Raw genomic sequence first — 55,105 nt, 5'->3', positions numbered from 1 at the left:
AGATGCGCGCCAAGCGCCAGCCAGCCGTCGAGTTCGATCACCCTTGTCTGGAAATCGCCGGCAAACAGCGTCTTCAGCCTGGCGGCATCTGCGCCGTGCAGTTCGATCGCCGACAACCGGTCCTGCTTTCGCATGAGGTGCCTGGCGATCAATGGCGAGCCCGGATATTTCTTCACCCCGCCATCGGGATTGAGCGAACGCACCGCTTCAAGATAGGGGGCAAGCAGCGCAGCCGCCGATTTTTCGATCGGGGCGTGGATGAGGCGGCCGATGCCGCCTTGCCATTCGCCGGTCTTTTGCGCTTCCGCCGACGAAAGATCGTAGCGGCCAATGCCGGCATGAGTGTCGACGACACGGAACGCCTTGTCCTTTTGCTTCAGATAGTCGAGCAGAAGGCTGAGCACGACATGCTTGACGACGTCGGCGAAATTGCCGGCGTGATAGGCGTGACGGTAGTTCATGCTGCGCTCATGTCGAGGAGCCTCTGCCCCAACGCGGCGGTGGCGGCTTCGAGTTCGGGTTCTCCGGCCGGCGACCGCCGAAAGCCAGAGTAAGCAGGAAGCCGATCAGGCCGACGGCCATCAGCCCATAGCCAACCGGCCGTGCGCGTTGATCGATCTCACCGGCGCCGGAGCGCAGTATCAGATCCACTGCGCGTATCGGGATATCGTCGGCGTCGCCCGGGCCGGCGGTGAAGAGATAGGCGCCTGGACTGACGGTTTCGATCACGCCGGCCTCGTCGCGAAAGATCTTGTCGGGCAGTTGCGGGCTGACCTGGCGCGGATTGTCGGCGTGGTTGAATTGCAGCGTCGAGGCAAGCACCGTGCGCCCGGCTGTGGCGGCAGTCAGCGTCAGCACGGTGCGCTGCTGCGAGACAATGCGCTCGGCCTTTGCCGTCAGGTCGACCAGCACTCTGACCGGCGCGTCGCCAGCTTTCAGCGTCACCGTCACAGGCCTAAACCGTCCCTGGTCGTAGACGCGCCAGGTGCCGATCTCGTGGCCGGAGAAATTGCTCATGGCCCAGGGATAGACGAAGCCAATGGCGGCGCCGGCAAGCAGTATCAGGACAAACAGAAAGCGCATTGAGGAGATCCGGGTGTTCAACAGATTGCCAATAACGCCCCGAAGGCCAAAAAGCGATGGCTGACGCAGCGGAGCCACCTTTGTGGAGTGCGTTGGCGGCACGCAAGCCATGTGGCACTTATGGCGAATGAAGCCTTCCGCAGAAGCATCGACTCGTCTTTTCCAACCGATGCCGGTGGCTCATGCCCAATAGCACCGTGCTGATCACCGGTGCCCGCGCGCCGGTGGCGCTGCACCTGGCGCGGCTGCTGCATGGCGCCGGTCGCCGGGTGATCCTGGCCGACAGCCCGGCCCGGCCGATCGCCGCAGCGAGCACGGCCTGCGCCGCCTACCATCGCCTGCCGCCGCCGCGCTTTGCCGCCGACGCCTATGCCAAGGCGGTGGAAGCGCTTGTCCGCGCGGAAGGCATCGAACTCGTTATCCCGACCTGCGAGGAAGTCTTTTATCTCGGTCGTCTCTGGCAGCACCGCGCCATGCCGGCCCGCCTCTTCGCACCCGAGATGGCGATGCTCGCCCGCGTTCACGACAAGCATGCCTTCATCCGGCTGGCGCAGAGCCTTGGGCTCGACGTGCCGGAAACGATACTGCTGCAAAGCGAGGCCGATCTCGACGGCGTTCGTGGCCAATCGCGCGAATTGGTGTTCAAACCTGTGTGGTCACGTTTTGCCCGTGACGTACTGCTGCGGCCATCGCCGGACGAACTCGACGCCGTCCGCCCCTCGCCCGCCGCTCCTTGGGTGGCGCAGCGCTACGTCGCCGGTGAAGAGATCAGCGCCTATGCGGTGGCGATCGAGGGTGAACTCAAAGCGCTGGCGCTCTACCGTTCGCTCTATCGCGCCGGCAAGGGCGCCGGCATCTGTTTCGAGCCGGTCGAGGATATCGCGGCGCGGCGCTTCGTCGAAACCTTCGTCGCCGGCGCCGGCTGGACCGGCCAGATATCCTTCGACCTGATGCGCGAGAACAACGGCAGGGTGCTGCCACTGGAGTGCAATCCGCGCGCCGTGAGCGGCCTGCACTTCTTTCGCGATCCGCGGCGCTTCGCCGACGCGGTCCTGGAGGATGGCGCCGAGGTGAAGCCCGACGTGACGGCGCCGCAGACGGTGAGGCTTGCGATGTGGATCTACGGGATGCCGGCGGCACTGCGCTCCGGTGGTCTCGGCAGCTTTCGCCAGGCGATGCACGATGCCGATGAGCTGCTCGACTGGCCGGGCGACCCCGCGCCGAAGCGGGCGCAGTGGCGCACGCTGGCCGAGATCGCCGGCACAGCACTGCGCCAGCGCATCAGCCTTCAGGCCGCGTCGACGCGCGATATCGAGTGGAATGGGCCGGAGCAGGACTAGTCGAGTTGAAGCGGAACTTCCCGTTTTCAGCTGAGTGCGTAAGTCCTGCTAAGGTTGCCTAAACGGGATTAACTGGCTTTGCGGACAATTGCAGGCCAAGCGCCTTGGTTACGCCCAGCAATGTACTGAGGCGCGGATCGCCCTTTTCGCTCAGCGCCTTGTAGAGTGCCTCTCGGGTCACGCCGGCGTCCTTCGCTATGCTTGTCATGCCGCGGGCGCGCGCGACAATGCCGAGGGCGTGCGCAATATAAGTCGCGTCCCCGGTCTCGAACGCATCAGCGAGCAGTTCGGCTTGAGACTCAGCATCATCAAGATATTCGGCGGCGTCGAATGGTGTGGTTCTGAGGGTCATATCAAACTTCCTTTGCCATTTTCCTGGCTTTTCCGATGTCCCTGTCCGGCGAGCCTTTGTCACCGCCGCAGAGCAGGATAATGACCGTGTTGCCGCGCCGGACGAAGTACACGCGGTATCCCGGACCGTAATCTACGCGCAATTCTCCTATGCCATCGAAGAACTTGGCGTCTCCCAACAGCCCAGCCTGAACGCGGACAATCCGTTGGGTGATCTTCTTTACGGCGCGAATGTCCGTGAGCCCTCTGAGCCATTTTCGGAATTCGTCAGTGGATCGAACTTCGATCATCCGTGAACTATAATTTACAGCAGAACTGGAATCAAGTGCCGTGAACTTTAGATTACAACTCGATTTGGTGCACCCGCGGCTCTGCCGCCGCCGGTGGCATCTTGCCGTCGATGATCGCCGCTATGTCGCGGCGCAGGAAATCCAGCGGGCCGATCGCCGGCTGAACCTGCGGCGATATACGGGCGTTGTCGCTGGCCGATTTCAGCACACGGCGATCCTGCTGCAGGGCAAAGGCAAAGAGCGGCCGGAAAGCAAGCGCCTTGAGTTCGCCGAACAGGCCCTGTCGCGGGCCGATCAGCCGGCCGACGCCTTCGACGGTCCGTTCGTCCGCCTGACGCAAATGGAAAGTGGTCGCCAGCGCCAAGCCGCCCTTGCCCCAATATTCGAGTTCGACGATGCCGGGATGGCGGTAGCGGCCGATGGTCTTGGCGCGCTCGCCTTCCAGCAGCCGGCTGACCAGCCCCTGTTGGCGGTCCTCGCCGGTGTAGCAGCTTTCGACCCAGCCCTTGCCGCCGGTCACCTCGACGCGCACGAGATGGCGCTTTGCGGTCAGGCCGCGCAGCACACCCTTGTGGGTGAAGTGGGTGTGAGTGGCGTCGAGAATGTTCTCGGCGGCGTCGAGCACCGTCGATCGCGCCGAGCTTCGCACCCGCTTCACGACGACATCCTTGCCTTGCATGCAATGGAGATAGGGCTCGCCCTCAGGCGTGCCTGCCGAGACGAAGACGACGCCGTCGCGCTCGATCGCGCTGTAGCGGCGGATACGGTAATGCGGGACGTCGCCGACATGGCCGGGAATGGCGGTGCAGCGCCCTTCCCCATTGTAGCGCCAGCCATGATAGGGACATTCGATCTCGCCACCGACGACCTTGCCGGTCGAGAGTTCGACCAGGCGGTGAGCGCAGCGGTCGAAGAGGGCGGCAATGCCTTTCGCCGAGCGGAACAGCACCAGTGGCGCGCCGTCGAACAGGATGCGCTTCGGCTTGGCTTTGATGTCGGCAGACCGCATCACCGCCTGCCAATAGTCTTTGTCTTTCTGCTGCCGGGTGTCGCTCAAAGTTCAAATCTCCTGAGCAGGGGAATGCCGATCTTCGCGAGCACAAATTCCATGATCCGCACCGCCATGCGTTGGCGGCGCGGCAGATGGGCAGCATAGACGGCGTTGTATTCCACCGTCGCCACGGCGCCGCGCAAGCGTTTGAAGGCGGCGGCACCGGCGCTCATGTTGAAGAACAGGCTGTGCGCCATCGCATGATCCTGCGCCAGCGCCATCATCATGCGGTAAAGGCCTTCGCTCACCGGGAGGCCGGTGTCGTAGCCGACGATGGGTTGCGTCAGTGTCCTGCCGTTCTGAGACAAAGCGGCGACGGCGACCAGTTCACCGCCGGGACGACGCAGGCCTGCCAGTTGCAGGATGCCGCGACGGTGCGTCTCGCCGATATAGCGGGCCGTGTAGTGCGGGTTGAGCGGCGTGTATTTGTCGAGATAGAGCATCCGGTAGAGCGCTTCGGCGCGCGCATAGTCGGCCTCGGTGAAGTCGCCATTGCCGACCTGCTCGAAAGGCGTCGTGGGCAGCCGCTTGCGGTCGCGCTTCATGTCGTTGGTCATGGCCGAACCGTCGCCTGCGAAGATGTAGATCTGCCGCGCCGCCAGCATTCGAAAACCCTCCGCCTTCAGCGCTGCGATTGTCGACGGATCGGCGATCTCGTTCAGGGAGCGGATGAGAACAGCGCGATCGGGAAAACGCGCGGTGAGATCGTCGCGCATCGCCGCGACCGCGTTGCGATCGAGCAGCGGCACCGGATTGGTCGAATAGAGCCAGTTGTTGACCTGAACCTGATGGTCAAGGCCGCTCATCCTGACCAGCGGCGCGCACAGGCCGATCAGCATCCGCATCGTTTTTTGCAGCAAGGGCGAGGAGACGAAATTGCGGGTCTCGTCGATGGCATAGTCGACATAGGCGCTGGACGGGCAGCAGATGTAGCAGTTCGGCGCTTCGCTTCTGTCGTTCAGCGTCAGCGGAAAGGAGCGGCCGGCGATCTCGAAGGTTTCGACAGCCACTGTCAGATTGCGCACGAGGTCGCGCACCGGCACCTCGTTGAAAAGCTGAACGAAGGCTTCGACCTCACGCGGGTTGTTTTCTACCCGGTTCGTCTGATCGAGTGGCAACATAGCGAGCCGGTTCATGATGCCGCTCCCAGGTGGCATTCGACCCGACGCAGTTTGCGGCCGGTCTCCAACGGCAGGTCCCTGCGAACAAGGCTGACCGAAGCTGTCGCCTGGCGCGCCGCCAGCAAATTGCGCACGGACTGATGGGCGGCGGTGGCGGCTTCGTCGGCAAGCCCGGGGGCCAGGCTGAGTTCGATTGCATCTTCAGCGGTCTGGACCAGGCGGAAATCGTCGATGCGCCGGTCGGCCTTGAGCACCGCATTGCGTAGTATGTCGGGCGTGACGAGGAGCTGCCCGTGCGGCGAGGCTAGCCGGAAAGCGTCGTCCATGCGGCCGACGATCTCGTCCAGCGTGCGCAGCGGCGAGCCGCAGCGGCATGGCTTTTCGGACAGCCGCAGCAAGTCGTTCATCCGGTAGCGCGCCATGATCTGGGTCCGGCGGCGAAAGGCGGTGATCAGCGGCATGACCAGGCCGTCGCCGGCCGGTTCGAACTCGAAGAACACCGAATCCTCGGCCAGATGCAGCCCGCCCTGGCGGCAGGTGACGGCGAACAGCCCTTCGGTCGCCATGTAGATCTGGTCGACCTGACCACCAAAGAATGCCTCGATGACCGGCCGGTCAACCGGGTCGAGCGTTTCGGCGGCGCTGAAGACACGCTGCGGCTTGAGCCGAAAGCCCTCGGCCGCGAAGTGCCGCAGTATCTTCGGTGGCGCGATGATCACCGTCGGCGCGAAATCTTCGAGAGCGCCGCGCCAGCTCTCCGGACCGCGCGTCAGATCGAAGAAGCGCAGGTCGATACGACGCGATTTGCGCGCGCTATCGTAGAGCCCGGTGTTTTGCGGCAGGATCACCGCAACGCGCTGCCGGCGCCAGAGCAGATCGGGCACGGCCTTGGCCAGGATGGTGCCCAGCCAGCGGTATTTTTCCGCCTCGGAAATGACGAACAGGCCACGATTGCCCGACGTGCCGGTGCTGGAGCCGACAGTCAGCTCGCCAATGCGGCTATCGCCGGCCTGCGCCTTCCAGGCCTCGGCGGCCGAGACGCCATGAATGTTGAAGCGCTCGAAATTGCCCATCAGCGTCGCCTTGTCGGTCACCGGCAGATCGCCGAGATGACGCGGCGTCTTGCCGTAGAACGGCGCGCGCGGCAGGTCGCGGTCGAGAAAGCGGCGCAAGGCATGACCTTGCCAGCGTTCGAAATTCTCACGGCTCTTGCGCGAGAGCCATTGCGTCAACACAAACGAACGGGCCGCTTCCGTCGGCCCGTTCATGCGCTCTCTCCGGCCAGATCGTAGGCCGTCACCGCCGGATCATGACAAAGAACAACCTCGCCGCCGGTCGCCAGAAACCGGCGCAACATTACGCTGGTCGGCTCGATCGCGGCGGCATCCTCGGCCAGCAGGGTTGCCGGCAGACCGGGAGTTCGGTTTTCGACAAGGGCCGCGAACAACCATTGCGCGTCGACGGCGTAGAGCAGCGGCCGCTCCAGATTTGGGAACGAAAGGCCGAACTGGCCATCGGCATGGCCGGGCAGACCGACTGCGATGACGCTGCCGTCGCCGAACAGATCGGCGCCGCCCGGTACGCCGCCACGCGGCTCGACCTGCCGCTTCGACGACAGCCCGTCGAGTCGGGCCTCGAAGTCAGACGGGAACAGTTCCTTGAAGACGCCATGGCGCAGATTCTGCAGGGAAGTCTTGGCCTTCGCCCGCGCCCAGGCGGTGTCATTGGCGATAAGCCGAGCGTTGGGAAACAGCGACAGGCCCGACATGTGGTCGGCATGGAAATGCGTGACGATGACGGTGCGCACATCCTGCAAAGACAGGCCGAAGCGCGCCAGTACCGCGAGCGGCTGCTCGGCTTCGTTGAGCTGGGGCCGGAGGATCGCACTGTAAAGACGCAGCGCCGTGCTGCGCCCACTGCCTTGTGTCACATGCGGCGTGTAGCCGGTGTCGATCAGGACGGGGCCGGCCCGCGGATGCATGATCAGGCCGTAGCGGACACGTAGCCTGACCTTCGCCCAGCTGCCGCCGCGCAGGATCAGGCGCTCGGCTGCGCCGACAGAGGCGCTGTTGGCGAAGACGATCTTCACGCTGCCCCCCTGCTTTCCATCGCCTTGCCGAATGTGCGATCGAGCCCTTCCTCGAACGACACTTTCGGCGCCCAGCCGAGGATGCGGCCTGCCTTGGAAAGATCGAGGCTCTGCGCATAGGCGAACAGGCCAAGACCGTAGCGCGTCACCGGCGGTTCCGGGCGGCCGGGCAATATATTCGCTACCGTCTCCGCTATCCCGGCCGCCAGCATGGCGGGCCAGAGCGGCATTCTGCGCCAGCGCGGCTGCACGCCGGCGCGGGCGCAGGCCGCCTCGGCAATGCGGCGGACCGGCACCACTTCGCCGCCGGAGACGTTGAATATCTGTCCCTCGGCAGCGCTGCCAGCGGAGAGCGCGGCAAGCACGGCATCGACGACATCCTCTACATAAGTGAGATCGATGCGCGCCTTGCCGTCGCGAAACAGCGGCAGCGGGCGCTGCCGTGCCACCTGCAGCAGGCGCGGCAGCAGCGTGCGGTCGCCGGGACCGTAGAGGCCGCGCGGCCGCAGCACCACCGGGCTGATCTCAGGCGCCGCCAGCACGATCTCCTCGGCCTGCCGCTTGGTGCGGGCATAGTGGTTGACCGGAGGGGGCAAGGCCGCATTCTCGGAAACTCCGAGCTGGTCGCGATAGGCGAAACAGACCGTCGGGCTGGAGATATGGACGAAGCGGCGCACGCCTTGCCCGCGCGCGAAATCGCTGAGGTTGCGGGTAGCTGTGACATTTGCCGTCTGGAAATCCGCCAACCTGCCGAAGGGCGCGGAAAGTGCCGCGCAGTGGATGATCGCATCGACGCCGTCGAGAGCGCGCGCGGCAGCTGCATCGAATGGTTGAGACAAATCGAGCCGAACGACCCGATGACCAGCGGCTTCGAGCGCCGCGCAGCGTTTGGCGTCCCTGCCAAGACCCAGCGCCGGTGTACCCAGTGCAGCCAGCCGCGCCATGACATGCGCGCCGAGGAAGCCGCTGGCGCCGGTGACGAGGACGCGTCCCACGGTCATGCTTCCAGCGCCATGCCGCCGAACGACACGCCGGCCGAGGTGCCGAGGAACAGCACTTTGGCGCCGGGCACAATGCGTTGTTCGCGGCGCGCGACGTCGAGCGCAAAGGGGATGGAAGCGGCGATCTGATTGCCGTAGCGCGCCGCGATGTCGACGAGCTTTTCCCTGGCGAAGCCGGTCTGGCGCGCCATGTGGGCGAGCGCGAAAGGGCTTGCCTGATGCGGCACGACGAGGTCGACATCGTCGTGCCGCCAGCCGGCGCGATCGAGCAACTCCGCTACAAAGCCGTTGAAATGGCGTGACGTGACGCGAAACAGTTCCTTACCCTCCATGTGGAACAGGCTGTGGCGGGCGAATTCCTCAGGCTCACGATGAAAGTCGAACCGGGTGCCGCCGGAGCCGATGCTGCAGGCCTCATAGGCGGAAGGGTAGGTGCGCATCAGGTTGGCCGCGACTCGACCCTCGGCAGGGGCTGCCTGTTGCAGCACGGCGGCCGCCGCGCCATCGCCGAAGAGGGCCGCAATTTCCGGCTGGTCCTGCCACGGCAGCGCGCGCGAGGCGATTTCAGACGAGAACACCAGCGCCGTCCGGCATTGCCCGGCCTCGATCAGGCGCGACGCGGTCTCGAAGGCTGTGAGGAAGCCCAGGCAGGTGCTGTTGACGTCGAAAGCGGCCGCCGACCCATCGGCAAGGCCGAGGCGCTGCATGACCAGCGGCGCCGTCGACGGCAACGGCTGGTAAGGCACGCCGCAACCGCCGATGACCAGATCGACACTGCCTGCCTCAAGTTCGGCATCGGCAAGCGCCAGACGGGCTGCGGCACAAGCAAGGTCGACCTGCGATTCGGCGTCGCAGACATAGCGTTCGATGACGCCGGTCGCGGCCTCGAAATGTCCATCCCCAAACCCCAGCCGCGCATCGAGGGCGCGCGACGTCACGCATCGAGCCGGCACGGCCCGCCCGGTTCCGATGATCCTGATCCGCATTCTCAGCCCGCCCAATGAGCCTGCATCCAGTCAATCCATAAAACGGATCCAATGTGATGGCCATCATCAAGACGAATGCGTGGGAACTATGGAGCCTTCAGTGGATTGCGGCTAGAATCTCTCGCAAGTATAAAGACCCGTACGGGGCGATTATGGCCAGATCTTTTTTCCGCTTTATTTCTTCAATTTTTGGCGCGTCCGACGCCAGACAGGAAGGAAAAGCCGAGGCCAACAGAGCCAATACAGGGGGCTTGATCAGAGCCGAATGGCCCCATGACTATCAGTTCCTCTTTATCGAACCACCTGCGAACGAAGTCGCGGAAGCGTTGGACGGCTGGAAGTGGATCGGACTGGATGGCCTTGAACCAGCTGCGGTGTCAGCTTTCGGCGACATATTTTTCCGTGCCGGCGACGGGTCGGTTCGTCATCTCGATATGCTCGACGGGAAATTGACCAGAATTGCGGGTCATTGGGCGGAATTTCAGGCCGACTTGCAGAATGAAGCGCGCCGCGACGAGTTGCTGCTGGCGGGCCTTGTCGTTGCCGCCCGAAAGAACCGACTGATTCCGGCAGCCGGCCAATGCTATGATTTCAAGAAGCCGCCGGTGCTTGGCGGCGAAATGAGTCTGCGAGAGATGGAAACGACGTTTTTCGTTGTGAAGGTGCATATCGCCGGCCAAATCCATCGGCAGGTGAAAGATCTCCCGCAGGGCGCGAAGATAAACAAGGTTACGATCAGCGACCGATAACGCGACTTACGCCTTGCGCTCCCAGCGACGGTCGGGCGTCTGCTGCCAGTAGGTGACAGCGTGGCCCGCTTCTTTCAACACCTTCCAATGCGTCCGCGCCCCTTCGACCTGGGCCGCGTCATGGCCGTCGAACAGGAACACGGCGCGTTCGTAGCCGGCGAGATCGGCGGGTGCGGCGCCATCGACGAGGAAGCGTATCTGCGCCTGGTTGGGGTTGGCGTCGCTCGTGGTGAGCAGGATTGGCTGTTCGGCCGGATGGGCTTCACGGTCGGTCGCGTGCGCGAGGAACGAATCGTCCCTGAATGTCCACAGATGCAGGTCGAGCGCATCGCGCCGCTCCTCGGTCCCTGTCTGCACCACGGCGCGCCAGCCGCGATCGACGCTGCGCTCGAGCAGGCCGGGAAGCGCATCCTCCAGCGTCGATTCGGTCAGGTGGTAGAACAGGACATCGGCCATTCCCTGCCTTATCCCTCGTAATTGTCGCGCACCAGCCGGTCGAGCAGCCTGACGCCGAAACCCGAGCCCCAGGACTGGTTGATCTCGCTCGGCGGAGAGCCCATCGCGGTGCCGGCGATGTCGAGATGCGCCCACGGCGTTTCCTTGACGAAGCGCTGCAGGAACTGCGCGGCGATGATGGCGCCGCCATAGCGGCCGCCGATGTTCTTCATGTCGGCGTTCTTGGAATCGATCAGCTTGTCGTATTCGGGCCCAAGCGGCATGCGCCACAGCCGCTCCTGACTCGCCTGGCCGGCCGCCGTCAACCTGTCCGAAAGTTCGTCATTGTTGGAGAACAGGCCGGCATAATGCTGGCCGAGCGCGACCATGATGGCGCCGGTCAGCGTCGCCAGATTGACCATGAATTTCGGCTGGAAGCGGTCGTTGCAATACCACAGCGCGTCGGCCAGAACGAGGCGTCCTTCGGCATCGGTGTTGAGCACCTCGATGGTCTGACCCGACATCGAGGTGACGATGTCGCCGGGGCGCTGGGCATGGCCGTCGACGGCATTTTCCACCAGCCCGACGATGCCGACGACATTGGCCTTGGCCTTTCGCGCGGCCAGCGCCTGGATGAGCCCGATGACGGCCGCGGCACCGCCCATGTCGCCCTTCATGTCTTCCATGCCGGAGGCCGGCTTCATAGAATTGCCGCCGGTGTCGAAGGTGACGCCCTTGCCGACGAAGGCGACCGGTGCGTCCTTGGCCTTGCCGCCCTTCCATTGCATGACAGCCATCCGGGCGCCGCGCGGCGAACCCTGCGCGACACCGAGGAGCGAGCCCATGCCGAGCTTCTTCATTTCCTTCTCGGTGAGGATCTCGACCTCGACGCCGAGCGCTTCCAGTTCCTTGGCGCGGGCGGCGAATTCGATCGGGCCGAGCGTATTGGCCGGTTCGTTGACAAGGTCGCGCGCCAGAAGCACGCCGTCGATGACCGCAACCTCGTCGGCGAAGGCCTTTTTCGCCGCGGCAGGATCGGCGGTGTGGATGGTCACCTTGACCGGTTTCTTCGGCTCGGCATCGTCCTTGTCTTTCCTGGTCTTGTATTTGTCGAAGGAGTAGCTGCGCAGAATGATGCCGGCGGCAAGGTTCGCCGCTTGCCTGCCGCCAATCTTTGCGCCCGGCACATCCAGGATGACGGCCACCTCCGCTGCCTTGCGCAGGGACGCGGCGATGGTGCCGCCAAGCTTCAGCCAGGCAAAGTCATCGAGGCCGGCGACCTTGCCGGCGCCGACCGCCACCAGTCGGTCGAGCGATGTACCCTGCGGCGCCAGCACTTCGACGACACCGGCGAATTTTCCGGAAAACTCCGCCACCGGAAACGCCCGCGCCAGCGTTCCTGAGGGGTCGCAGGCCTTTGCCGGTTCGCCAAGGCCACCATCGTCGGCCGCCAGCACGAAGATGCTGCCCTTTTTGGGTGCGGCAAATTTGGCGAAGGCGATCAATGGTCTCAAAGTCATCAGGTCCTGCTTTCGGGAAACGGCTCAGATTTTCAGGAAAAATGCATTCTCAGGGAAGATGCGCGACATTTGGTCGTTTTCCTTGCTTTGGCAAGACTTTGCCGGAATCAGGGCTCATATGCACAGCGGAATCGATAACGATTCGTCGCGGCACGGCCCCGCTTTCCTGCCGCAACCTGTTGTTAACCATCGATGTTCTCCCTTTCTTATCCATTGCCGCCGACACTCCGGCCTGCGGGACGGGCGATGTGGGACGGAGAATCGGATCGAACCGCCTGAAAGAAATGGCCAAACGCACCCAGTTGTACAGCCGCAGCCGGACGACTACCTTGTCCGCGGGCATGATGCCGTTCGGCAAATCGAGAAAAGCCTTACATGAAGGTCGTTGAACGCTACATCATGCGTCGCGCACTGGCGGTGTTTCTCGCTGCGCTGATCTGGACGCTGGCCATTGTCTGGACGACGCAGGTGCTTGCCCGCATCGACCTGGTCACCGACAGTGGCCAATCGGCGCTGACTTTTTTCGAGGTCGCAGGCCTCATCATCCCCACCATCATCCCGATCGTGGTCCCGTTCGCCCTGGTGGTGGCGGTTGCCCAGACGCTCAGCGTCATGAACTCCGATTCGGAATTGGCCGTCATCAACGCCGCCGGCGCCTCGCGCTGGACGATTGTGCGGCCGGTCCTGCTGATCGCGCTGGCGGCCAGCGTCTTTTCCTTCGCGGTCGACAATGGCGTCGAACCCTATGCCAGGCAGAAGAACCGCCAGCTGATCGCATCCTCGCGCGCCGATCTCTTGTCGCTGATCATCCAGGAAGGCACGTTCCGCAAGATCGACGACGGGCTGTTCCTGCAGATAGGCGAGCGGCTGCCGGACAACCGGCTCGGCGGCATCTTCGTGGCCGATTCGCGCGAGGAAGGCGCCAATCTGATCTATTATGCCAAGAGCGGCAGCGTCGTCGAAAAGGGTGACGAGAAGGTGCTGATGATGAATGACGGCGTCATTCATCGCAAGACGCTGACCGGCGACCTGTCGGTCATCCGCTTCACGTCCTACGCCTTCGACCTTTCCGCCTTCATGTCGGCGGCGAACGATATCATGCTCCTGCCCAAGGACCGAACGACGCAATACCTGCTCAACCCGGATCCGAACGACAAGATCTTCCAGCGCAGGCCCGGCGCCTACAAGGCCGAGCTCGACCAGCGCTTTTCCGAATGGTCCTATTCGCTGGTGTTCGCGCTGATCGCGCTGGCCGTGGCAGGCGATGCGCGCTCACACCGCGAGGCGCGCATCCACCCGCTGATCACAGCCATCGCCATTGCGTTGTTCGTGCGCTGGCTGGGCTTCTTTGCCGCCGGCAAGGCCGACAAGATCCCGCAATACGCCTATATGGTCTATGGCGTGCCGGTCATCGCCTCGGCGGTCGCCATCTGGTTCATCGTCACCTCGCGAAGCATGGAACTGCCCGGCAGCTGGGCCGACTGGATGACGAATTTCGCCGGCCGCGTCAGCGATGGCTGGACGGCGCTCAAGCTGCGCCTCAATCGGCGCTACACATCCGGCCAGGGAGCCTGACGATGGGCTGGACCCTGGGCCGCTACTTCTTCTTTCGCTACGTGTCGATCACGATCTGGTTCTTCATCGGCCTTCTGGCGCTGGTGTTCCTGATCGACTTCACCGAGCTGTCCGGCCGCATCACCGGCCTGCCGGGCTTCACCTACGGCACGGCGGTCGCGATCTCGGCGCTGAGGATGCCGATGATCATGCTGCAAACGGTGCCGTTCGTCGGCCTGTTCTCGGCGATGGCGACGCTGGTCTCGCTCAACCGAAAATACGAGCTGGTGATTGCGCGCTCGGCCGGAGTGTCGGCCTGGCAGTTTCTGTTGCCCTGCTGCATCGGTGCGCTGTTATTCGGCATATTGTCGGTCGGCGTGCTCAATCCGATCGCCGCGCATGGCTTCTCATGGTCGGAGCAGATGGAAAACCAGCTGCGATCCGGCAATTCGAACGTGGTGGCGGCCGATGCCACGCCGTGGATCCGCCAGAAAACCAACTCCGGCGACACCATCATCGGCGCCCGCGCCATCCTGAACCAGGGCCTGGAAATGGCCGACACCGTGTTCTTCGTCCTCGATCCGCAGGGCAATATCGTCGAGCGCAAGGACGCCGCGCGGGCCTTTCTGCGCGACGGCTACTGGGAATTGCAGGACGTCAAGGTGTTCAAGGACGGCAACATCCGTTCCGAAACGACCGACCAGTTGCCGACTAACCTCAAGCCGGAATTCGTGCAGGAACGGCTGGCGCGCCCCGAAACCATCCCGTTTTACGACCTTCCCGGCAAGATTGAGGTTGCCCGCTCCTTCGGCCTCAAGGCAAATGCCTTCGCCATGCAGTTCGATTCGCTGGTGGCGTTACCGTTCCTGCTTGTGGCCATGACGCTGATTGCGGCAACAGTTTCAATGCGATTTGCGAGGATGGGGCAGTCGGCAACGATGATTCTGGGTGGCGTCCTCGCCGGCTTTCTGCTTTATGTCGTTTCGGTATTGGTCAAGGCATTCGGCGTGGCGGGATTCGTGCCCACAGCCGTGGCTGCATGGGTTCCGGTTGTCGTGGCTATGTTCTTTGGGGTGACATTCCTGCTATACAAGGAAGACGGCTAGTGAGGGAGGCGGCTTTGCGCAGCCATAGGCAGGCCGGTTTGGCGCGCCTCTATTCGGCGAGCGCCTTGGCATGCCTGCTCGCCTGCGGCGTGCTGACGGCTCCTGCGCTGGCGCAGGACGTCACCGACGTGGCAACGAAGGTTCCTTCCGGCTCCCAGATGCTGCTGGCGGCAGACACGCTCGTCTATAACAACGACAACCAGACGGTCACCGCCATCGGCGGCGTCCAGATCGACTATGGCGGCAACAAGCTCGTCGCCCAACGCGTCGTCTATGATCGAAACACCAAGCGGCTGGTTGCCAGCGGCAATGTCGAGATCGTCAACAGCGACGGCACCAAGATCAACTCGCAGCATATCGATATTACCGACGATTTCGCTGACGGTTTCGTCAATGCGCTGCGCGTCGAAACGCCTGAAAAAGCCTATTTCGCCGCCGAAAGCGCCGAGCGCATGGGCGGCGTGCTGACAACGTTCCACAACGGCGTCTATACGGCCTGCGAGCCTTGCGAAGACAAGCCGGACAAGGCGCCGACCTGGCGGATCAAAGCCAGGAAGATCATTTGGAACGGCGAAAAGAAGACGGTTCGCTTCGAGAACGCGAATTTCGAATTCTTCGGCTTCCCGCTGGCTTATCTGCCGGCGTTCGAGATCGCCGACCCTACGGTCAAGCGCAAAAGCGGCTTCCTGATCCCCAGCATCGGCTACAACAACCGTCTCGGCGTCGGCGTCAAAGTCCCCTACTATTTTGCCCTGTCGCCGACCTATGACCTCACCGTTACGGGCAGCGGCTACACCAAGCAGGGTTTCCTCGGCGAGGCCGAGTGGCGCCAGCGCTTCAACAATGGCCAATACACGCTGAAGCTTGCCGGAATCAACCAGCAGGACCCTGGCGCTTTCCGTGATTTCGCGGCTTTCCCCGGCGGCTACAATGTCAATTCGGGGCCAGCAGGCGATCCGAACAAATTCCGCGGGATGATGGGCACCAAAGGCCAGTTCGCCATCAATCCGCGCTGGGACTTCGGCTGGGATATCCTGCTTCAGACCGACAAGAATTTTTCGCGTACCTACACGATCGAAGGCTACAACGACGCCGTGCATCAATCGTCGGTCTACCTGACCGGCCTAAACGACCGCAATTATTTCGATGTGCGCGCCATGCGCTTCCAGGTTCAGGAAAACACACCGGACGGCAACGTCGCATCGCGCAGCGACAAGCAGCCCTGGGTGTTGCCGTCGCTCGACTATGCCTACATCCCCGACATGTCGGTGGCCGGCGGCCAGCTGTCGTTCAACGTCAATGCACGAGTCATTCGCCGCGACGATCTCGATCAGGCCTATTTTACGCCCTACGTGCCGGGCTCCGGCGTCCAGCGCGTGCGCGGCATCGAGGGCGAATCCGGTCGCCTCACCGCCGAAGCCGAATGGAAGCGTACCTTCACCACGGACGGCGGATTGCAGTTGACGCCCCTTCTGGCTCTGCAGGGCGACGTCGACTATCTCAACGCTTCTTCGGCTTCGCTGACTGCGGTAAACCAGATGGCAACGAATGTCGGTGCCGCCGACGACATGCGGTCTTCCTTCGCCCGTTACATGGCGACCGCCGGCCTTGAGATGCGCTGGCCGGTGCTGTTTTCGATGGCCGGCTCCAGCCATATCGTCGAGCCGATGGCGCAGGTCTTCATGCGCCCGAACGAGCAGTATGTCGGCGGGCTCGCCGTTCCCAACGAGGACGCACAGAGCTTCGTCTTCGATGCCACGACGCTGTTCGAGCGCGACAAGTTCTCCGGCTACGACCGCGTCGAAGGCGGCAGCCGCGCCAATGTCGGATTCCGCTATTCCGGCGCATATGACAATGGCTGGGGCACCAATGCCATCTTCGGCCAATCCTACCAGCTGGGCGGCCGCAACTCCTTCAATTCGCCGGATCTGGTCAATGTCGGCGCCAATGTCGATGGGGCTGCTAATTCGGGCCTGGAGACTTCGACCTCCGACTATGTCGGCCTTGTCGGCTTCAGCAGCCCGAGCGGCTTCTCCGGTTCGCTCAGCGGCCGCTTCGACGAGCAGACCTTCGAAGTTCGCCGTGCCGAGGTGAAGGCCGCCTATTCCGGGCTGCCGGTTTCGCTGAGCGCCAAATACGCCTTCATCCAGGCGCAGCCGCTCTATGGTTTCACCACCGATCGCCACGAAGTCACGCTCGGCGCCTCGACGCACCTGGCCGAAAACTGGCGCGTCTTCGGCACCGGCACCTACGACCTGCAACAAAGCGTGCTGGTCAAGGACGGCGTCGGCTTTGCCTACAATGATTCCTGCTTCACCTACCTGATGACGTACTCGGAATCACGCGACATCAACACCAAGGAAGTGTCGCAGAATGTCGGCTTCAACCTGTCGTTCCGCACGCTCGGGGATTTCGGCTCGTCCCAAAGCTCGATCGACTCCATCCAGTAGAGCCGGCTGACGACATCGTTTTGCCGCATAAAGCGGGCACGGATTTCACCAATATCGGGCTGGAATCGGCCAAAACCGGGCTAGAATTGGGATGCTTTCGATGAGGAAATACCTGTTTTCGGCAGGATTCGCGCTCCTGTTAGCGGCGACCTCGGTCTCTGTCACCACGATGGTACCGCCGGCCTTCGCCAGTGAAATCAAGTATGTCGTCAACAACATGCCGATCACCACCGGCGACATCGCGCACCGGGCTGCCTTCCTGAAACTGCAGCGCAAGAAGGGTGACGCGGGTCAGGAAATGATCGACCAGACGCTGCGTATGGCGGAGGCCAGGCGTCTCGGCATCCGCATCTCCGACGCCCAGGTAGAGGCTGCCTATCAGCGCTTTGCCTCGAGCAACAAGATGCAGCTCAAGCAGCTCGACGGTGTCATGGCGCAGTCCGGCGTGACCAAGGAGCATTTCAAGGAATTCATCCGCTCCCAGATGGCGTGGAACCAGGCGCTGAGCGCACGCTACAGCGGCGGCGGCGGGGAGGTGAGCGAACAGGATCTGGTCAAGCGCATGCTCGAAAAAGGCGGCGCCAAGCCAAGCGCCACCGAGTACATGCTGCAGCAGGTGATCTTCGTGGTGCCGAAGGCCGAGCGCAGTGCCACACTCGCCAAACGCAAGCGCGAGGCTGAAGCCATGCGCGCCCGCTTCAATGGCTGCAACACCACGCGTGAATTCGCCAAGGGCCTGATCGACGTCACCGTTCGCGACCTCCCCCGATTGCTGGCGCCGCAACTGCCGCCGGACTGGGCCGAGCAGATCAAGGCCACCAAGCTGGGCGGCGCCACGGCCGTGCGCGAGACCGATCGCGGCATCGAATTCATCGGCATCTGCTCGTCGCGCGAGGTTTCCGACGACAAGGCGGCCCAGATGGTGTTCCAGAGCGAAGGCAGCGGCGACAAGAACGCCGACGAGCTCTCGGCCAAATATGTCGAAGAGCTGAAGGCGAAAGCCAAGATCGTTACGCGCTGAACCGGCCCAGCCGTGCATGAGACAGAGCTTCCGCTGGCGCTGAGCGTCGGCGATCCATCCGGCGTCGGTCCGGAAATCGCCATTGCCGCGTGGCAGAGCGCCCGCGGTTCCGGTGCCGCGCCCTTCTATCTTCTCGCCGATCCGGCGCTGATTGCCGCGCGGGCGCGCCGGCTCGGCGCGGCGGTGGCAATCGCCGAGACGGTGCCGGCCCAAGCGGCTGGTGTCTTTCAACACGCCTTGCCCGTGGTGCCGCTGGCGGCCCACTTCGCCGACGATCCCGGCCGGCCCGACCCGGCCAATGCCGCCGGTATCATCGAGGCCATCGATCGCGCCGTCGCCGACTGCCTTGCCGGTCACGCGGCCGCGGTCGTCACCTGTCCGATCGCGAAGAAGCCGCTTTACGATGCCGGCTTCGGCTTTCCCGGTCACACCGAATATCTGGCGCATCTGGCCTCGCTCCACACCGGCGGCACGGTGACGCCGGTGATGCTGCTCGCCGGCCCCGAATTGCGCACCGTTCCGGTCACCATCCACATCGCGCTGGCCGAGGTGCCGAAGACGCTGACGACGGAGCTGATCGTTGCCATCGCGCGCATCACCGCCGGCGATCTTGCACGCCGTTTCGGCATCGCCAGGCCGAGGCTCGCGCTTGCCGGCCTCAATCCGCATGCCGGCGAAAGCGGCGCCATGGGGACAGAGGACGAGCGCATCATTCGTCCTGCGGTCGACATGTTGCGGGCGCAAGGCATCGATGCCTTCGGACCGCTGCCGGCCGATACGATGTTTCATGCGCGCGCTCGCGCCGGCTACGACGTGGCGGTCTGCATGTATCATGACCAGGCGTTGATCCCGGCCAAGGCGCTGGCCTTCGACGAGGCCGTCAACGTCACGCTTGGCCTGCCGTTCATCCGCACCTCGCCCGATCACGGCACAGCCTTCGACATCGCCGGCAAGGGCATCGCACGTCCCGACAGCCTGATCGCGGCGCTGAAGCTGGCCCGCCGGCTGGCCGATACCGGCGCAAAGCCCGCAGCTGCATGAGCCCAAAATCATGAGCCCAAAATCATGAGCATTGACGGGCTGCCGCCGCTGCGCGAGGTGATCGAGCGCCATGGACTGCAGGCAAAGAAGGCGCTTGGCCAGAATTTCCTGCTCGACCTCAATTTGACCGGCAAGATCGCGCGGGTCGCCGGCGACCTCAGCGACAGCACGGTGATCGAGGTCGGCCCCGGCCCCGGCGGGCTGACCAGGGCGCTGCTCGCTGCCGGTGCCGGCCGCGTCGTCGCCATCGAGCGCGACGAACGCTGCCTTGCGGCCTTGGCCGAGGTCTCCAACCACTATCCGGGCCGGCTCGAGGTGATCAGCGGCGATGCGCTGAAGACGGATTTTGCCGCTCTTGCCAAGACCGCGTCACAAGACGGCCCGGTGAGGATTGCCGCCAACCTGCCCTACAATATCGGCACCGAGCTGTTGATCCGTTGGCTGACCGTGGCGGACTGGCCACCCTTCTATCAATCGATGACGCTGATGTTCCAGCGCGAGGTGGCCGAGCGCATTGTCGCCGGTGCCGGCAGCGATGCTTATGGCCGGCTCGGCGTGCTGGCGGGCTGGCGGACCGAGGCGAGGATCGCCTTCGACGTGCCGCCGCAAGCGTTCACGCCGCCACCCAAGGTAACGTCCTCGGTGGTGCATCTGGTGCCGCGCGCCAGCCCTTTGTCAACCGACGTGAAAAAACTCGGTCGCGTCACCGAAGCCGCTTTCGGCCAGCGCCGGAAAATGCTGCGGCAGAGCGTGAAGAGCCTGGGTGGCGAGGCACTGCTGACGCGCGCCGGCATCGATCCGACCCGGCGTGCGGAGACGCTCAGCGTCGAGGAATTCGTGCGGCTGACAAACGCGGTTTGACCGGCGGCGCTAGCGCCGCCTAGCAATCGTCATTCAAACGCATTACATTGACGTCGAAGGAGATTGCCATGCCAGCAAATGCACTGGTCCAGACGCGTATCGACGCCGACATCCGGGATCGAGCTTCGGCGGTGCTCGAAAGCATGGGGCTGACGGTCTCGGATGCGGTGCGGATATTGCTCACCCGAACCGCCAACGAGGGTGCGCTGCCCATCGATCTCGTCACAAACAACGAGGCGTATGATTTATGGTTTCGCGCCAAGGTTCGCGAAGCGCTCGACGACACCCGACAAGACATTCCTGATGATCAAGTCGAGGCGCATTTTGCCGAGAGACGCGCCGCGGCGCGGCGTTCGGGTGAACCTAAATCTTGAAGATCGTCTGGTCGCCATTCGCGCTTTCAGATCGCGACGGCATCTTCGCGCATATCGAGGCCGACAATCCTGCGGCCGCGATCGCCACCGATGAGCGGATCGTCGCCGCAATCAACCGTCTTCGGGACCTTCCCCAAAGCGGCCGGATCGGCAGGCTTGCAGGGACACGAGAGATCGTCATCGTCGGCACGCCATATGTCGCGGCCTATCAGCTGACCAACAGCACGATTCGAATCCTGCGCGTGCTTCACGGAGCGCAGCGTTGGCCGGACGATCTGCCAGGCAGCTGATGCGGCTAATTTAGATTGCCAGCGGTGGACGAGCTATTCCGTCTTCTCGTCCAGCAACCCCGAGACGAAATCGAACAGCCCGGGCCGGCGGTCGCGCCGCAGCCTTTCCGCCGTCACGATGCCACGCACTTCGGCGAAGGCGCGGTCGAGATCGTCGTTGACGATGACAAAGTCATATTCCTTCCAGTGCTCGATCTCGTTGCGGGCGTTCTTCAGCCTGGTCTCGATCACGTGCTCCTGGTCCTCGGCGCGGCGCTTGAGGCGCGACTTCAATTCCTTCATCGACGGCGGCAGGATGAAGATCGAGACGATGTCGGCGCGCATCTTCTCCTTGAGCTGCTGGGCGCCTTGCCAGTCGATGTCGAAGAGCATGTCACGGCCCTGCGCCAGCGCCAGTTCGGCCGGCTCGCGCGGCGTCGCGTAGCAATTGCCGTGCACCTCGGCCCATTCGAGCAATGCGTCGGAATCGCGCAGCCGCTCGAACTCGCGCGTGGTGCGGAAGTGATAGTGGACGCCCTCGATCTCCGAGCCGCGGCGTGGCCTGGTGGTGACCGAGACCGATAATTCCAGGCTGCCGTCGCTTTCCAGCAGGTTGCGCGCGATCGTCGACTTGCCGGCGCCCGACGGCGACGACAGGACCAGCATCAGCCCGCGGCGGCGAATGCGGGATCCGAGATCCCTGGCAACCATCGGCTCCTTGCCACCCATTCGGGTTTACTCCAGATTCTGGACCTGTTCGCGAAACTGGTCGACCACCGCCTTCAGTTCCAGCCCGATGGCGGTGACAGTGGCGGCGTTCGACTTGGAACACAGCGTATTCGATTCGCGGTTGAATTCCTGCGCCAGAAAATCGAGCTTGCGGCCGATGGCGCCGCCATTTGCCAGCAGCGCTCTGCCCGACGCCACATGCGTCTTCAGCCGATCGATCTCTTCACGGATATCGGCCTTGGTGGCCAGGAACGCCGCTTCCATGTGCAGCCGGCCGGCATCGAGATTGGCCGACGCATCCATCAGCAGCCGCACCTGTTCGGCGATCCGCTCGCGGATCGCCGCCGGTTCGCGCGACGGGTCGGCCTCGGCTTGAAGCGTCAGCGCCTCAATGGCGTCGATATGGCCGGAAAGCAGCGAACGCAGCGCTTCGCCCTCGTTCTGGCGTGCCTGCTCGAGACCTGTAAGCGCCGTTTCCAGCGCGGACAGGATTGACGCGTCGAGTGCTGCCCGCACCTCCTCGGTTTCGCTGGTTTCAGGGATATCGAGCACGCCGCGCAGGGAAAGCAGACCGTCGGCAGTTGCCGGACCAACACCGAACTGGTCCTGCAGCCGCTTGGCCAAGCCCGCCAGATCCCTGAGGAAGGCTTCGTTGACCACCGGCTGCGCCTGCTGGCCGGCGGCGCGGCCGACGGTCAGCGTCGCTTGGAAATTGCCACGCGAAAAGCGCTTCTGCAGCGTCTGCCGCACAGTCGGTTCGAGCCGCTCGAAACCTTGCGGCAACCGCAACCTGACCTCGACGCTCTTGCCGTTGACCGACTTGACCTCCCAGGCGATCGAGGCGCCGTCATGTTCGGCAACAGTGCGTGCAAATCCGGTCATGCTCTGCAAATTCATGATGCGGCTCGTGTCTCCCTGATGGTCCGATTCTACAAATTGCGCATGCGTTCGATATCACGGGCGGCGCGAATGTCAGAATCGCAATACCGGCAAGATGTTGATTTCCGCTGTCGTTTTCGATCTCGCAGGGCTGAAATCGAGAAGCAGAGGCACCCGAGCAAGACCGAAAACGCTTCGAACCGCGCTGTTCGTTCAAGCAGCAGCGCGTCCGCCTCTGTCCGCGTTGCTTAAGGTCGATCCGTCTGAAAGCGCCGACCTGCTACTGGGCGGCACCCGTATCGCCGCCGGCATCACCGCTGTCACCGGCGGCATCGCCACTTGCGTCACCGTTGTCGTCGCCATCCGCCGGCGCATCGGTCTGGCCCGGAGTCTTGGCGCCCTTGGCGGCGTCTTCAGCCTGCTTCTTCTGCAGTGCCCGGTAGCGGGCAACGTTCTCATTGTGCTCGGCAAGCGTGGTGGCAAAGACGTGGCCGCCGGTGCCGTCGGCGACGAAATAGAGATCATCGGTCTTCGACGGGTTGGCGACGGCTTCGAGCGCGGCGCGGCCGGGATTGGCGATCGGCGTCGGCGGCAGGCCGTTGATCAGATAGGTGTTGTAAGGCGTCTGTTTCTGGATGTCAGATTGATAAATCGGCCGGTCGGCGGGTTTGCCCTTGCCGCCGAACAGGCCGTAAATGATGGTCGGATCGGATTGCAGCCGCATGCCCTTGGCCAGACGGTTGAGGAAGACGGCGGCAACGCGCGAGCGCTCGTCGCCCCGGCCGGTTTCCTTTTCGACGATCGAGGCCAAGGTGACGAAGTCGTCGACATTGGCCAGAGGCAGGTCGGGCGCGCGCCGCTGCCAGACCTCGTCGACCAGCTTCTTCTGGTCGGCGAGCAGCTTGTCGACCATCTGTTGGCGCGTGGCGCCGCGGGTAAAGCGCAGCGTGTCGGTGGCGAGGCTGCCCTCAGCCGGCTTGGCGGCCGGCATGTCGCCGGTCAGCGCATCCTGCTCGGCGATGCGCTGCAGCGCCTGCTCAACCGTCAGGCCCTCGGGAATGGTCAGCGAATACATCACCGACTTGCCGCTCTTCAGAAGCTCCATGATGTCGCGCATGGAGGCGCGCGGCTTTATCTCGTATTCGCCTGCCTTCAGCGCTGAATCATTGCCATAGACCCGCACGGCGATGCGGAAGATGCGGGCATCGCTGATCAGCCCACGCCGTTCGAGCTGGTCGGCAATATCCTGGACGCCGGTGCTCGGCTTGACCAGGAAGGTGTCGCCGGCCACCGACGGGCCCGGTTCGTTGAATGCCTGCTTGCCGAAATAGAGCGAAACGCCGGCGGCGAGGATCATCAACATCACCGCGGAGATGACGAAGTTCATGAACACGACGACTTGGCTGCGCGAGGCGCGCGAGCGCTTTGGTGGTGGTGTGCCGGCTTCCGGGCGCAAAGCTTCGGCCGCGGTCTTCGGCACGATCGGGCCGGTCTGCTGGTTTTGTCCGAATTGTCCGCTGCCGCCCGGATTGGTGTTCATTAGCGCCCTACCATCTGATCTCTTAGAGCGACCATGCGCCCGATTGGACGCACAGCGTGCCCTAACATTTCAAGCCTACGCATCGTGCTTTTAAAAAAGCGCCTTCGGTTTCAGGCCGATGCGACGAATCCCCAGCGGCAGAGTAGGCTTGAATATGGCAAAATTGACGACAGACCGCTGGCGCGCCGGTCGATACCGCAATCAGCCTGTATAACGCTGGAATACCAGCGAAGCGTTGGTGCCGCCGAAGCCGAAGGAGTTGGACAGCGCCACGTCGACCTGGCGATGCCGTGGCGTGTTCGGAACAAGATCGATCGCGGTTTCGCGTTCCGGGTTGTCAAGATTGATGGTAGCTGGCGCGATGTTGTCTCTGATAGCGAGGATCGAAAAGATCGCCTCGGCGGCACCCGCGGCACCCAAGAGATGGCCGATCGACGACTTGGTCGACGACATCGAGATTTTCGAGGCGGCGTTGCCGACCAGCCGCTCGACGGCGCCGAGTTCGATCGTGTCGGCCATGGTCGAGGTGCCGTGCGCGTTGATGTAGTCGACGTCGGCGGGCGTCAGCTTGGCCCGGTTCAGCGCCGCCGTCATGCAGCGGAAGGCGCCGTCGCCGTCTTCGGCCGGTGCGGTGATGTGATAGGCATCGCCGGTCAGGCCGTAGCCGGTGACCTCGGCATAGATCTTGGCGCCGCGCGCCTTGGCGTGTTCGAGTTCTTCCAGCACCACGACGCCGGCGCCCTCGCCCATGACGAAGCCGTCACGGTCGCGGTCATAGGGACGCGAGGCCTTCTCAGGCGTGTCGTTGCGGTCGGTGGACAGTGCCCGGCAAGCAGCGAAGCCGGCAAGCGATAGTCTGGTCACCGGCGATTCCGCGCCGCCGGCCAGCATCACGTCGGCATCGCCGAAGATGATCAGCCGGGCGGCATCGCCAATGGCGTGCGCGCCGGTCGAGCAGGCGGTGACGACGGCGTGGTTGGGGCCTTTCAGCCCATGCCGGATCGATACCTGGCCAGATACCAGGTTGATAATGTTGCCGGGAATGAAGAATGGACTGATACGGCGCGGTCCGCGCTCTTTCAGGATGATAGCGTTCTCGGCGATGCCCTCGAGGCCGCCAATGCCGGAGCCGATCATGACGCCGGTGGCGCAGCGCTCGGCTTCGGTGCTGGGCTCCCAGCCGGAATCCTTCAGCGCTTCGTCGGCGGCCGCAATCCCGTAAAGGATGAAGTCGCCGATCTTGCGCAGTTCCTTGGGCTCGAGCACGGCTTCGGGATTGAGCGTGCCGTTGGTGCCGTCACCGCGAGGAATGACGTGGGCGATCTTGCAGGCAAGATCTTCCACTTCGAACTCGGTGACGCGCTTGGCGGCGCTGCGGCCGGTCAGAAGTTCCTTCCAGCTGTGCTCGAAGCCCATGCCGAACGGCGAAACCAGGCCAAGGCCCGTGACGACGACACGCCTCATCGCAGGTCCTCCCCGGTGATGACTGCGGATAGTGTCAGGCCGAAGCCTTGTCGATGTACTTCACGGCATCGCCGACGGTCAGGATGGTCTCGGCCGCATCGTCCGGAATCTCGACGCCGAACTCTTCTTCGAACGCCATGACGAGTTCGACCGTGTCGAGGCTGTCCGCGCCCAGATCATCGATGAAGCTCGCCTGCTCGGTCACCTTGTCGGCATCGACGCCAAGATGTTCGATGACGATCTTCTTGACGCGCTCTGCGGTGTCACTCATTTGGGGCATCCTCGTCTTTTGTTTGTCTGTCTTCGTTAGCGGGCAGAATGCCGCTAATCAAGCTGAAAGATGGTCCTGCCGGAAACGCAACGATGCCGGACCGGTTTTTGCCCGAACCGCCGGGTTGCGGGCCGCATTACACGAAAAATGGCCGAGGTCCAAGGCGAAATGGTCTCTTTTCACAAGCCGGCCATGTCTTCTTATCACCCGACAATATCCCGTCAGATCATGGCCATGCCGCCGTTGACATGGATGGTCTGGCCGGTGACGTAGGCTGCCTCGTTGGAGGCGAGATAGGCGACGGCCGACGCCACTTCAACACTCGTGCCCATGCGGCGCGTCGGGATCGCGGCCATTACCGCGTCTTTCTGCTTGTCGTTGAGCTTGTCGGTCATGGCCGATTCGATAAAGCCCGGGGCGACGCAGTTGACAGTGATGTTGCGGGTGGCGATCTCCTGCGCCAGCGACTTGGAAAAGCCGATCATGCCGGCCTTGGAGGCGCAATAATTGGTCTGGCCAGGATTGCCGGTGACGCCCACCACCGAGGTGATGTTGATGATGCGGCCATGGCGGCGGCGCATCATCGGATGGGTCAGCTCGCGGGTCAGCCGGAACACGGCGGTGAGGTTCACCTCCAGCACGCTGTCCCAATCCGCGTCCGCCATGCGCACGAACAGGCCGTCCTTGGTGATGCCGGCATTGTTGACCAGTATGTCGACGCCTTCGAGTTCGGCTTCGGCCTTCTGGCCAAGCGCCTTGACCTCGTCACGGTCGGCAAGATTGGCCGGGAACAGCTTTACCCGGTCGCCGAGTTCGCCGGCCAGGGTCTCCAGTTTCTCGATGCGGGTGCCGTGCAGGCCGACAATGGCGCCTTGCGCATGCAGCACCCGGACAATCGCCTCGCCAATGCCGCCCGATGCGCCGGTGACGAGCGCCTTGCGGCCGGTCAGTTCGAACATTTTCGTCTCCTGATCTTAAGAGAACACCCTTCCCACGGGAGAGGTTGAATCGCCAGTGGATTATGCAAGCGCGGCCAGCGCCGCCTCGACTTCGGCCGGCGTGCCGACGGCCGATGTGGTGATGTCGCGGCTGATCCGCCGCGCCAGGCCGGAAAGCACCTTGCCGGCGCCGATCTCAAAGAGCGTGGCGACGCCATTGGCGCCGAACCACTCCACCGTTTCGCGCCAGCGCACGCGGCCGGTGATCTGCTCGACCAGGCGGCGCGCGATCTCGTCGGGGTCGCGGGTCGGGGCTACAGTGACGTTGGAGACGACGGGCACGACCGGTGCATTCTTGGTCACGCCCGCCAGCGCCTCGCGCATGACATCGGCCGCCGGCGCCATCAGCGCCGAATGGAAGGGTGCGGAGACCTGCAGCATCAGCGCCCGCTTGGCGCCCTTTTCGGTGCACAGTTTCGCGGCGAGTTCCACCGCCGCCCTGGCGCCGGAGATCACCAGCTGGCCGCCGCCATTGTCGTTGGCGATCTGGCAGACCTGGCCGGATCCCGTTGCGGCCTCGGTGCAAGCGGCTTCGACGTCGGGCTGTTCCAGTCCGATGATCGCCGCCATGGCGCCCTCGCCGGCCGGCACCGCCGCCTGCATGGCGTTGCCGCGGATGCGCAGCAGCCGGGCAGCATCGGCGACCGAAACGAAACCGGCCGCGGCAAGGGCGGAATATTCGCCGAGCGAATGACCGGCAACGTAGGCAACCTTGTCCTTCAGCGAAAAGCCGCGCGCTTCCAGCGAGCGGATTCCCGCCAGCGAGACCGCCATCAGCGCCGGCTGGGCATTGGCAGTCAGGGTCAGCGCCTCTTCCGGGCCTTCCCAGATCAGTTTCGACAGCTTTTCGCCCAACGCATCATCGACTTCCTCGAACACCCTGCGTGCCTCGGGGAAGGCGTCGGCGAGGTCCTTGCCCATGCCGACAGCCTGACTGCCCTGTCCCGGAAAGGTGAATGCGACGGCCATTTGGGCGCTCTCCAGCGGCTGATTTTTCCTGCCTGTGACGCAAGGCGGACCGTCAAGTCAAGCCCGGAGGCGGCATTTCCGCTCTCGCTTGAACCGGAGCTGACCTCGAGTCCCTGTTCCCAAAGGCTTTTTGCCGATCACACCTGATGAAAACCGCTCACGAATCGTTTGCTGGCTCTTCTTATTTTCGCCACAGGCGCTAGCTTTTGCATGACAGTTCTATGACAGAACGGTGGCGCGAGTGGAAATACGCGTTGCTTGGGCCGGGGGAAGAGACGTGGCTAGGATCAGGAAGGGCGCGGCCGTACCCGCGCCACAGTTCTTGGAAGACGATCCGTCCACCGGCTACCTGCCGGGGCGCAGATGGCCGGTCATCCGCTACGGTCTGGTCACGCTGCTTGCCTCCGCCATCCTGGTGTTCGCCATCGAATGGATCGTGCGCGGCGACTTCTTCGGCACAGTCGACTTCTTCCTGCAGCCATTCAAGCCGGGCTGGACCACCATCATTGTCTTTGCATTGGTGCTGATGGGACTGGACGCCGTGTTTGGCCGCAGTCACCAGAGCCTGATGATCGTGGCGCCGCTGACGCTGGCGCTGGCCTTTGTGGGGCATCAGAAGTCGCATTATCTCGGCGATCCGCTCTACCCAACCGATTTTCTTTATTCGCGCCAGATCATGGCACTGATGCCGCTCCTGGTGCGCGAGCGGCCCTGGACGGCGCTCGCCATGGCGGTCGGCATCGTCGCCGGCCTGTCGCTGCTGATCTATGGCTGGCGGTTGTGGCGCCGCAAGGTTCCGATCCTCAGCCGCAAAGGGCGGCTGGCGCGGCTGACGCTGGCAGTGCCGCTGCTCGCCTTCTTCGTCTCAATCATGGACTACGCCACCTTCTCGTGGACCCGCGACCGGCTGCAGATCATCCCGATCATGTGGGACCAGAAGGAGAACTACGCCTCCAACGGGTTTGCGCTGGCCTTCGCGCTCAACGTGCCGATGGCGCATGTCTCGGCGCCGGCGGGCTATTCCGACAAGGCGATCGACGCGATCGACAGGCCTGCTGTGGCGGCCTCGGTACCGGATGAGAAACCCGACATCATCGTGGTGATGAGCGAATCTTTCTGGGATCCGACCAAGCTGCCCGGCGTCACAATCACGCCTGACCCGATCCCCAATGTGCGGGCGCTGCGTTCCGGCTATATGTTTTCGCCGGAATTCGGCGGCATGACCGCCAACATCGAATTCGAGGCGCTGACCGGCTTTTCCAATGCCTTCCTGCCGGCGGGCTCGATCCCCTACCAGCAATATGTGCGCACGCCGACGCCGTCGCTGGCGACCTTCCTGAAAAGCGAGGGCTACCGGGCGCGCGCCATCCATCCGGGCACCAACTGGTTCTGGAACAGAGGCGCCGTCTATGCCGATTTCGGTTTCAACGATTTCCGCTCGGAAGAGACGCTGCCGCCACTGGAAAAGCGCGGGCCGCTGGCTTCCGATGCCTCGATGACCGACGAGATCATCGCAGAGGCCGACGCCAGCGAGCGGCCGGTGTTCTTCTTCGCCGTCAGCCTGCAGAACCACGGTCCCTACGAGCCGTACCGCTATTACAATCCGACCCACAAGGTCGCGGCACCGATCAGCACATGGGCGCGGGAATCGCTGCTCAGCTACGCCGAAGGCTCCGCCGATGCCGACCGTGGCCTCGAACGATTGATCGAATGGGCGAAGAAGCGCGAGCGGCCGACGGTCATCGCCTTCTTCGGCGACCATCTGCCGCCGCTCGGCCCCGTCTATGTCGAAACCGGTTACCTGAAGGACAATGTCGCGCCGCGCAAGGAACCGACGCCGGAGGCGGCACTGGAGCATCATCAGACGCCGCTGGTCATCTGGTCTAACCGCACCGGTCCGGCGCAGGATATGGGCGCGGTGAGCCCGGCCTTCCTGCCCTACCACATCCTGACAACGGCCGGGATCACGCACCCCTACTACACCGGCTTCCTGGGCGCGCTGCGCGAACGCTATCGCGTCGTCGACCGCAATCTGCTTTTGACACCGTCAGGTGAGGCCACGCCGGACTGGGCGCGGCAGAAGGACGTTGATCCGGCGATCAACGACTTCCGCCTGCTGCAATACGACATGATGTTCGGCAAGCGTAAGGCGGCTCCGGACTTCTTCCCCGAAACGATCAACGGTGGTACCCCGCATACGAGTTGATGCCTGGTATTTTTCCAACCCTGCGACGCCAGGACGCTGTCCGGAGCATGCGTTACCCTTGCCTTCCAGCCAATTTGCTTTATAGACGCCCGCAATCTGCCGGTCCTTGCTGGGGGCTGAACGGAGGGCCGGAGGTTTTACCCAAAACCTTCGTGTGAAGCCAGAAGCGCTTCCGCCTCCCGTGTCTCCGCTCTCGACCGTCTCGAAATGCTCCTTTCTTCCCCGCCCCTCGGGATCAGCGGGTCAGAGAAGTTGCAGAGGCTTTTGCCGCGAGGATCCGGGAGAGAAACGAAGAAAGGCACTGAACCACTATGGCTCTATACGAACATGTGTTCCTTGCCCGGCAGGACCTCTCGCAGCAGCAGGTCGATGCGCTTGTCGAACAGTACAAGGGCGTCATCTCCGCAAATGGCGGGTCCGTCGGCCGGGTCGAGAACTGGGGACTGAAGTCCCTCACCTACCGGGTCAACAAGAACCGGAAGGCTTACTACACGCTTATGGACCTCAACTGCCCGCCGGCAGCGCTCAACGAGATGGAGCGCCAGATGGGCCTGTCCGAGGACGTGCTGCGTTTCCTGACCGTCAAGGTCGAGGCGCATGAGGAAGGCCCGTCGGCCATGATGCAGAAGCGCGAAGAGCGCTCGGAACGCGGCGGCTTCGGCGACCGCGACCGTGGCGATCGTGGTCCGCGCTCGTTCGGCGACCGTGATCGCGGCGACCGTGGCGATCGTCCGCCGCGCTCATTTGGCGATGCCGGTGGCGATCGTGGTCCGCGCCGTCCGCGCGAAGGCGTTGAAGGAGGTGCAGAATAATGGTCGACATCAATCAGATCCCGACCCGGCGCCCGTTCCATCGCCGCCGCAAGACCTGCCCGTTCTCTGGCGCCAATGCGCCCAAGATCGACTACAAGGACGTGCGTCTTCTGCAGCGCTACATTTCCGAGCGCGGCAAGATCGTGCCGTCGCGCATCACCGCCGTCAGCCAGAAGAAGCAGCGCGAACTCGCCAAGGCGATCAAGCGCGCCCGCTTCCTCGGCCTGCTGCCCTACGTGGTTCGCTAAGATCTCCGAAGCAGGCGGTTCGCCGCCTGCTTCCTTCTCCCACGGCGACGGGCGCCGCAGGGGTAATTTGATGATGCATGTCGTTGTCCCAAAACCGGGCCCACTCTTGGCGACGTGCATTGAAATCCCGAGTTGAGGTGAAAAGCCTCTAACTGCCGCGACAGGCAGGACAGCGACACCGGCGCCAAGGCGCTCAGAGCTTCCTGACCTGTTCCATTCAATTCGGCGCCGATCCCGCGGTCGGTGCCCAGACGAAGGAACAAGACCATGCAAGTGATTCTTCTCGAACGCGTTTCCCGCCTCGGCCAGATGGGCGATACCGTCAAGGTCAAGGACGGCTTTGCCCGCAACTTCCTCTTGCCGCAGGGCAAGGCGCTGCGCGCCAACGAAGCCAACAAGAAGAAGTTCGAAGGACAGCGCGCGCAGCTCGAAGCCCGCAACCTCGAGCGCAAGTCGGAAGCCAGCCAGGTTGCCGAAAAGCTCGACGGCAAGAGCTTCATCGCCGTACGTTCGGCCGGCGAGACCGGCCAGCTCTACGGTTCGGTGTCGACCCGCGACATCGCCGACCTGCTGACCGCCGAAGGGTTCTCGGTCAACCGCAACCAGATCCAGCTCAACCAGCCGATCAAGACCATCGGCGTCACCAATGTGGCGATTGCGCTGCATCCGGAAGTCGAGGTCACCATCAGCCTCAACATCGCCCGCACGGCCGACGAAGCCGAGCGCCAGGCCAAGGGCGAGACGCTGACCACCGCCGAAGCCATCTATGGCGATGACATCAACGACAACGCACGGCCGGAGAACTTCTTCGACCCGAACACCGAGTTCGAAGGCGGCGAAGAAGACAACGCCTGATCCCGCACGGGGCGTGATCGGGAAGCGAGGGGAGCAGCGCTCCAATCACTTCCTCGTCATCCAGCCTTTCTGGACCAATGCCCGGGCCTCTCGCCCGGGCATTTTTGGGCCAAATGGAACTTTTCGAACCCCTATATATTGTTGCAGAATTGGTCCGCCAGTCTGACCGTGAGGGGACATTTGGTGATGAATATTCTGTTGAAACGCGTTCTCGACCGCCTGGTGCGTACGGGCAATCTGAAAGTCACCGGCCCGAAGGGCTCGACAGTGGTTTTCGGCGACGGCAGCGGCGAGCCGGTGCATATGCACATCAAGACCGCGCATGCCGAGCGCGCCATTACCTTCGATCCGATGCTGGCCGTGCCGGAAGCCTATATGGACGGCGAACTCGACATCATCGAGGGCGGCGTACTGGGTATGATGCGCATCGCCTTCCAGAACATGGGCAGTGGCGGTATCGACGCCACCTGGTCGAAGGCCATCGAGGGTCTGCGCCACGCCTTTCGCCGCCTGCAGCAGATCAACACCGCATCACGGGCGCGCCGCAACGTGCAGCGCCACTATGATTTGTCGGGTGACCTCTACCGGCTCTTCCTCGACGACGACATGCAGTATTCCTGCGCCTACTTCGAACAGCCGGACATGACGCTCGACGAGGCGCAGATGGCCAAGAAACGCCATATCGCCGCCAAGCTCAGGCTGAAGGCCGGCCAGACCGTGCTCGATATCGGCTCCGGCTGGGGTGGGCTCGGCCTCTATCTCGCCAAGGCTTTCGATGTCGACGTGCAAGGCGTGACGCTGTCGACCGAGCAGCACGGCGTCGCCACCGACCGGGCGCATGCGCAAGGCTTGCAGGACCGCGTGCATTTCGATCTCAAGGACTACCGCGAACTCAACGAACGCTTCGACCGCATCGTCTCGGTCGGCATGTTCGAGCATGTCGGCGTCAACCACTTCCGCACCTTCTTCGACAAGTCGGCGACGCTGTTGAAGCCCGACGGCGTCATGCTCTTGCACACGATCGGCCGCTCCGGCGTGCCGTGGGCGACCAGCGCCTTTATCCGCAAGTACATTTTTCCGGGCGGCTACATCCCCTCGCTGTCGGAGGTGATGCCGGCGATCGAGAAGTCGGGGCTTGTGGTCACCGACATCGAGATTCTGCGGCTGCACTATGCCGATACGCTGAAGCATTGGGGCCAGCGCTTTGCCGCCAACCGCGACAAGGCCAAAGCCATCTACGACGAGCGCTTCTGCAGGATGTGGGAGTTCTATCTGGCGGCTTCGGAAGCCGCCTTCCGCTGGCAGGATCTGGTGATCTTCCAGATCCAGATCGCCAAGAAGAACGACACGCTGCCGATGACGCGCGACTACATGGCCAAATGTGAAAAGGCGCTCGAAATGCGCGAAATGGGGCATCGTCAGGAGGCGGCGGCCGCCGAGCCTGCTGTCGCCAGGTCTGTGCCTGCCAGGTCCGTTGCTGTCAGGTCCGTTGCGGCCAAGCCAGCGCGCCGTCGCAAGGTGGCGGATCGCGAATAACGCCTCGATTGCGATTGCCGCTTGCCATTGACGGCTCTGACACTGAAAAAGGTCTCGTTCTCGCGAGACCTTTTTTAATGACCTGCCTGCCCACCATCGCCACCACCCTTGTCGAGTTCGCCCGCGCCTCGGTGCTCGCGGCACGCGGAGCCTGAGCGTGGAACTCCCCGCCTCGCTGCGACAAGGCGTCGAGCGCCTGCTCGAAACGATACCGCTGGCGGTGCTGCGCCAGGCGGCGAAGACGCTGTCTGACCGCTACCGCGCCGAATTGCGCGACGGCCGCCCGCACATGGCCGAAGAGATGGCGGTAAAAGCCTATCTGGCGACGCGGCTGCCGGCGACCTACGCGGCGGTACGGGCCGGTCTCGACGAACTCGCCTATGCGCGGCCCGATTTCCAGCCAACGAGCTTGCTCGATGTCGGCGCCGGTCCTGGCACGGTGCTTTGGGCCACTACAGACCTGTGGCCCGACCTCGAAGAGGCGGTTCTGGTTGAAGCAAGCGCCGCGGTGCGCAAGGTTGGCCAGTCGCTCGCCCTTGATACCATCGCCACCAGGATGGACTGGCGCGCCGGCGACGTGACCATCGACCTTGCCGATCTCAAGCCTGCCGATCTGGTCACCTGCGCCTATGTGCTGGACGAGATCGCGCCGGCATCGCTGCCGAAGCTTGTCGGCCGGCTCTGGCATTTGACCGGCGACACACTGCTGATTGTCGAGCCCGGCACACCGGCAGGCTGGCAGCGCATCCTGGCAGTGCGCAGGCAATTGCTGGAGGCCGGGGCGCATGTGCTGGCGCCTTGTCCGCATGAGGCGCCCTGCCCGCTTGAGCCGCCCGACTGGTGCCATTTTTCGCGCCGCGTCGCCCGCTCGCGCCTTCATCGCCTGGCCAAAGACGCGGACGTGCCGTGGGAGGACGAGAAATTCATCTACGTCGCGGCGTCGCGGCAACCCGCGCCTGTACATCCGCCCCGCGTGATTGCGCCGCCGAAATCGGGCTCCGGCAAGGTGCTGCTCAAACTGTGCCAGCCGGATGGCGGCGCCGGCGAGACACTTTTCACCAAGCGCGAGGGCGAGCTGTTCAAGGCAGCGCGGCGGCTGGACTGGGGCGATACACTGGACTAGAAGCGGATAATCACCGAGATTGTTCTTGCTCTGTTCCAACGACTCGGATAAAAGTCAGCGCCTTTCTGAGTCAACCGGAATCGGGGCGCGGAAACACTCTTCTGTGGACGGTTTGCCGCCCCTGTGAACAACGGGCATCGAGGTTGATTGGTCGTGCGGTGATGCAGAAAGGTCAGCACCGATTTATCTCGTTCTGATATCGAGAAGCCGGGATCAAAATCGGGGACATCATGGCAGAGGCAGCGCGAAAATTCGGCGTGGCGGAGCAGCAACCGCTTTATCGTGAAGCGCCGAACAACATTGAGGCCGAGCAGGCGCTGCTCGGCGCCATCCTCGTCAACAACGATGCCTTCTACCGCGTCTCCGACTTCCTCAAGGCCGGCCATTTCTACGAGCCGCTGCACCGGAAAATCTTCGAGGTCGCGGCCGAGCTCATCCGCATGGGCAAGGTGGCGACGCCGATCACGCTGAAAACCTTCCTGCCGGCCGACGAGAAGGTCGGCGACATGACGGTGGCGCAATATGTGGTTCGTCTGGCGGTCGAAGCCGTCACCGTCGTCAATGCCACCGATTATGGCCGCGCCATCTACGATCTGGCCACGCGCCGGGCGCTGATCACCGTCGGCGAGGACATGGTCAACATCGCCTATGACGCGCCGGTCGACATGGCGCCGTCCGAACAGATCGAGGATGCCGAGCGGCGGCTGTTCGAACTGGCCGAAACCGGCCGTTACGATGGCGGCTTCGAGAGCTTCACCGACGCGGTCAAGACCGCCGTCGACATGGCCAACGCCGCCTATATGCGCGACGGCCATTTGTCGGGCCTCGCCACCGGCATGCGCGATCTCGACCGCCGCATGGGTGGCCTGCAGGCGTCGGATCTGATCATCATTGCCGGCCGTCCGGGCATGGGCAAGACATCGCTAGCCACCAACATCGCCTTCAACATCGCCGAGATGTATGAGCCGGCGCAACAGGCCGACGGCTCGTTCAAGGCAGCCAATGGCGGCGTCGTCGGCTTCTTCTCACTGGAAATGTCGTCCGAGCAGCTCGCCACCCGCATCATTTCCGAACAGACGGAAATTTCGTCGTCAAAAATCCGCCGCGGCGAGATTTCAGAGATGGATTTCGAAAAGCTGGTCGCCTGCTCGCAGACCATGCAGAAGATCCCGCTGTTCATCGACCAGACCGGCGGTATCTCGATCGCGCAGCTGTCGGCGCGGGCGCGGCGGCTGAAGCGTCAGCGCGGCCTCGACCTCATCGTCATCGACTATATCCAGCTGATGCAGGGGTCGAGCGCGAAATCGTCGCAGAACCGGGTGCAGGAAATCACCGAGATCACCACCGGCCTCAAGGCGCTGGCCAAGGAACTCTCCGTTCCGATCATCGCGCTGTCGCAGCTGTCGCGTCAGGTCGAAAGCCGCGAAGACAAACGCCCCCAGCTGTCCGATCTTCGCGAATCCGGCTCGATCGAGCAGGACGCCGACGTGGTGATGTTCGTCTACCGCGAGGAATATTATCTGAAGAACCGCGAACCGAAGCCCGGCACCGACGAATACATCAAGTGGGAACACGAGATGAACGAGATGCGCGGCAAGGCCGAAGTCATCGTCGCCAAGCAGCGCCACGGCCCGACAGGTTCGGTGAGCCTCGCCTTCCATGGCGAGTTCACACGGTTTTCCGACCTCGCCGAAGAGCATCATATTGCGGAAAGGTTCGAGTAGCTTTTTGGCCTACCGCAGCGCTCCGTCACACCCCCCTCTGGCCTGCCGGCCATCTCCCCCGCAAGGGGGGAGATCAGCAGCTTTGCGAATGGCGCTCATCTTGCGACGTTGGGGATTGGCGAAAGCAGCGACGATAGCCAATCTCCCCCCTTGCGGGGGAGATGTCCGGCAGGACAGAGGGGGGTGTGCAGGATCACCCTCCTTCGGTCATTTGCAGGCAGCATCACTCCATGGCTAAATCGCGCGTCCAGTTCATCTGCCAGAATTGCGGGTCGGTGCATCAGCGCTGGGCCGGCAAATGTGATGCCTGCGGCGAGTGGAACACGCTCGTCGAGGAAGGCACCTCGGGCGGCATAGGCTCGGGACCGGCCAACACGCGCAATGCGCGCAAGGGCCGCGCCGTGGTGCTGACCAGCCTGTCCGGTGACATCGAGGACGCGCCGCGCATCATCTCGGGCATTGGCGAACTCGACCGCGCCACCGGCGGCGGTTTCGTGCGCGGCTCGGCGCTGCTGGTCGGCGGCGATCCCGGCATCGGCAAGTCGACGCTGCTTACCCAGGCCGCAGCAGCATTGGCGTCAAAAGGCCACCGCATCGTCTATGTCTCGGGCGAAGAGGCTGTCGCGCAGATCCGGCTGCGGGCGCAGCGGCTTGGCGTCGCCGACACGCCGGTCGAACTTGCCGCCGAGACCAATGTCGAGGATATCCTGGCAACAATAGCCGACGGCAGAAGGCCGGACCTCGTCATCCTCGATTCCATCCAGACGCTGTGGACCGACATGGCCGATTCGGCACCCGGTACCGTCACCCAAGTGCGCGCCTCGGCGCAAGCGATGATCCGCTACGCCAAATCCACCGGTGCTGCCATCGTGCTGGTCGGCCATGTCACCAAGGAAGGCCAGATCGCCGGTCCGCGCGTCGTCGAGCACATGGTCGACGCCGTTCTCTATTTCGAAGGCGAAGGCGGCCATCACTACCGCATCCTGCGCACGGTGAAGAACCGTTTTGGGCCGACCGACGAGATCGGCGTCTTCGAGATGTCGGACAAGGGCTTGCGCGAGGTCGCCAATCCGTCGGAGCTGTTCCTCGGCGAACGCCACGCAAAATCGCCGGGTGCCGCGGTATTTGCCGGCATGGAAGGCACACGTCCGGTGCTGGTCGAGATCCAGGCGCTGGTGGCGCCGTCCACATTGGGCACGCCGCGCCGTGCCGTCGTCGGCTGGGACGGCGCACGGCTGTCGATGATCCTTGCCGTGCTCGAAGCCCATTGCGGCGTGCGCTTCGGCACCCACGATGTCTACCTCAACGTCGCCGGCGGCTACCGGATTTCCGAGCCGGCGGCCGATCTGGCGGTTGCCGCTGCACTGGTTTCGTCGCTCACCGGTCTTGCCCTTCCCGCCGATTGCGTCTATTTCGGCGAAATCAGCCTGTCGGGCGCAGTGAGGCCGGTTGCGCATGCGCAGCAGCGCCTTAAAGAGGCCGAAAAGCTGGGGTTTGGAAGTGCGGTTCTGCCCTTGGGCAGCGAGGAGGTTGTCGGGGGGATCGGGGCCGGCGCTTTCCAGCCGACCGAACTTGCCGATCTCGTCGCGCGGATAGCCGGCTCACGGCGCAGCCGTGTCGACGTGGAAGATTGACGCGGCTCGCCCGAGCCGTGAAAAGACAATCTGAGTGGGGCGAAAGACATGCCGATTACGCTGCTGGACGGAATTCTCGTCGGCTTCACCCTGGTCTCGGCGATGCTCGCCATGGTTCGCGGCCTGTCACGCGAAATCCTGTCCGTCGTGTCCTGGGCGGCTGCCGCCGCGGCGGCATTCTTCTTCTACAAGCCGGTGCTGCCTTACGTTCAGCCCTATGTCGAAAGCGACAAGATCGCCATGGCGGCATCCGCCGGCATCGTCTTCCTCATCGCGCTGATCGTCGTTTCCGTCATCACCATGAAGCTTGCCGACTGGATCATCGATTCCAGGATCGGCGCGCTCGACCGTACGCTGGGCTTCCTCTATGGCGCCGCGCGCGGCGTCCTCGTCGTCGCCGTGGCGCTGCTGTTCTTCAACTGGCTGGCCGGCGCCAAGGCCCCTGCCTGGATCGCCAACGCCAAGTCGAAGCCGCTGCTCGAGACCATCGGCGCTAAGCTGGAAAGCCTGCTGCCCGAAGATCCGGAAAACGCCATCCTGAAGAAGCTCAATCCGAATCAGCCGGCAGCCGAGACGCCTCCGGCGGCCGATGCACCGGCGGCGGATGCTCCGGCAACCGGTGACGATACGCCGGCGCCCGACGACGAGACCGACGCTCCGGCCGATAACGCACCCGCGCCCGCTGCTCCGGCTCCGGCTCCGGCCGCGCCGGCAAACTGATACGGACGGATGGTGCCGGACAGGCGCCATCCCGGCAGTTCCGGCCTGACTACGTTGCTTTCGCGGCGCTATCGCACTATATGGCCATTTTAGCGGAGCTTGAGCCCCATGGCAGTTTCGAAGGCAGACGCGGACGACGTGCTTTCCGCCGAAGCAGACGATCATTTCCACGACGAATGCGGGGTGTTCGGCATTTTCGGCCGGCAGGACGCTGCGGCCATCGTAACGCTAGGCCTGCATGCGCTGCAGCATCGCGGCCAGGAAGCGGCCGGCATCGTCTCCTATGACGGCACGCAGTTCCATGTCGAACGCCATGTCGGCCTGATCGGCGACACCTTCACCAAGCAGCACGTCATCGACAGCCTGCAAGGCAACCGTGCCATCGGCCACACGCGCTATGCCACGACCGGCGGCGCCGGCATGCGCAACATCCAGCCCTTCTTCGCCGAACTCGCCGATGGCGGCTTTGCCGTCGCCCATAACGGCAATCTCACCAACGCCATGACCGTGCAGCGCGCGCTGCAGAAGCAGGGCGCGATCTTCTCGTCGACCTCCGACACCGAGACGCTGCTGCATCTCGTTGCCACCAGTAAGGAACGCGATTTGAATTCGCGCTTCATCGACGCCGTGCGTCAGGTCGAAGGCGCTTTCTCGCTGGTCGCGATGACCTCCAAGAAGATGATCGGCTGCCGCGATCCGCTCGGCATCCGCCCGCTGGTGCTCGGCGACCTCGACGGCGCCTGGATCCTGGCCTCCGAAACCTGCGCGCTCGACATTATCGGCGCCCGCTTCGTGCGCGACCTGAAGCCCGGCGAAATGGTCGTGGTGACCTCGAAGGGCATCGAGAGCCTGTTCCCCTTCGAGCCGCAGAAGACCCGCTTCTGCATCTTCGAATATGTCTATTTCGCCCGCCCGGACTCCTCGGTCGAAGGCCGCAATGTCTACGAAGTGCGCAAGCGTATCGGCGCCGAATTGGCGCAGGAAAGCCCGGTCGAGGCCGATATCGTCGTGCCGGTGCCGGATTCCGGCACGCCGGCGGCAATCGGCTTCTCCCAGGCGGCAGGCATCCCCTTCGAACTCGGTATCATCCGCAACCACTATGTCGGCCGAACCTTCATCCAGCCCGGCGATTCGATCCGCCATATGGGCGTCAAGCTCAAGCACAACGCCAACCGCCGGATGATCGAGGGCAAGCGCGTGGTGTTGGTCGACGATTCGATCGTGCGCGGCACCACCAGCCAGAAAATCGTGCAGATGGTGCGCGACGCCGGCGCCAAGGAAGTGCATATGCGCATCGCCTCGCCGCCGACCAGCGCGTCGTGCTTCTACGGCGTCGACACGCCGGAGAAGTCGAAGCTTTTGGCATCGCGCATGTCGATCGAGGAAATGGCCGAGTTCATCCGTGTCGATTCGCTCGGCTTCCTCACCATTGACGGGCTCTACCGCGCCGTCGGCGAAGCCAGCCGCGACAATGAGCAGCCGCAATTCTGCGACGCCTGTTTCACCGGCCAGTACCCGACCCGCCTGCTCGACTTCGAAGGCCACGACAATGTGCGCACGCTGTCGCTGCTGGCGAACAACGGGGCGTAAAGCCCAACTGCTATCCTTGAAAGCGCTCGCATGACCCTCGACCTCTCCGGCCGCGTCGCGGTCGTTACCGGCGCCTCGCGCGGCATCGGCTACTTCATCGCCAAGGAACTTGCCGCCGCCGGCGCGCATGTCATTGCGGTAGCCCGGACCGTCGGCGGGCTGGAAGAACTCGACGACCAGATCAAGGCCGAGCGCGCGAAAACCGGCAAGGGCGAAGCGACGTTGGTGCCTCTCGACCTCTCAGACATGGCCGGCATCGACCGGCTGGGCGGCGCCATTCACGAGCGCTGGGGCAAGCTCGACATTCTGGTGGCCAATGCCGGTGTGCTCGGCGTCATCTCGCCGATCGGCCATGTCGAGGCCAAAACCTTCGAGAAGGTTATGACCATCAATGTCACCTCGACCTGGCGGCTGATCCGCTCGGTCGACCCGCTGCTCAGGCTGTCCGACGCCGGCCGCGCCATTCTCATGTCGTCCGGGGCCGCGCATTCGGCGCGCGCCTTCTGGGCGCCCTATGCGGCGTCGAAGGCGGCTGTGGAAGCCATGACGCGTTCCTGGGCGCATGAGACGCAGAGCCTGGCGCTCCGCATCAATGCGGTCGACCCCGGCGCCACCCGCACCGCCATGCGTGCGCAGGCCGCGCCCGGCGAGGATCCGGAAACGCTGCCGCACCCGTCAGAGGTGGCAAAACGCATCGTGCCGCTGGCGAGCCCCGAGATGAAAGAGACGGGGCTGATCTTCCAGGTCAAGAACAACCGCTTCGTCGCCTACCGGCAGCCGGAATAAACCGGGTTGTAGCGGGATTAAACAGGCCTCCAGTTACGTTTCTTCGAATGTAGGACATTCGAAACCGGAGGACCGACATGCGTAGACTTCTTCTCGTTGCCGCCGCCGCGATTGCCGCCACAGCCGGCGTGGCGCTGGCGCAAGACGCCAAGATGAGTTTCTTCGTCACCAGCGTCGGTTCCGGCAAGGGCGCCGATCTCGGCGGTCTCAAGGGTGCCGACGCGCATTGCGCCTCGCTGGCGGAAGCGGCTGGGGTTACCGGCAAGGAATGGCACGCCTATCTCTCGAGCGCCAATGTCGATGCGCGCGACCGTATCGGCAAGGGTCCCTGGGTCAACGCCAAGGGCGAGAAGATTGCCGATGACGTCGCCTCGCTGCACAGCGACGCCAACGCCATCACCAAGCAGACGGCGCTCAACGAAAAGGGCGAGGTGGTCAACGGCCGCGGCGACAAGCCGAACCGGCACGACATATTGACCGGCTCGAAGCCCGACGGCACCAAGATCGCCGACCAGACCTGCGGCGACTGGACCTTGAGCGGGGCGGAGGGCGCGGCGATGATGGGCCACCACGACCGCACCGGCCTTGACGAGTCGGCGGCGGCGAAATCCTGGAACTCCTCGCATGCCTCGCGCGGCGGCTGCAGCCAGGAGGCGCTGAAAGGCACCGGCGGCGACGGCCTGTTCTACTGCTTTGCCGCGAACTAAGCGGGCTCGGGAGCGGTTCGTTCACGGGTCTGTGATGGTCCGGCGAGCCGCTCCCCCATCGCCCTGCTTTCGCCATCAGCCGGGAGTTGCTAGGGTCAACCGACTCCGACACCCAGCAAAGCGAGGAATTCCCATGGCTGCTCCCAGCGTAGCATTGGTCTGGTACCTGGTGATCGCCGGCCCGCAAGGCGGCATGGTGGTGCTGCCCAGCACCTTCGACACCCGCGAACAGTGCACCAACGCCATCACCGAATATCAGAAGCAGCCGACGCCGGCCGGCTGGGCGGTCAACTGCGTGCCGAGCGCCTCGCCTTTCACCGATGAGGGTGATGCGGAAGAGCCGGCGGCGCAGTAGCGCAATCTCCCCCCTCGAGGGGAGATGGCCGGCAGGCCAGAGGGGGTCGCCTCGCGTAGAGTGCCAACCTCCTTCCGCACAAAGGGCGTCGCGTCCAGTCGGCCCGACCCCCTCTGTCGCCTTCGGCGACATCTCCCCCTCAAGGGGGGAGATCAGGCGCGCGCACTCACCGTCAGCTCCGGCTTGCTGTTGATGGTCTGGAACACCACGCAATAGCGTTCGGTCAGCTTGATGAGCGAATCGATGCGCGCCTGCGGCTCATCCGTGTCGAGGTTGAAATTCAGCCGGATGGCGCGAAAGCCCACGGGGGCGTCCTTGGCCACGCCCAGCGTGCCGCGAAAGTCGAGATCGCCTTCGGCCTCGACGGTGGCTGCGCCGAGTTTGAACTCTAGTGCGGTGGCCACCGCCTTCAGCGTCACCCCGGCGCACGCCACCAGCGCCTCGAGCAGCATGTCGCCCGAACACAATTCGAGCCCGGAACCGCCGGCCGCCGGATGCAGGCCGGCGACCGCCAGCGCCTTGCCCGTCTCGACCTTGCAGGCAATCGACTGGTCGTCGATGGAGCCTTTGGCGCGAAGCGTGATCAGCGCTCGCGAGGAATCGTCGCGATAAGCCTCCTTGATCGGTGCCTGCATGGCCTTGAGTGCGGTGGCGTCCATGTTGCATTCCTTTTCGAGTCCGTCGCGCTTTGATAGCACTGATATGCCAGCGAGACAGCGCCCCCCTCTGGCCCGGCCACCTCCCACAGGGGGGAGATCTGCAGCTTCGCCGATGGCGCTTTCTACGCCGGCGATTAGCGAAGGCGGTCGCGACATCCAATCTCCACCCCTGTGGGAGGAGATGTCCGGCAGGACAGAGGGGGCTGAAGGAATGCTACCTCACGAAGAGTTACTTTGACTTCGACCGCCCCGGCCATACCTAAGCAGAGTCATTCCCGCGGAGGCATCATGCCGTTCAAGCTGAAACTGATCTCGCTTACCCTGTTGGTGCTTGCAGCCTTCGCGCAGCCCGGCCTCGCCGAAACGCCCGAGCGCCCCGCCCCGGCAGGCGGGGTGCTGTCGCTGCTGCCGGCACCGCAGACGACCAGCCATTCAATCACCATTGCCGGGCGCAAGCTGGACTATCAGGCTAAGGCCGGCACGCTGTCACTGCTATCCGGCAAGGGCGAGGTCACCGCGGAAATCTTCTATGTCGCCTATACGCTGCCGCCACTGGCGGGCGCGGAGAAGGCTCGCCCCATCACCTTCGTCTTCAATGGCGGCCCGGGCGCGGCATCCGCCTATCTGCATCTCGGCGCACTCGGCCCGCGTGTCGTCGCGACCGGCGCCGATGGCCAATTCCTGCCGCCGCCGCAAAAGCTGATCGACAATCCCGACAGCTGGCTCGACATGACCGACCTCGTCTTCGTCGATCCGGTCGGCACCGGCTACAGCCGCGAGGCCCCCGGCCAGGACACAAAAGATTTTTGGGGCGTCAGCCAGGACGCCAGTTCGATCGGCGCTTTCATCCGGCTCTATCTCGCCCAGAACGGCCGCACCGGATCGCCGCTCTTCCTTGCCGGCGAAAGCTATGGCGGGTTCCGCGCGGCACTTCTCGCCAGGACCCTGCAGGAAGATGTCGGCCTGAGCCCCAACGGCATCGTGCTGATCTCGCCTGCACTGGAGTTCACGCTGGTGCTGCCCGACGAATTCCAGCCGCTGCATTGGGCGCTGGAACTGCCCTCGATGGCGGCGGTGCGCCTGCGCAGCGAAGGCCTCAGCGGCGAAGCACTGCGCGAAAAGCTCGCCGAGGTCGAAAAGTATGCGCTGGGCGACTACCTCACGGCTCTGACCGGCGGGCTGGAACAGGGCGGGCGGCTGGCCAGCCAGCGCGTGGCCGAGATCACCGGCCTGCCGCTCGACCTCGTGCAGCGCAATTTCGCCCGCATCCCGACCGGCCTGTTCGCGCGCGAATTCCAGCGCGCCAGTGGCAAAGTGCTCAGCCCGTATGACGGCACCATCGCCACCAGCGACATCGCCCCGGAGAGCGCCCGCAGCGCCGGCCCGGATCCGGTGCTCGACCGCAGCGTGCCGGCGCTGACCTCGGCCTTTGTCGGTTATGCGCGCGACGAGCTGAATTTTCGCACCGATGTCAGCTACAGGTTGCTCAATGGCGATGTGACCCACGCCTGGGACTATGGCGGCTCGCGGCAAGGCTATGCCGGGGTGATGGACGATCTGCAGCGGGCGCGCTCGCTCAACCCGGGGCTCGGCGTGGTGATCGTCAACGGCGACACCGATCTGGTCACTCCCTATCTGGCCTCACGCTATCTGGTGAGCCAAATCCCGACGCTCGGCGGGGCAAAACCTATCCGTCTCGACGTCATCGAGGGCGGCCACATGATGTATCTCAGGCCGGGCGGCCGGCGCGCCCTGAAGGAGGCCGCTTCGGAGCTCTACCAGGCAACACAGTGAACGGCGTGCCCACGCTGTCGGCCAGGCTGCGCCAACGCAAGCTTGCCACTGGCGTAGCGCCCCGCAGGCTTTCGCCCGTATAGCCTGCAATGGGAGCCTGATTGGGGCAGGCTTCTTCTTCGTCCTCTTGACAGCGCCGGACACGCCGCATGGCCGATATTGCCATTCTGGAAACCCGCGAAAGGGTGCTTGCCGGCATCCTGTTCACCGGCTGCGCCTATTTCCTGTTTTCGACGCAGGACGCCGCGATCAAGCTTCTGGTCGTCGGCATCAGCGTCTGGCAGATCATGTTCTTCCGCTCGATCGCTGTGCTTATCGGCTGTGCTGCAATCGGCGGACCGCGCATCTTTGCCGACACAATGCGCTCGCCCATCGTGCGGCCGATGCTGGTGCGCAGCGCCTTCACGCTCGGCGCCTGGCTCTGCTACTACAACGCGGCCCGCTCCCTGCAGCTGGCCGAACTCACCACCATCTATTACGCCGCCCCGATCATCGTCACCGTGCTGTCGGTGGTGATGCTTGGCGAAAAGGTGCCGCTGTTGCGCTGGCTGGCGGTGTTCATCGGCTTCGTCGGCGTCTTCATCGCCTGTGATCCCACTCGTCTCGGCTTGTCCGTGCCGATGCTCTTGGTACTGGCTGCGGCAGTGCTGTGGGGCATTGCCGTGGTGCTGTTGCGCAAGACGGCGCTGGCCGAGCGCACGCTGATCCAGCTTGTGCTCAACAATTTCTACTTCCTGGTGTTTTCCACGGTGCCGGCGCTGTTGGTCTGGCAGATGCCGGACTGGCGCCAGTTGCTGCTTTTGATCAGCGTCGGCGCGCTCGGCGGCGTGGCGCAATTTATGCTGTTCGAAGGCATGAAGCGGGCGCCGGTGTCGATCGTGGCGCCGTTCGAATACACCTCATTGGTCTGGGCCTTCGGGCTCGGCTTTGCGATCTGGGGCGACGTGCCGCGTCGCGAGGTGTTTCTGGGGGCGGCGTTGATCGTCGGCGCCGGCCTGCTGATCATCGGCAACGAGCATTTCCGCAAGCGGCTATGAGTACCCCGTGCTGACAGCATGGTGGCAGGAGAAGACGGATAGGCTGCTGAGATGACGGAAGCGCTCGACGGCCCAGGCACCACAGATACCGCTGCCGAGCGTACGCTCGGCATCATGCTGGTGGCGGCCTCGGCGGCTTTCTTCGCCCTCACCGGCGTGCTGACCAAATCGATCCACACCGACCCGCTGACCATCACTTGCTGGCGCGGCTTTGTCGGCGCGATCCTGATCACCTTCTATGTGCTGTGGCGCCGGCGCCGCTCCGGCGGGCGGGAAAGCTTGCGACTTGGCTGGCGCGGCTGGCTGCTGGCCCTTGAGGGCGCCGCGGCCAGCATCGCCTTCATCTCGGCGTTCAAATTCACCTATGTCGCCAATGTCGCTGTCATCTACGCCACCGCGCCCTTCATCACCGCGCTGCTCGCCTTCGTGCTGGTGCGCGAGCCGTTCCGGGCGCAGACGCTTGCCGCCGCCGCCGTTTCGCTGTGCGGCGTAGCGATGATGGTCGGCTCCGGCTTCGGCAGCGGTCATCTGTTTGGCGATGGGCTCGCGCTGCTGATGACCGCCGGCAGCGCGCTCTACATGATCATGGTGCGCGCCTTCCGCGACACGCCGGTGGTGTGGGCGGGCGCAGTCTCGGCGCTTCTGCTGTTCGTGCTCGGCTGGTTCGTCACCGACCCCCTGGCGATTTCTGCTCGCGACGCCGTGCTGCTCGTCGCCTTCGGAGGATCGTTCGCGGCGGCGTCGATCCTGTGGACGGAAGGCTCGCGGCTGATCCCTGCGCCCGAGTCCGGCCTTCTCGGTGCCGCCGAAGTGCCGTTTGCGATCCTGTTCGCCTTCCTGTTCCTCGGCGAGATCGCGCCGGCCGCCAGCCTGATCGGCGGCGCCATAGTACTGTGCGCGGTTTTCGCCCATGCGGGGCGCGACTGGCTGGCCGCGAGAAAAAGTGCGGCAACCCAATAATTATTTTCCAAGTCATGGAACCATCATGCGGATCAGGCAGTTTTATGTGCGACGGGTCACCCCCCAAGTCCCCCCAAACCCCTCGACCCGTCCTCCTCAAAGCCGACCGTAAAGGTCGGCTTTTTCTTTGGACATCAGCCGGCAAAGCCGGGCAAGGCGAGGTTGTCGCTGAGCAGGATGGCAAGATCGCGCGCCGGCCGCTCGGCGCCCTGGCCGAGTTTTATCGCGAATTGCGCTGTCGGCACCGGCGGCAGGGCGAATTCGCGCGGTGCTTCGGCAATGCCTGAATGGGCAAAGCGGGCGGTGCGCAAGGTCAGCGCGATGCCGGCATTGACCGCCGTGCGCAAGCCGGCAAGGCTGGCGCTGCCGGCGGCAATGCGGTAGCGGCGGCCGGCAGCATCGAGGGCCGCGAGTGCTGCTTCGCGAAAGCCGCAATAGGGGTCGAGCAGCGCCAGCGGCAATTCCTCTTCCCGCACGGCAAGCCCTTTTTGCGAGCACAGCCACAGCATCGGCTCACTGAACAGCCCGACTTCGTCATTGGCCGGCGTCTTGCGCATGACAACGGCCAGATCGAGCTGCCCGGCCTGCAGCGCCTCGCCAAGCTCGGCCGAACGGCCAACGCGGAGTTCGACCCTGACGCGCGGATGGCTGGCCGCGAAGGCGCGCAGCAGCTCCGGCAGGCCGCTATCGGCGAAATCCTGTGTCGTGCCGATGGCGACGCGACCAGCGGCACGCGCGCCCTTGAGCGCCAGCCAGGCCTCGCTGTGCACGGCAAGAATGCGGCGGGCATGACCGACAAGATCCTCGCCGGCCGGCGTCAGCCCGCGCCCGCGCCCCTGCGCCACCAGCAGCGGTTCGCCGACGATCTCCTCCAGACGCTGCATCTGCGCGGTCACCGCCGAGGGCGAGCGGCCGACAGCAGACGCAGCCTGAGCCAGCGAGCCGCCATCGACAAAGGCAAGGAAGGTTTTGAGCAGATCGGGATCGAGAGCTTGCATACTTCGATAATACAGAACCTTTTGTTCGAAACAATTCGATTTTTTTGATTCAAAGATGATGGCATTGTCTCTCCAACGGCAAACAGACGCCGCTCAAACGAAGGAGAGAAAAATGCCCATCATCAACATCAGCGTCACCGGCAAGCCCGACGCCAAGCTGTCCGCCACAATCGCCAAGGAAATCACCGAGCTGACGGCAACCCATCTGCGCAAGGACCCGACGATTACCGCCGTCGCCGTCACCTATGTCGACCCGCAGCATTGGTTCGCCGGCGGCAAATCGCTGGCGGAGCATGGCGCCAACACCTTCTGGCTCGACATCAAGGTGGTCGACGGCACCAACACCAAGCTGGAACTGGAGGCTTATCTGAAGGCGATCTTTGAGGCCTTTGGTAAGTTGCTGGGTGGTGTGCACGAGGAAAGCTATGCCTTCGTGCATGAAGTCCCGGCCGCTGCTTACGGTTATGGCGGCAAGTCGCAGGAGTTCCGGTTCATCAGTGGGCGGCTGAAGGCCACGGCCTGATTGCTACCCAGCGGGAGGATGAAGCCTTGTATCAAGCGCGAAATCCTCCCGGAGATGCAAGCTATAAAGGCCTGCCGCCCGGTTGGGATCGAACACCAGGTTCCAGCTGTGCTGGGATACCGCGCTGGGGATCAGAAAGAACGGATGCTTTGCCAGCAGACCATCGCCGAACTGCTGCTGTCCCGCGCCCGGGATGCCGGGACGCAGCCAGTTCGCGTTCGGAATATCGTCGGTTTGGACCACATAAATCTCTGATGGATCGACGATGTCGAATGCCGTCAGCACGTGAGGGACAGTATCCAGCGTGCGAAACCCCTTGTGGACCGCCACCTCCAAGATGGCGGTCGATGGGTCGATGGACGCATATACGGCTCTGATCCCTTTGCTGTTCCACCTTCCCCCAAGCTTGAAGGCTCCTTCGCCACTGTCCCAGCTCGCCTTGAAGCGTCTGTGATCAAGCCTCCAGCCCAACAACTTCCCTGTTCCGAGGGAGCCCGGCAAAGGCGTCACGCGTAGACACCATAGTCGAGCCGCTCAAGAAACTCCTGCACAAGCGCAGTGCCCGCCGCCGTGGCCAGCAGATCGATCGGCCGGCGATTGTCCAAACCCATGGCAGGCTCGATCATCCATTTTTCCGCGTCTTCCTGAGTCCCGAGCACGGACGTGGCCTTTGTCAGGAGCTTGGCGAAGTTCCAGGTTCTGGAACCTTGCTCCCGACTGAGGGTCTTGGAGTGATCCGATTTGTGCCGCTGAAATGTCCGCTCGCTCATGCCGAATGCGGTCTCAAACGCATCGGCGGGATCAATGACCATCAGATGCCTGACGAGGCTTTCGAGCGCCTGGCCCGGAATTCCATGCAGGATCATTTCATGTGCCTCAAGAGGACTGGCTACCGAGAATCCAAGAACCTTCCGTCCACCAAACAGGTCGACCATTCGTTCGAACTCCGGCTCCATATGTGGTGCCTCGGCAAAGCCCAGCGGGGAACTGGCCATATTACCTCTCCGTCACGTGTCGCTTTATTTACGACACGTGTCGCAACATTTCAAGGCCTGCGTTTGGCTCATTGCCTGGTGAGGTCAGGTGGAACACCGCTCCCTCGCACCCGCGCATTGACCTTGCCCCCCATTGCGCTACCCTCTGCTCTCGAAGCGGACGAAGAGCCGCATACCGGACCGTTGGGAGAGACGCGGCATGATCCTGACACTGGCGCTGCTTGCAGGCCTCGTGCTGGCCTGGCTGCTGATTGGCGCGATCGAGACGTTTCGTCTCGACCTGCGCTTTACCCAGGCGCTGCTCTATGTGCCGTTCAAGCTCGCCTACCGGATCGAGGACCGGCGCATCCGCATTGCCCGCAACGCGCCGACGCCGGTGATCTATGTGGTCTCGCACCAGTCACGCTTCGAGCCGGCGCTGATGCTGTCGCTGCTGCCCGACGACACGCTGCACATTCTCGACGAGGCCTCGGCGCGCTCGCCCTGGATGGAGCCTTGGCGCGAGCTTGGCCGCACCATCGCCTTCAACGCCGAGCATCTCTTCGTCAGCCGGCGGCTGGTCAGGGTGCTGAAGGGTAAAGGCCGGCTTGCCGTCTATCTGCCCGATGACGTCGAGCCCGATGTGAAGACGTTTCGCCTGTTCCGCGCCGTCACCCGCATCGCCATGCAGGCCGACGCCCGCATCGTGCCGATCTTCGTCACCGGCGCGCGCGACCTGCCGGTTTCCTTGACGCCAAAGAACCGGGCGCCGCGCCACTGGTTCCCAAAACTCTCGATCAGCGTGCTGGAGCCAATGACGATTGCCGAACTGGTGGCGCGCAACCCCGACCAGGCTTCCAACACCAATGCGTTGTTCGACCGCATCGCCGAGGCGCGGCTTTATGGCAGCAACCTCGATCGCGGCCTGTTCCTGGCCATGCGCGATGCCGCGGATCGCACCGGCGCCTCGCATCCGATCATCGAGGATGTGATCAGCGGCTCGCTCAGCTATCGAAAAATGTTCATCGGCGCGCGCGTGCTCGGCCGCCGTTTCGAGGCGGTGGCGGCGCCCGGCGAAGCGGTCGGGGTTTTGCTGCCCAACGCCAATGGCGTGGTGCTGTCCTTCGTCGGCCTGCTCTCGGCCGGCCGGGTAGCGGCGATGATCAACTACACGGCAGGGCCGGCCAGCGTAACCGCCGCGGTGCGCGCGGCAGTCATCCGAACGGTGGTTTCCTCGCGCGCGTTCGTCGAGAAGGCGGCGCTTGCCGACATCATCGCCGCGATCGAGGCCGGCGGCGCCAAAATGCTGTGGCTGGAGGATGTGCGCGCAAGCGTCACGACGCTGGAAAAGCTCGCAGCAGCGGTGCTGTGGCGGTTCCCGCTGCAGCGGCAGGATGCGGCCAAGCCCGCCGCAATCCTGTTCACCTCAGGCTCGGAAGGCACGCCCAAGGCCGTGGTGCTGTCGCACCGCAATCTCCACGCCAACGCCATGCAGGCCGAGGCGCGCATTACCATTTCGCCGTCCGACATCCTGCTCAACGTGCTGCCGGTTTTTCACTCTTTCGGCCTGACCGGCGGTACCATCCTGCCGCTGGTGACCGGGGTGAAACTGTTCCTCTACCCGTCACCGCTGCACTACAAGATCATCCCGGAGATCGCCCGCAAGGTGAAGCCGACCATCATGTTCGGCACCGACACTTTCCTTGCCAACTATGCCCGCACCGCCAAGGATGGCGATTTCTCCAGCCTGCGCTTCGTCGTCGCCGGCGCGGAAGCAGTGAAGCCGGAGACGCGGCGCGTTTATCGCGAGCGCTTCGATGCCTCGATCATCGAGGGGTTCGGGCTGACGGAGGCCGCTCCCGTCGTCGCCGTCAACACCGCCATCCATGGTCGCGACGGCACGGTCGGACGGCTGTTGCCGGCGATGCGCATGAAGCTCGAACCGGTCGAGGGTATCGAGGGTGCCGGCCGCCTGTGGCTCGACGGGCCGAATTTGATGATGGGCTACATGACCGCTGACCGGCCCGGCGAATTGCAGCCGCTGGACGGCTGGCACGACACCGGCGACATCGTCTCGGTCGACCGCGAAGGCTTCATCACCATTCGCGGGCGGGCAAAACGCTTCGCCAAGATCGCTGGCGAGATGGTGTCGTTGGGCGCCGTCGAGATGCTGGTGCAGTCGCTGTGGCCGGAAGAGCGCCACGCCGCGGTGGCGGTGCCGGACAAGAGGCGCGGCGAGCGCATCGTGCTGGTCACCACCGCCGACGACGCCGATCCGGAAGAACTGCGCGCCTTCGGCAAGAAGGCAGGTGCGGCCGAACTGATGGTGCCCAACGACATCGTCAAGGTCGAGGAGATCCCGGTGCTGGGTTCCGGTAAGACGGATTATGTCTCGACGCGGAACCTGGCGATCGAGAAGCTGGGGCTGGGCCTGGCGGCTTAGCGTATCCTTGAGGGGGAGATGGCCGGCAGGCCAGAGGGGGTCGCCTCGCGTGAAGCGCCGACGTCCTCTTCGCTCAAACGAGGTCGCGTCCGGGGCGTACCGACCCCCTCTGTCGCCTTCGGCGACATCTCCCCATCAAGGGGGGAGATAACAACTACCCAATATCCGACGGCGGCACTTTTTCGCCCTCGCGCTTGGCGCGCTTCGAATACGCCCGCACGCTGAAAGGCAGGAAGATGAGATAGCCTGCGACAGAGGCGGTCAGCGTGTACCAGGGATAGGTCATCAACAGCAGGACGTATAGAACGACCGCCAGGATGATCGGCAGCACCTTGTCGCCCGGCACTTTCAGGCTTTTGCCGGAATAGACCGGCAGCCGGCTGACCAGCAGGAAAGCGACCAGCACAGTGAAGCCGGTGGCGACGAATGCCGTCAGGCGGTCCGGCTCGAGACCGAGCCGGAGGAAGGACAGATAGAGCGGCAGCATAACCAGCACGGCGCCGGCCGGCGCCGGCACGCCGACGAAGTATTCGCTCTGCCAGATCGGCCGGTCATGGTCTTCGTCGAGCACGTTGAAGCGCGCCAGCCGCAGGCCACAGGCGATGGTGAACAGAAGAGCTGCGATCCAGCCGAAGGAGCCGGCGCGGTCGAGCAGGAAGGCGTAGAGCACCAGTGCCGGCGCGACGCCGAAATTGACGATGTCGGCCAGCGAATCCATCTGCGCGCCGAATTTGGATGTCGCCTTCAACATGCGCGCCAGGCGCCCGTCTATGCCGTCCAGGAAGGCGGCGAGCAGCACCATCACCACGGCCGGCTCGAAACGGCCCTCGAAGCCGAAGCGGATGCCGGACAGGCCGGCGCAGATGGCAAGTACGGTGACCAGATTGGGCAGCACCATGCGCATCGGAATCTCGCGGATGCGCGGGCCGCCGCTGCCATGGGCCTCGAACTTTTTGAACGGCGCGCCCACCGCTTACGAAATCCTGACGAGCGGGGTTGCGGAGACGCCGCCGAATTCGGCGAGCACGGTTTCACCTCCGACCGCCGTCTGGCCGACGGCGACGCGCGGCACCGCGGTCGAAGGCAGGAAGACATCGACGCGCGAGCCGAAGCGGATCAAGCCGAAGCGTTCGCCGATGGCGATCGAACCGCCGGTCTCGGCCCAGCAGACGATGCGGCGTGCCACCAGGCCGGCGATCTGCACGGCGACAACGATGCCGTTGGGACTGTCGATGACCAGCCCGTTGCGCTCGTTCTCCGAGCTTGCCTTGTCGAGTTCGGCATTCAGGAACTTGCCCGGCCGATGCTCGATTTTGGTGATGCGGCCGCGCACGGGAGCACGGTTCACATGGCAGGAGAAGACATTCATGAACACCGAGATGCGGGTCATTTCGGTGTTGCCGAGGCCGAGCTCGCGCGGTGGCACGGCCGGGCCGACCGCCGAGATGACGCCGTCGGCGGGACTGACCACCAGCCTGTCATCGACCGGGGTGACACGCTCGGGGTCACGGAAGAAATAGACGCACCAGGCGGTCAGGATCAGGGCGATCCAGAACAGCACCGAGGAGAAATAGCCGAGGAACAGCGTGCCCGCACCAAAGGCGGCAATGAACGGATAGCCCTCGCGATGGATCGGAACGAAGGCATTCTTGATCGAGTCGACGAGGCTCATTGGCTGGAGCTCATGGGCTGGGGGCGGTCCCTGTTTCAGGTCCGGCCTCAATACCGGAAAGGCTCCGCGGCCGCAACGCAACATTGGGCAAGGCCGCATCGGCCGCAGCCGGCAGGAACGGTCACGTGCTTGCCTGCCGGCGGCTTTGCCGCCAGAGTTCATACCGCCGCTGGCTCAGTGCGCGGCGAAAAGGCCGACCGCCCATGATGCCAAACACAGGCAAAGCGTACCTTGTTGCCATACGATTGGCAGCCATGGGTGCCGTTTTGACCGTATTCCTGGCAGCGAGCGACCACGCAGCGGCGCAAGGCAAGCCATCCTTCGATTGCGCCAAGGCCGCCAGCGTGGCGGAAAAGGCCATATGCGCCGATCCGACCCTGGCGCAGGCCGATGCCGAGGTCGCGAAGAATTATGCCGCGCTGCTGAAGAGGCTCGATGCTCATGCCGGCAAGGCGCTGCGGGACGACCAAAGCAATTTCATCGCCTATCGCGATCAGATCGCCGGTTTCAACGAGAACACGCCCAAGGACCAGCAGACATTCGATCTCGGCGAATTCCTGCATGACCGCGCGACCTTCCTGGGCGGCATCCGCAAGCCCCCCGATGCAGGTTTGATCGGCACATGGAGCAGCGTGCGCGGCAGCGTCGACATCAAGGCTGTTGGCGGAGGCAAGGTCGAGATCTCGGAAGAGGTCGTTTCCAATCCAGTCTCGGGAAGTGGGTCATGCGAGATCGACGGCACGGTTGAGAAGCGCAACACTCTGCGACTGGTCGACACCGACGACAACGACAACCCAACCGGTTTTGTCTTCACCTTTCGCCGCAACGGCGATGCGCTTGTCGTCGAGCAGAGCGGCGCCGGCAAGGATGGCAGATCGGAGCCCCTGTCATGCGGTGCCAACGGCCATGCCGATGGCACGTTCTTCCTGACGGAGAAAAAGTAGGCTTGCTGTCGCTAACCCGCCGCAGCGGAGCGATCAAAGTGGGCATTGAGCTCGGCCATAGCGGCCTCAGCGAGGCTTTCATCATCCTTGCCGCGCAAGAGGACACCGCCGTTCCGCAACGATTGGAAAAGGAAGACTTGGCCTGATGCCAGCACCACCCAATTCACGATTGCTCCTTCCTCCTTCTGCACCACCGAATTCGCAGAAACGATGGCATCCGTCGGGTCGAAGCCTGCCTTGCGGAGCAGGAGGTCGACGGCGGCGGGAGCATGGTATTGTTCCGCCAGCTCAATGACCGCTGTGATCTCGGGCTCTTCAGCAATGCCAAGCTTGGCGCCAACTTTCGGGGCGTTAGCCGCTAGCGGGCTCTCGCCTGGCGGTATGACAAGCAACTCTTCTGGAGCGATGTACTCGTAGACCGTGACGTGTGTCTCCGTCGCACTGCATAGTCGGGTCTTCTTCGCGCTGGTCTGAAGTTGAAAAACCAGCTGTTTCTCTCCTTCTATGTTCAGCATCCTTGCCATGCCGAACGCGATTTTGATCTCGGGCGGCGCGATCTTGGCGCAGGCAAGGCCGGCCCCGACATCGCGCCAGCTCAAGATCATCTGGCCTGCCAAGTTGCCAACGGACTTATGAAGAAGCCTGCCTTGCGCTTCGGATTGGCCATCACCAGCCGGTGTATGACGTCGTCGTAATCGTCACTATCGACAACTTGCAGATCAGGCCATGACGCGATCCAGCGCGCCAAAAGGTTTTCCATGGGCGCGGCCTCATCCGCAACGTAGAACGCATGATCAAGTGTATCGAGAAAATCATCCCGCCCGCCCTCGAAGCCCGTCTGCTGGGCGGCTTCGTTGGGATGGTCTGCAATCCAGCTGGACATCTTTTCCAAAGTCGCAAGCTGGCCCTTTGCGCCACAAGCAGTGAGTCCAGCTCGTGCGTTGGCAATCATGGCGCCGATTTCCTGCCCGGCATTGTGGATGAATTGACTATGGCCGCCGTTCTTTACCTCCGAAGAGTACGAGTCGGCATGAAGGACCTGCATCGCCTTGGTGTCGATTTCGGGATAACGATAGAGTCCTTTGGAAACCATCGCTGTGACGAATTGCATGACAGCGAAGACGAGAAAAAACGGCTCTTCATCAGGATCCTCGACGTTCGAACGCAGTACGACGACCGGCAACGGCAGGCCGAATTCCAACTGCTTTCCAGAATCTGATGCCGACTTCTCGGGCGTTTTCTTGGATTTGCGGGAAAAGAAAC

57 protein-coding genes (2 of these 57 cut by a window edge) are annotated in these 55,105 nt (G+C 63.7%); 29 read left to right on the top strand and 28 right to left on the bottom strand.

The genetic code is table 11. The features are described 5' to 3' along the window. Both NKJ80_RS04935 and NKJ80_RS04930 read right to left on the bottom strand, forming a co-directional pair. Positions 1–461, bottom strand: partial view of a 23S rRNA (adenine(2030)-N(6))-methyltransferase RlmJ gene (locus NKJ80_RS04935; RefSeq protein ID WP_023684716.1) — the 5' portion only. It extends 388 nt beyond the left edge of the window; only the first 461 of its 849 coding nucleotides appear in the window; its start codon is at positions 459–461; its stop codon lies beyond the left edge, outside the window. Between the two features lie 7 nt (positions 462–468). Then, entirely contained in the window at positions 469–1,083 is a 615-nt protein-coding gene (locus tag NKJ80_RS04930) for a hypothetical protein (protein ID WP_023684715.1), read from the bottom strand. Positions 1,084–1,265: 182 nt separating this feature from the next. Between NKJ80_RS04930 and NKJ80_RS04925 the strand changes: the two genes are divergently transcribed. Further along, positions 1,266–2,423, top strand: coding sequence for an ATP-grasp domain-containing protein (locus NKJ80_RS04925; protein WP_027048820.1), 1,158 nt, complete (start codon positions 1,266–1,268; stop codon positions 2,421–2,423). A 58-nt stretch (positions 2,424–2,481) separates the two neighbouring features. Here NKJ80_RS04925 and NKJ80_RS04920 read toward each other — a convergent pair whose 3' ends face one another. Genes NKJ80_RS04920 through NKJ80_RS04885 form a run of 8 tightly spaced genes read right to left on the bottom strand, consistent with a single transcriptional unit; the run spans position 2,482 to position 9,264 of the window. Then, positions 2,482–2,775, bottom strand: coding sequence for an addiction module antidote protein (locus tag NKJ80_RS04920; RefSeq protein WP_023672747.1), 294 nt, complete (start codon positions 2,773–2,775; stop codon positions 2,482–2,484). Position 2,776: 1 nt separating this feature from the next. Next, positions 2,777–3,064, bottom strand: coding sequence for a type II toxin-antitoxin system RelE/ParE family toxin (locus NKJ80_RS04915; protein WP_352497171.1), 288 nt, complete (start codon positions 3,062–3,064; stop codon positions 2,777–2,779). Between the two features lie 52 nt (positions 3,065–3,116). Continuing rightward, complete coding sequence (locus NKJ80_RS04910) at positions 3,117–4,121, bottom strand: Rieske 2Fe-2S domain-containing protein (RefSeq protein ID WP_352497170.1); 1,005 nt, start codon at positions 4,119–4,121, stop codon at positions 3,117–3,119. Continuing rightward, complete coding sequence (locus NKJ80_RS04905) at positions 4,118–5,251, bottom strand: GNAT family N-acetyltransferase (RefSeq protein WP_023715076.1); 1,134 nt, start codon at positions 5,249–5,251, stop codon at positions 4,118–4,120. Before NKJ80_RS04905 ends, NKJ80_RS04910 begins: the two co-directional genes overlap by 4 nt. After that, a complete protein-coding gene (locus NKJ80_RS04900; RefSeq protein ID WP_023715075.1) occupies positions 5,248–6,504 on the bottom strand; it encodes a F390 synthetase-related protein in 1,257 nt (418 codons plus the stop codon). The genes NKJ80_RS04905 and NKJ80_RS04900 overlap by 4 nt, the downstream gene beginning before the upstream one ends. Continuing rightward, positions 6,501–7,325, bottom strand: a complete 825-nt coding sequence (locus NKJ80_RS04895; protein WP_023715074.1) for an MBL fold metallo-hydrolase — start codon at positions 7,323–7,325, stop codon at positions 6,501–6,503. Before NKJ80_RS04895 ends, NKJ80_RS04900 begins: the two co-directional genes overlap by 4 nt. After that, positions 7,322–8,326: an NAD-dependent epimerase/dehydratase family protein gene (locus NKJ80_RS04890; RefSeq protein WP_352497169.1), complete on the bottom strand. Its 1,005-nt coding sequence runs from the start codon at positions 8,324–8,326 to the stop codon at positions 7,322–7,324. Before NKJ80_RS04890 ends, NKJ80_RS04895 begins: the two co-directional genes overlap by 4 nt. Beyond that, the gene (locus NKJ80_RS04885; RefSeq protein ID WP_352497168.1) at positions 8,323–9,264 is read right to left on the bottom strand and encodes a 3-oxoacyl-[acyl-carrier-protein] synthase III C-terminal domain-containing protein; all 942 of its coding nucleotides are present in this window, start codon (positions 9,262–9,264) and stop codon (positions 8,323–8,325) included. The genes NKJ80_RS04890 and NKJ80_RS04885 overlap by 4 nt, the downstream gene beginning before the upstream one ends. Positions 9,265–9,368: 104 nt before the next feature. Between NKJ80_RS04885 and NKJ80_RS04880 the strand changes: the two genes are divergently transcribed. Continuing rightward, positions 9,369–10,061, top strand: a complete 693-nt coding sequence (locus NKJ80_RS04880) for a T6SS immunity protein Tdi1 domain-containing protein (RefSeq protein ID WP_352497167.1) — start codon at positions 9,369–9,371, stop codon at positions 10,059–10,061. 6 nt (positions 10,062–10,067) lie between these two features. Here NKJ80_RS04880 and NKJ80_RS04875 read toward each other — a convergent pair whose 3' ends face one another. The 3 genes from NKJ80_RS04875 to NKJ80_RS04865 are packed head-to-tail and all read right to left on the bottom strand — an operon-like array spanning position 10,068 to position 12,359. Next, positions 10,068–10,517: a DNA polymerase III subunit chi gene (locus NKJ80_RS04875; protein WP_023672739.1), complete on the bottom strand. Its 450-nt coding sequence runs from the start codon at positions 10,515–10,517 to the stop codon at positions 10,068–10,070. Between the two features lie 8 nt (positions 10,518–10,525). Next, the gene (locus tag NKJ80_RS04870; protein ID WP_023715072.1) at positions 10,526–12,016 is read right to left on the bottom strand and encodes a leucyl aminopeptidase; all 1,491 of its coding nucleotides are present in this window, start codon (positions 12,014–12,016) and stop codon (positions 10,526–10,528) included. A gap of 49 nt (positions 12,017–12,065) precedes the next feature. Further along, on the bottom strand, positions 12,066–12,359 hold the full coding sequence (locus NKJ80_RS04865; protein ID WP_156941017.1) for a hypothetical protein: 294 nt from the start codon (positions 12,357–12,359) through the stop codon (positions 12,066–12,068). A 32-nt stretch (positions 12,360–12,391) separates the two neighbouring features. On the opposite strand from NKJ80_RS04865, the gene lptF reads away from it, so the two are divergent. The 8 genes from lptF (at position 12,392) to NKJ80_RS04825 (ending at position 20,713) form a co-directional block, all read left to right on the top strand. Next, positions 12,392–13,591, top strand: a complete 1,200-nt coding sequence (gene lptF, locus NKJ80_RS04860) for an LPS export ABC transporter permease LptF (RefSeq protein WP_023672737.1) — start codon at positions 12,392–12,394, stop codon at positions 13,589–13,591. Between the two features lie 2 nt (positions 13,592–13,593). After that, positions 13,594–14,676 (top strand): LPS export ABC transporter permease LptG, encoded by a 1,083-nt coding sequence (lptG, locus tag NKJ80_RS04855; RefSeq protein ID WP_023702945.1) that lies wholly within the window; start codon positions 13,594–13,596, stop codon positions 14,674–14,676. Then, entirely contained in the window at positions 14,676–17,126 is a 2,451-nt protein-coding gene (locus NKJ80_RS04850; protein WP_023685694.1) for an LPS-assembly protein LptD, read from the top strand. The genes lptG and NKJ80_RS04850 overlap by 1 nt, the downstream gene beginning before the upstream one ends. 91 nt (positions 17,127–17,217) lie before the next feature. Beyond that, the gene (locus NKJ80_RS04845) at positions 17,218–18,147 is read left to right on the top strand and encodes a peptidylprolyl isomerase (protein WP_023754728.1); all 930 of its coding nucleotides are present in this window, start codon (positions 17,218–17,220) and stop codon (positions 18,145–18,147) included. Between the two features lie 12 nt (positions 18,148–18,159). Next, entirely contained in the window at positions 18,160–19,188 is a 1,029-nt protein-coding gene (pdxA, locus tag NKJ80_RS04840; protein WP_352497166.1) for a 4-hydroxythreonine-4-phosphate dehydrogenase PdxA, read from the top strand. Between the two features lie 24 nt (positions 19,189–19,212). Beyond that, positions 19,213–20,049: a 16S rRNA (adenine(1518)-N(6)/adenine(1519)-N(6))-dimethyltransferase RsmA gene (gene rsmA, locus NKJ80_RS04835; RefSeq protein ID WP_023705356.1), complete on the top strand. Its 837-nt coding sequence runs from the start codon at positions 19,213–19,215 to the stop codon at positions 20,047–20,049. Between the two features lie 68 nt (positions 20,050–20,117). Continuing rightward, positions 20,118–20,423: a type II toxin-antitoxin system RelB/DinJ family antitoxin gene (locus NKJ80_RS04830; RefSeq protein ID WP_023672731.1), complete on the top strand. Its 306-nt coding sequence runs from the start codon at positions 20,118–20,120 to the stop codon at positions 20,421–20,423. Then, a complete protein-coding gene (locus tag NKJ80_RS04825; RefSeq protein WP_023672730.1) occupies positions 20,420–20,713 on the top strand; it encodes a type II toxin-antitoxin system RelE/ParE family toxin in 294 nt (97 codons plus the stop codon). The genes NKJ80_RS04830 and NKJ80_RS04825 overlap by 4 nt, the downstream gene beginning before the upstream one ends. A 33-nt stretch (positions 20,714–20,746) precedes the next feature. On the opposite strand, the gene gmk is transcribed toward NKJ80_RS04825, so the two are convergent. From gmk to fabD, 7 genes are all read right to left on the bottom strand, one after another. Then, positions 20,747–21,421, bottom strand: coding sequence for a guanylate kinase (gene gmk, locus NKJ80_RS04820; protein WP_023672729.1), 675 nt, complete (start codon positions 21,419–21,421; stop codon positions 20,747–20,749). A 6-nt stretch (positions 21,422–21,427) separates the two neighbouring features. Next, entirely contained in the window at positions 21,428–22,318 is an 891-nt protein-coding gene (locus NKJ80_RS04815) for a YicC/YloC family endoribonuclease (RefSeq protein ID WP_023685689.1), read from the bottom strand. Positions 22,319–22,580: 262 nt separating this feature from the next. Next, the gene (gene mltG / locus NKJ80_RS04810; protein WP_023672727.1) at positions 22,581–23,840 is read right to left on the bottom strand and encodes an endolytic transglycosylase MltG; all 1,260 of its coding nucleotides are present in this window, start codon (positions 23,838–23,840) and stop codon (positions 22,581–22,583) included. 201 nt (positions 23,841–24,041) lie between these two features. Next, a complete protein-coding gene (gene fabF, locus NKJ80_RS04805; RefSeq protein WP_023685687.1) occupies positions 24,042–25,304 on the bottom strand; it encodes a beta-ketoacyl-ACP synthase II in 1,263 nt (420 codons plus the stop codon). Positions 25,305–25,338: 34 nt separating this feature from the next. Further along, on the bottom strand, positions 25,339–25,575 hold the full coding sequence (locus NKJ80_RS04800) for an acyl carrier protein (protein WP_006203723.1): 237 nt from the start codon (positions 25,573–25,575) through the stop codon (positions 25,339–25,341). Positions 25,576–25,796: 221 nt separating this feature from the next. Then, complete coding sequence (gene fabG, locus NKJ80_RS04795; RefSeq protein WP_352497165.1) at positions 25,797–26,534, bottom strand: 3-oxoacyl-[acyl-carrier-protein] reductase; 738 nt, start codon at positions 26,532–26,534, stop codon at positions 25,797–25,799. 60 nt (positions 26,535–26,594) lie between these two features. Next, complete coding sequence (fabD, locus tag NKJ80_RS04790; RefSeq protein WP_023805665.1) at positions 26,595–27,542, bottom strand: ACP S-malonyltransferase; 948 nt, start codon at positions 27,540–27,542, stop codon at positions 26,595–26,597. 277 nt (positions 27,543–27,819) lie between these two features. Between fabD and NKJ80_RS04785 the strand changes: the two genes are divergently transcribed. The 13 genes from NKJ80_RS04785 to NKJ80_RS04725 all read left to right on the top strand — a co-directional run bounded on the left by NKJ80_RS04785 (position 27,820) and on the right by NKJ80_RS04725 (position 41,838). Continuing rightward, entirely contained in the window at positions 27,820–29,748 is a 1,929-nt protein-coding gene (locus NKJ80_RS04785) for an LTA synthase family protein (RefSeq protein WP_352497164.1), read from the top strand. 311 nt (positions 29,749–30,059) lie between these two features. After that, on the top strand, positions 30,060–30,560 hold the full coding sequence (rpsF, locus tag NKJ80_RS04780; RefSeq protein ID WP_023672722.1) for a 30S ribosomal protein S6: 501 nt from the start codon (positions 30,060–30,062) through the stop codon (positions 30,558–30,560). After that, positions 30,560–30,808, top strand: coding sequence for a 30S ribosomal protein S18 (gene rpsR, locus NKJ80_RS04775; protein ID WP_006203718.1), 249 nt, complete (start codon positions 30,560–30,562; stop codon positions 30,806–30,808). Before rpsF ends, rpsR begins: the two co-directional genes overlap by 1 nt. 267 nt (positions 30,809–31,075) lie before the next feature. Further along, positions 31,076–31,663, top strand: coding sequence for a 50S ribosomal protein L9 (gene rplI, locus NKJ80_RS04770; RefSeq protein WP_023672721.1), 588 nt, complete (start codon positions 31,076–31,078; stop codon positions 31,661–31,663). Positions 31,664–31,849: 186 nt separating this feature from the next. Next, entirely contained in the window at positions 31,850–33,199 is a 1,350-nt protein-coding gene (locus NKJ80_RS04765; RefSeq protein WP_023672720.1) for a cyclopropane fatty acid synthase, read from the top strand. 157 nt (positions 33,200–33,356) lie between these two features. Continuing rightward, entirely contained in the window at positions 33,357–34,322 is a 966-nt protein-coding gene (locus NKJ80_RS04760; RefSeq protein ID WP_023695601.1) for a small ribosomal subunit Rsm22 family protein, read from the top strand. Between the two features lie 230 nt (positions 34,323–34,552). After that, a complete protein-coding gene (locus tag NKJ80_RS04755) occupies positions 34,553–36,046 on the top strand; it encodes a replicative DNA helicase (RefSeq protein ID WP_023672717.1) in 1,494 nt (497 codons plus the stop codon). A 230-nt stretch (positions 36,047–36,276) separates the two neighbouring features. After that, positions 36,277–37,680 carry a DNA repair protein RadA gene (gene radA / locus NKJ80_RS04750; RefSeq protein WP_023672716.1) on the top strand — a complete coding sequence of 468 codons (1,404 nt, stop codon included), beginning with the start codon at positions 36,277–36,279 and terminating at the stop codon, positions 37,678–37,680. Between the two features lie 48 nt (positions 37,681–37,728). Then, a complete protein-coding gene (locus NKJ80_RS04745) occupies positions 37,729–38,400 on the top strand; it encodes a CvpA family protein (protein ID WP_023747919.1) in 672 nt (223 codons plus the stop codon). A gap of 108 nt (positions 38,401–38,508) precedes the next feature. Further along, positions 38,509–39,990 carry an amidophosphoribosyltransferase gene (purF, locus tag NKJ80_RS04740; protein ID WP_023672714.1) on the top strand — a complete coding sequence of 494 codons (1,482 nt, stop codon included), beginning with the start codon at positions 38,509–38,511 and terminating at the stop codon, positions 39,988–39,990. Positions 39,991–40,020: 30 nt separating this feature from the next. After that, positions 40,021–40,776, top strand: coding sequence for an SDR family NAD(P)-dependent oxidoreductase (locus NKJ80_RS04735; protein ID WP_023705364.1), 756 nt, complete (start codon positions 40,021–40,023; stop codon positions 40,774–40,776). A gap of 77 nt (positions 40,777–40,853) precedes the next feature. Continuing rightward, positions 40,854–41,483, top strand: a complete 630-nt coding sequence (locus NKJ80_RS04730; protein ID WP_352443818.1) for a hypothetical protein — start codon at positions 40,854–40,856, stop codon at positions 41,481–41,483. A 133-nt stretch (positions 41,484–41,616) separates the two neighbouring features. Then, complete coding sequence (locus NKJ80_RS04725; RefSeq protein WP_023689120.1) at positions 41,617–41,838, top strand: hypothetical protein; 222 nt, start codon at positions 41,617–41,619, stop codon at positions 41,836–41,838. A gap of 152 nt (positions 41,839–41,990) precedes the next feature. Here the strand turns inward: NKJ80_RS04725 and NKJ80_RS04720 are convergent, their stop codons facing one another. Next, entirely contained in the window at positions 41,991–42,497 is a 507-nt protein-coding gene (locus NKJ80_RS04720) for an OsmC family protein (protein ID WP_352497163.1), read from the bottom strand. Positions 42,498–42,785: 288 nt separating this feature from the next. On the opposite strand from NKJ80_RS04720, the gene NKJ80_RS04715 reads away from it, so the two are divergent. From NKJ80_RS04715 to NKJ80_RS04705, 3 genes are all read left to right on the top strand, one after another. Continuing rightward, positions 42,786–44,291 (top strand): S10 family peptidase, encoded by a 1,506-nt coding sequence (locus NKJ80_RS04715; RefSeq protein ID WP_023672709.1) that lies wholly within the window; start codon positions 42,786–42,788, stop codon positions 44,289–44,291. Between the two features lie 149 nt (positions 44,292–44,440). Further along, complete coding sequence (locus tag NKJ80_RS04710) at positions 44,441–45,328, top strand: DMT family transporter (RefSeq protein ID WP_023672708.1); 888 nt, start codon at positions 44,441–44,443, stop codon at positions 45,326–45,328. Between the two features lie 51 nt (positions 45,329–45,379). After that, a complete protein-coding gene (locus NKJ80_RS04705; protein ID WP_023672707.1) occupies positions 45,380–46,288 on the top strand; it encodes a DMT family transporter in 909 nt (302 codons plus the stop codon). Between the two features lie 134 nt (positions 46,289–46,422). Here NKJ80_RS04705 and NKJ80_RS04700 read toward each other — a convergent pair whose 3' ends face one another. Beyond that, a complete protein-coding gene (locus tag NKJ80_RS04700; RefSeq protein WP_023672706.1) occupies positions 46,423–47,286 on the bottom strand; it encodes a LysR substrate-binding domain-containing protein in 864 nt (287 codons plus the stop codon). Positions 47,287–47,398: 112 nt separating this feature from the next. Here NKJ80_RS04700 and NKJ80_RS04695 point away from each other — a divergent pair, with 112 nt between their 5' ends. Beyond that, the gene (locus NKJ80_RS04695) at positions 47,399–47,809 is read left to right on the top strand and encodes a tautomerase family protein (RefSeq protein WP_023672705.1); all 411 of its coding nucleotides are present in this window, start codon (positions 47,399–47,401) and stop codon (positions 47,807–47,809) included. A gap of 3 nt (positions 47,810–47,812) precedes the next feature. Here the strand turns inward: NKJ80_RS04695 and NKJ80_RS04690 are convergent, their stop codons facing one another. Next, positions 47,813–48,319: an RES family NAD+ phosphorylase gene (locus NKJ80_RS04690; protein ID WP_023672704.1), complete on the bottom strand. Its 507-nt coding sequence runs from the start codon at positions 48,317–48,319 to the stop codon at positions 47,813–47,815. After that, on the bottom strand, positions 48,316–48,804 hold the full coding sequence (locus NKJ80_RS04685) for an Xre family toxin-antitoxin system antitoxin (protein ID WP_352497162.1): 489 nt from the start codon (positions 48,802–48,804) through the stop codon (positions 48,316–48,318). Before NKJ80_RS04685 ends, NKJ80_RS04690 begins: the two co-directional genes overlap by 4 nt. A 199-nt stretch (positions 48,805–49,003) precedes the next feature. Here NKJ80_RS04685 and NKJ80_RS04680 point away from each other — a divergent pair, with 199 nt between their 5' ends. After that, the gene (locus NKJ80_RS04680; protein ID WP_023831149.1) at positions 49,004–51,226 is read left to right on the top strand and encodes an AMP-binding protein; all 2,223 of its coding nucleotides are present in this window, start codon (positions 49,004–49,006) and stop codon (positions 51,224–51,226) included. A gap of 154 nt (positions 51,227–51,380) precedes the next feature. Here NKJ80_RS04680 and pssA read toward each other — a convergent pair whose 3' ends face one another. Together pssA and NKJ80_RS04670 are read right to left on the bottom strand one after the other, a co-directional pair. Then, a complete protein-coding gene (gene pssA, locus NKJ80_RS04675) occupies positions 51,381–52,196 on the bottom strand; it encodes a CDP-diacylglycerol--serine O-phosphatidyltransferase (protein WP_023672701.1) in 816 nt (271 codons plus the stop codon). A 3-nt stretch (positions 52,197–52,199) separates the two neighbouring features. Then, positions 52,200–52,982, bottom strand: coding sequence for a phosphatidylserine decarboxylase (locus NKJ80_RS04670; RefSeq protein ID WP_280813142.1), 783 nt, complete (start codon positions 52,980–52,982; stop codon positions 52,200–52,202). Positions 52,983–53,152: 170 nt separating this feature from the next. Here NKJ80_RS04670 and NKJ80_RS04665 point away from each other — a divergent pair, with 170 nt between their 5' ends. Next, positions 53,153–53,842 carry a lysozyme inhibitor LprI family protein gene (locus NKJ80_RS04665; RefSeq protein WP_352497161.1) on the top strand — a complete coding sequence of 230 codons (690 nt, stop codon included), beginning with the start codon at positions 53,153–53,155 and terminating at the stop codon, positions 53,840–53,842. 11 nt (positions 53,843–53,853) lie between these two features. Here the strand turns inward: NKJ80_RS04665 and NKJ80_RS04660 are convergent, their stop codons facing one another. Next, entirely contained in the window at positions 53,854–54,441 is a 588-nt protein-coding gene (locus NKJ80_RS04660) for a hypothetical protein (protein WP_352497160.1), read from the bottom strand. A 2-nt stretch (positions 54,442–54,443) separates the two neighbouring features. Next, positions 54,444–55,105 carry the 3' portion of a DMP19 family protein gene (locus NKJ80_RS04655; RefSeq protein WP_352497159.1) on the bottom strand. Its footprint extends 7 nt past the window's final position, so 662 of the gene's 669 nt are visible here — the last part of the coding sequence; its start codon lies beyond the right edge, outside the window; the stop codon is at positions 54,444–54,446.

Origin of the sequence: Mesorhizobium sp. M0030 (genome assembly GCF_040323695.1) — a bacterium.
Taxonomy (GTDB): Bacteria; Pseudomonadota; Alphaproteobacteria; order Rhizobiales; family Rhizobiaceae; genus Mesorhizobium.
The sequence above is the reverse complement of the archived record's forward strand: the minus strand, read 5'-3'. Positions and strand labels throughout refer to the sequence as shown.

Excerpts from the sequence above, each read along its gene's own strand:
- NKJ80_RS04720 (WP_352497163.1), bottom strand. The coding sequence starts at position 42,497 with ATGGACGCCACCGCACTCAAGGCCATGCAGGCACCGATCAAGGAGGCT.
- NKJ80_RS04735 (WP_023705364.1), top strand. The coding sequence starts at position 40,021 with ATGACCCTCGACCTCTCCGGCCGCGTCGCGGTCGTTACCGGCGCCTCG.
- NKJ80_RS04755 (WP_023672717.1), top strand. The coding sequence starts at position 34,553 with ATGGCAGAGGCAGCGCGAAAATTCGGCGTGGCGGAGCAGCAACCGCTT.
- rpsF (WP_023672722.1), top strand. The coding sequence starts at position 30,060 with ATGGCTCTATACGAACATGTGTTCCTTGCCCGGCAGGACCTCTCGCAG.
- NKJ80_RS04715 (WP_023672709.1), top strand. The coding sequence starts at position 42,786 with ATGCCGTTCAAGCTGAAACTGATCTCGCTTACCCTGTTGGTGCTTGCA.
- rplI (WP_023672721.1), top strand. The coding sequence starts at position 31,076 with ATGCAAGTGATTCTTCTCGAACGCGTTTCCCGCCTCGGCCAGATGGGC.
- lptG (WP_023702945.1), top strand. The coding sequence starts at position 13,594 with ATGGGCTGGACCCTGGGCCGCTACTTCTTCTTTCGCTACGTGTCGATC.
- NKJ80_RS04875 (WP_023672739.1), bottom strand. The coding sequence starts at position 10,517 with ATGGCCGATGTCCTGTTCTACCACCTGACCGAATCGACGCTGGAGGAT.
- NKJ80_RS04845 (WP_023754728.1), top strand. The coding sequence starts at position 17,218 with ATGCTTTCGATGAGGAAATACCTGTTTTCGGCAGGATTCGCGCTCCTG.
- NKJ80_RS04930 (WP_023684715.1), bottom strand. The coding sequence starts at position 1,083 with ATGCGCTTTCTGTTTGTCCTGATACTGCTTGCCGGCGCCGCCATTGGC.
- NKJ80_RS04670 (WP_280813142.1), bottom strand. The coding sequence starts at position 52,982 with ATGTTGCGTTGCGGCCGCGGAGCCTTTCCGGTATTGAGGCCGGACCTG.
- NKJ80_RS04830 (WP_023672731.1), top strand. The coding sequence starts at position 20,118 with ATGCCAGCAAATGCACTGGTCCAGACGCGTATCGACGCCGACATCCGG.
- NKJ80_RS04880 (WP_352497167.1), top strand. The coding sequence starts at position 9,369 with ATGGCCATCATCAAGACGAATGCGTGGGAACTATGGAGCCTTCAGTGG.
- fabD (WP_023805665.1), bottom strand. The coding sequence starts at position 27,542 with ATGGCCGTCGCATTCACCTTTCCGGGACAGGGCAGTCAGGCTGTCGGC.
- purF (WP_023672714.1), top strand. The coding sequence starts at position 38,509 with ATGGCAGTTTCGAAGGCAGACGCGGACGACGTGCTTTCCGCCGAAGCA.
- lptF (WP_023672737.1), top strand. The coding sequence starts at position 12,392 with ATGAAGGTCGTTGAACGCTACATCATGCGTCGCGCACTGGCGGTGTTT.
- NKJ80_RS04680 (WP_023831149.1), top strand. The coding sequence starts at position 49,004 with ATGATCCTGACACTGGCGCTGCTTGCAGGCCTCGTGCTGGCCTGGCTG.
- NKJ80_RS04745 (WP_023747919.1), top strand. The coding sequence starts at position 37,729 with ATGCCGATTACGCTGCTGGACGGAATTCTCGTCGGCTTCACCCTGGTC.
- NKJ80_RS04705 (WP_023672707.1), top strand. The coding sequence starts at position 45,380 with ATGACGGAAGCGCTCGACGGCCCAGGCACCACAGATACCGCTGCCGAG.
- fabG (WP_352497165.1), bottom strand. The coding sequence starts at position 26,534 with ATGTTCGAACTGACCGGCCGCAAGGCGCTCGTCACCGGCGCATCGGGC.
- NKJ80_RS04865 (WP_156941017.1), bottom strand. The coding sequence starts at position 12,359 with ATGCCCGCGGACAAGGTAGTCGTCCGGCTGCGGCTGTACAACTGGGTG.
- rpsR (WP_006203718.1), top strand. The coding sequence starts at position 30,560 with ATGGTCGACATCAATCAGATCCCGACCCGGCGCCCGTTCCATCGCCGC.
- NKJ80_RS04920 (WP_023672747.1), bottom strand. The coding sequence starts at position 2,775 with ATGACCCTCAGAACCACACCATTCGACGCCGCCGAATATCTTGATGAT.
- fabF (WP_023685687.1), bottom strand. The coding sequence starts at position 25,304 with ATGAGGCGTGTCGTCGTCACGGGCCTTGGCCTGGTTTCGCCGTTCGGC.
- NKJ80_RS04685 (WP_352497162.1), bottom strand. The coding sequence starts at position 48,804 with ATGGCCAGTTCCCCGCTGGGCTTTGCCGAGGCACCACATATGGAGCCG.
- NKJ80_RS04870 (WP_023715072.1), bottom strand. The coding sequence starts at position 12,016 with ATGACTTTGAGACCATTGATCGCCTTCGCCAAATTTGCCGCACCCAAA.
- NKJ80_RS04815 (WP_023685689.1), bottom strand. The coding sequence starts at position 22,318 with ATGAATTTGCAGAGCATGACCGGATTTGCACGCACTGTTGCCGAACAT.
- NKJ80_RS04900 (WP_023715075.1), bottom strand. The coding sequence starts at position 6,504 with ATGAACGGGCCGACGGAAGCGGCCCGTTCGTTTGTGTTGACGCAATGG.
- NKJ80_RS04905 (WP_023715076.1), bottom strand. The coding sequence starts at position 5,251 with ATGAACCGGCTCGCTATGTTGCCACTCGATCAGACGAACCGGGTAGAA.
- NKJ80_RS04665 (WP_352497161.1), top strand. The coding sequence starts at position 53,153 with ATGGGTGCCGTTTTGACCGTATTCCTGGCAGCGAGCGACCACGCAGCG.
- NKJ80_RS04915 (WP_352497171.1), bottom strand. The coding sequence starts at position 3,064 with ATGATCGAAGTTCGATCCACTGACGAATTCCGAAAATGGCTCAGAGGG.
- NKJ80_RS04730 (WP_352443818.1), top strand. The coding sequence starts at position 40,854 with ATGCGTAGACTTCTTCTCGTTGCCGCCGCCGCGATTGCCGCCACAGCC.
- NKJ80_RS04800 (WP_006203723.1), bottom strand. The coding sequence starts at position 25,575 with ATGAGTGACACCGCAGAGCGCGTCAAGAAGATCGTCATCGAACATCTT.
- mltG (WP_023672727.1), bottom strand. The coding sequence starts at position 23,840 with ATGAACACCAATCCGGGCGGCAGCGGACAATTCGGACAAAACCAGCAG.
- NKJ80_RS04890 (WP_352497169.1), bottom strand. The coding sequence starts at position 8,326 with ATGACCGTGGGACGCGTCCTCGTCACCGGCGCCAGCGGCTTCCTCGGC.
- NKJ80_RS04725 (WP_023689120.1), top strand. The coding sequence starts at position 41,617 with ATGGCTGCTCCCAGCGTAGCATTGGTCTGGTACCTGGTGATCGCCGGC.
- NKJ80_RS04700 (WP_023672706.1), bottom strand. The coding sequence starts at position 47,286 with ATGCAAGCTCTCGATCCCGATCTGCTCAAAACCTTCCTTGCCTTTGTC.
- NKJ80_RS04710 (WP_023672708.1), top strand. The coding sequence starts at position 44,441 with ATGGCCGATATTGCCATTCTGGAAACCCGCGAAAGGGTGCTTGCCGGC.
- NKJ80_RS04925 (WP_027048820.1), top strand. The coding sequence starts at position 1,266 with ATGCCCAATAGCACCGTGCTGATCACCGGTGCCCGCGCGCCGGTGGCG.
- NKJ80_RS04695 (WP_023672705.1), top strand. The coding sequence starts at position 47,399 with ATGCCCATCATCAACATCAGCGTCACCGGCAAGCCCGACGCCAAGCTG.
- NKJ80_RS04765 (WP_023672720.1), top strand. The coding sequence starts at position 31,850 with ATGAATATTCTGTTGAAACGCGTTCTCGACCGCCTGGTGCGTACGGGC.
- rsmA (WP_023705356.1), top strand. The coding sequence starts at position 19,213 with ATGAGCATTGACGGGCTGCCGCCGCTGCGCGAGGTGATCGAGCGCCAT.
- radA (WP_023672716.1), top strand. The coding sequence starts at position 36,277 with ATGGCTAAATCGCGCGTCCAGTTCATCTGCCAGAATTGCGGGTCGGTG.
- gmk (WP_023672729.1), bottom strand. The coding sequence starts at position 21,421 with ATGGGTGGCAAGGAGCCGATGGTTGCCAGGGATCTCGGATCCCGCATT.